42 protein-coding genes are annotated in these 57,342 nt (G+C 33.3%); 15 read left to right on the plus strand and 27 right to left on the minus strand.

The genetic code is table 11. The features are described 5' to 3' along the window. From RMO53_RS09345 to fucP, 20 genes are all read right to left on the minus strand, one after another. On the minus strand, nucleotides 1–516 hold a 516-nt coding region (locus tag RMO53_RS09345; protein ID WP_310379945.1), incomplete at its 3' end, for a hypothetical protein. Nucleotides 517–1,385: 869 nt separating this feature from the next. Beyond that, complete coding sequence (locus RMO53_RS09350; RefSeq protein ID WP_310379947.1) at nucleotides 1,386–2,165, minus strand: SDR family oxidoreductase; 780 nt, start codon at nucleotides 2,163–2,165, stop codon at nucleotides 1,386–1,388. Nucleotides 2,166–2,170: 5 nt separating this feature from the next. After that, entirely contained in the window at nucleotides 2,171–4,480 is a 2,310-nt protein-coding gene (locus RMO53_RS09355) for a right-handed parallel beta-helix repeat-containing protein (RefSeq protein ID WP_310379948.1), read from the minus strand. Nucleotides 4,481–4,535: 55 nt separating this feature from the next. Beyond that, the gene (locus RMO53_RS09360) at nucleotides 4,536–5,366 is read right to left on the minus strand and encodes an amidohydrolase family protein (protein ID WP_310379950.1); all 831 of its coding nucleotides are present in this window, start codon (nucleotides 5,364–5,366) and stop codon (nucleotides 4,536–4,538) included. Between the two features lie 166 nt (nucleotides 5,367–5,532). After that, nucleotides 5,533–5,868, minus strand: a complete 336-nt coding sequence (locus RMO53_RS09365; protein ID WP_310379952.1) for an L-rhamnose mutarotase — start codon at nucleotides 5,866–5,868, stop codon at nucleotides 5,533–5,535. 113 nt (nucleotides 5,869–5,981) lie between these two features. Beyond that, complete coding sequence (locus RMO53_RS09370) at nucleotides 5,982–6,839, minus strand: fumarylacetoacetate hydrolase family protein (protein ID WP_310379954.1); 858 nt, start codon at nucleotides 6,837–6,839, stop codon at nucleotides 5,982–5,984. 232 nt (nucleotides 6,840–7,071) lie between these two features. Then, nucleotides 7,072–8,427, minus strand: coding sequence for an alpha-L-fucosidase (locus RMO53_RS09375; protein ID WP_310379956.1), 1,356 nt, complete (start codon nucleotides 8,425–8,427; stop codon nucleotides 7,072–7,074). 5 nt (nucleotides 8,428–8,432) lie between these two features. Then, nucleotides 8,433–9,761 carry an alpha-L-fucosidase gene (locus tag RMO53_RS09380; RefSeq protein ID WP_310379958.1) on the minus strand — a complete coding sequence of 443 codons (1,329 nt, stop codon included), beginning with the start codon at nucleotides 9,759–9,761 and terminating at the stop codon, nucleotides 8,433–8,435. Nucleotides 9,762–9,777: 16 nt separating this feature from the next. Beyond that, nucleotides 9,778–10,353 (minus strand): LUD domain-containing protein, encoded by a 576-nt coding sequence (locus RMO53_RS09385; protein ID WP_310379960.1) that lies wholly within the window; start codon nucleotides 10,351–10,353, stop codon nucleotides 9,778–9,780. 8 nt (nucleotides 10,354–10,361) lie between these two features. Then, nucleotides 10,362–11,738: a lactate utilization protein B gene (locus RMO53_RS09390; protein ID WP_310379961.1), complete on the minus strand. Its 1,377-nt coding sequence runs from the start codon at nucleotides 11,736–11,738 to the stop codon at nucleotides 10,362–10,364. A 69-nt stretch (nucleotides 11,739–11,807) separates the two neighbouring features. Continuing rightward, nucleotides 11,808–12,545 (minus strand): (Fe-S)-binding protein, encoded by a 738-nt coding sequence (locus RMO53_RS09395; RefSeq protein WP_310379963.1) that lies wholly within the window; start codon nucleotides 12,543–12,545, stop codon nucleotides 11,808–11,810. After that, nucleotides 12,545–13,309, minus strand: a complete 765-nt coding sequence (locus RMO53_RS09400; protein WP_310379965.1) for an SDR family oxidoreductase — start codon at nucleotides 13,307–13,309, stop codon at nucleotides 12,545–12,547. Before RMO53_RS09400 ends, RMO53_RS09395 begins: the two co-directional genes overlap by 1 nt. 149 nt (nucleotides 13,310–13,458) lie before the next feature. After that, nucleotides 13,459–15,114 carry an altronate dehydratase family protein gene (locus RMO53_RS09405; protein WP_310379967.1) on the minus strand — a complete coding sequence of 552 codons (1,656 nt, stop codon included), beginning with the start codon at nucleotides 15,112–15,114 and terminating at the stop codon, nucleotides 13,459–13,461. 396 nt (nucleotides 15,115–15,510) lie between these two features. Further along, a complete protein-coding gene (locus RMO53_RS09410; protein ID WP_310379969.1) occupies nucleotides 15,511–16,872 on the minus strand; it encodes an MFS transporter in 1,362 nt (453 codons plus the stop codon). 69 nt (nucleotides 16,873–16,941) lie between these two features. Then, nucleotides 16,942–18,336, minus strand: a complete 1,395-nt coding sequence (gene uxaC / locus RMO53_RS09415; protein ID WP_310379971.1) for a glucuronate isomerase — start codon at nucleotides 18,334–18,336, stop codon at nucleotides 16,942–16,944. A 10-nt stretch (nucleotides 18,337–18,346) separates the two neighbouring features. Further along, nucleotides 18,347–19,513, minus strand: a complete 1,167-nt coding sequence (uxuA, locus tag RMO53_RS09420) for a mannonate dehydratase (RefSeq protein ID WP_310379974.1) — start codon at nucleotides 19,511–19,513, stop codon at nucleotides 18,347–18,349. A gap of 157 nt (nucleotides 19,514–19,670) precedes the next feature. After that, the gene (locus RMO53_RS09425) at nucleotides 19,671–20,483 is read right to left on the minus strand and encodes an SDR family oxidoreductase (RefSeq protein ID WP_310379976.1); all 813 of its coding nucleotides are present in this window, start codon (nucleotides 20,481–20,483) and stop codon (nucleotides 19,671–19,673) included. Beyond that, entirely contained in the window at nucleotides 20,467–21,150 is a 684-nt protein-coding gene (locus tag RMO53_RS09430; protein ID WP_310379978.1) for a bifunctional 4-hydroxy-2-oxoglutarate aldolase/2-dehydro-3-deoxy-phosphogluconate aldolase, read from the minus strand. Before RMO53_RS09430 ends, RMO53_RS09425 begins: the two co-directional genes overlap by 17 nt. Nucleotides 21,151–21,197: 47 nt before the next feature. Further along, entirely contained in the window at nucleotides 21,198–22,205 is a 1,008-nt protein-coding gene (locus RMO53_RS09435) for a sugar kinase (RefSeq protein WP_310379981.1), read from the minus strand. A 95-nt stretch (nucleotides 22,206–22,300) separates the two neighbouring features. Continuing rightward, nucleotides 22,301–23,599, minus strand: a complete 1,299-nt coding sequence (gene fucP / locus RMO53_RS09440) for an L-fucose:H+ symporter permease (RefSeq protein WP_310379983.1) — start codon at nucleotides 23,597–23,599, stop codon at nucleotides 22,301–22,303. 107 nt (nucleotides 23,600–23,706) lie between these two features. Here fucP and RMO53_RS09445 point away from each other — a divergent pair, with 107 nt between their 5' ends. Continuing rightward, complete coding sequence (locus RMO53_RS09445) at nucleotides 23,707–24,573, plus strand: AraC family transcriptional regulator (protein ID WP_310379985.1); 867 nt, start codon at nucleotides 23,707–23,709, stop codon at nucleotides 24,571–24,573. A 64-nt stretch (nucleotides 24,574–24,637) separates the two neighbouring features. On the opposite strand, the gene RMO53_RS09450 is transcribed toward RMO53_RS09445, so the two are convergent. Continuing rightward, complete coding sequence (locus RMO53_RS09450) at nucleotides 24,638–25,426, minus strand: hypothetical protein (protein ID WP_310379987.1); 789 nt, start codon at nucleotides 25,424–25,426, stop codon at nucleotides 24,638–24,640. A 238-nt stretch (nucleotides 25,427–25,664) separates the two neighbouring features. On the opposite strand from RMO53_RS09450, the gene RMO53_RS09455 reads away from it, so the two are divergent. From RMO53_RS09455 to RMO53_RS09520, 14 genes are all read left to right on the plus strand, one after another. Continuing rightward, nucleotides 25,665–28,574 carry a TonB-dependent receptor domain-containing protein gene (locus RMO53_RS09455; protein ID WP_310379988.1) on the plus strand — a complete coding sequence of 970 codons (2,910 nt, stop codon included), beginning with the start codon at nucleotides 25,665–25,667 and terminating at the stop codon, nucleotides 28,572–28,574. Between the two features lie 9 nt (nucleotides 28,575–28,583). Then, a complete protein-coding gene (locus RMO53_RS09460) occupies nucleotides 28,584–29,747 on the plus strand; it encodes a family 1 glycosylhydrolase (RefSeq protein WP_310379989.1) in 1,164 nt (387 codons plus the stop codon). Nucleotides 29,748–30,125: 378 nt separating this feature from the next. Continuing rightward, complete coding sequence (locus RMO53_RS09465) at nucleotides 30,126–34,022, plus strand: T9SS type A sorting domain-containing protein (protein ID WP_310379991.1); 3,897 nt, start codon at nucleotides 30,126–30,128, stop codon at nucleotides 34,020–34,022. Nucleotides 34,023–34,266: 244 nt separating this feature from the next. Beyond that, on the plus strand, nucleotides 34,267–35,511 hold the full coding sequence (locus tag RMO53_RS09470; protein WP_310379993.1) for a hypothetical protein: 1,245 nt from the start codon (nucleotides 34,267–34,269) through the stop codon (nucleotides 35,509–35,511). A 31-nt stretch (nucleotides 35,512–35,542) separates the two neighbouring features. Further along, the gene (locus RMO53_RS09475; RefSeq protein ID WP_310379995.1) at nucleotides 35,543–37,012 is read left to right on the plus strand and encodes an MOP flippase family protein; all 1,470 of its coding nucleotides are present in this window, start codon (nucleotides 35,543–35,545) and stop codon (nucleotides 37,010–37,012) included. A gap of 7 nt (nucleotides 37,013–37,019) precedes the next feature. Further along, the gene (locus RMO53_RS09480) at nucleotides 37,020–38,084 is read left to right on the plus strand and encodes a glycosyltransferase (RefSeq protein WP_310379996.1); all 1,065 of its coding nucleotides are present in this window, start codon (nucleotides 37,020–37,022) and stop codon (nucleotides 38,082–38,084) included. Continuing rightward, nucleotides 38,077–39,240, plus strand: a complete 1,164-nt coding sequence (locus RMO53_RS09485) for a glycosyltransferase (protein WP_310379998.1) — start codon at nucleotides 38,077–38,079, stop codon at nucleotides 39,238–39,240. The genes RMO53_RS09480 and RMO53_RS09485 overlap by 8 nt, the downstream gene beginning before the upstream one ends. 16 nt (nucleotides 39,241–39,256) lie before the next feature. After that, nucleotides 39,257–39,940, plus strand: a complete 684-nt coding sequence (locus RMO53_RS09490; protein WP_310379999.1) for a class I SAM-dependent methyltransferase — start codon at nucleotides 39,257–39,259, stop codon at nucleotides 39,938–39,940. Nucleotides 39,941–39,974: 34 nt separating this feature from the next. Next, entirely contained in the window at nucleotides 39,975–41,084 is a 1,110-nt protein-coding gene (locus tag RMO53_RS09495; protein ID WP_310380002.1) for an acyltransferase, read from the plus strand. Continuing rightward, nucleotides 41,084–42,274 (plus strand): hypothetical protein, encoded by a 1,191-nt coding sequence (locus RMO53_RS09500; protein ID WP_310380004.1) that lies wholly within the window; start codon nucleotides 41,084–41,086, stop codon nucleotides 42,272–42,274. Before RMO53_RS09495 ends, RMO53_RS09500 begins: the two co-directional genes overlap by 1 nt. Next, entirely contained in the window at nucleotides 42,271–43,329 is a 1,059-nt protein-coding gene (locus RMO53_RS09505; protein ID WP_310380006.1) for a glycosyltransferase family 4 protein, read from the plus strand. Before RMO53_RS09500 ends, RMO53_RS09505 begins: the two co-directional genes overlap by 4 nt. Next, nucleotides 43,319–44,365, plus strand: coding sequence for an acyltransferase (locus RMO53_RS09510; RefSeq protein ID WP_310380008.1), 1,047 nt, complete (start codon nucleotides 43,319–43,321; stop codon nucleotides 44,363–44,365). The genes RMO53_RS09505 and RMO53_RS09510 overlap by 11 nt, the downstream gene beginning before the upstream one ends. Nucleotides 44,366–44,368: 3 nt before the next feature. Then, nucleotides 44,369–45,514, plus strand: a complete 1,146-nt coding sequence (locus RMO53_RS09515) for a hypothetical protein (protein WP_310380009.1) — start codon at nucleotides 44,369–44,371, stop codon at nucleotides 45,512–45,514. Between the two features lie 234 nt (nucleotides 45,515–45,748). Next, nucleotides 45,749–46,963, plus strand: coding sequence for a glycosyltransferase family 4 protein (locus RMO53_RS09520; RefSeq protein ID WP_310380010.1), 1,215 nt, complete (start codon nucleotides 45,749–45,751; stop codon nucleotides 46,961–46,963). A 71-nt stretch (nucleotides 46,964–47,034) separates the two neighbouring features. On the opposite strand, the gene RMO53_RS09525 is transcribed toward RMO53_RS09520, so the two are convergent. The 6 genes from RMO53_RS09525 to RMO53_RS09550 all read right to left on the minus strand — a co-directional run. Then, the gene (locus RMO53_RS09525; protein ID WP_310380012.1) at nucleotides 47,035–49,410 is read right to left on the minus strand and encodes a polysaccharide biosynthesis tyrosine autokinase; all 2,376 of its coding nucleotides are present in this window, start codon (nucleotides 49,408–49,410) and stop codon (nucleotides 47,035–47,037) included. 9 nt (nucleotides 49,411–49,419) lie between these two features. After that, nucleotides 49,420–50,169, minus strand: a complete 750-nt coding sequence (locus RMO53_RS09530; protein ID WP_310380013.1) for a polysaccharide biosynthesis/export family protein — start codon at nucleotides 50,167–50,169, stop codon at nucleotides 49,420–49,422. Nucleotides 50,170–50,415: 246 nt separating this feature from the next. Continuing rightward, complete coding sequence (locus tag RMO53_RS09535; RefSeq protein WP_310380015.1) at nucleotides 50,416–50,871, minus strand: DUF547 domain-containing protein; 456 nt, start codon at nucleotides 50,869–50,871, stop codon at nucleotides 50,416–50,418. Between the two features lie 270 nt (nucleotides 50,872–51,141). Beyond that, nucleotides 51,142–53,715 carry a T9SS type A sorting domain-containing protein gene (locus tag RMO53_RS09540; protein WP_310380017.1) on the minus strand — a complete coding sequence of 858 codons (2,574 nt, stop codon included), beginning with the start codon at nucleotides 53,713–53,715 and terminating at the stop codon, nucleotides 51,142–51,144. 304 nt (nucleotides 53,716–54,019) lie between these two features. Next, entirely contained in the window at nucleotides 54,020–54,247 is a 228-nt protein-coding gene (locus RMO53_RS09545) for a signal peptidase (RefSeq protein WP_310380019.1), read from the minus strand. 20 nt (nucleotides 54,248–54,267) lie between these two features. Next, nucleotides 54,268–57,342: T9SS sorting signal type C domain-containing protein (locus tag RMO53_RS09550; protein ID WP_310380021.1), on the minus strand; the 3,075-nt coding region annotated here is incomplete at its 5' end.

Raw genomic sequence — 57,342 nt, forward strand, 5'->3', positions numbered from 1 at the left:
ATTACCCAAACCAGAATAGCCAAACTCAGTAGCCACACCCGGAACTTGAGTCGCGCTTGCTAACAAAATACCTTGAGATGCTCCTGTAGAAGTACTCGTAATATTAAGTGTTCCTTCGTTAACAATATTTCCTCCCGCAAGCATTACTACGTTCACCGTAGCATTGTTTACAGTAAGTGTTCCTGATGCAATAGTCAAAGTTGCTCCTGAAGCAGTTCCAAAAGCATTACTAACAGTTAGTTTTCCTATTTGACTTGACCCCGTAAAGGTTGGAGCGAAAAGCGTACTATTATTGTCTACAACAACAAAGTCTACTAATAATGTTTGACCGGGATAATCATCCCCAACACCTGGTGCGGATTGATTCCAGTTGGCTGCATCTGCCCAAGCGGTAGAAGTACTCCCGTTCCAAGTAAAGGTCTCTTGCGCTAAAGCCGAATTGGCAAAGAGCAACATGACTGTTAAAAAGTAAAAAAACTGCGATAGTTTTTTTCGATTGAGTAATTGGTTTTTCATTGGTTTTTTGGTTTTAGGTAATATTAATGTAAATTGGTTTTTAAGCTTTTGGTATTGAATAAATTGTTTAATCTGTTCTTTTATAATTTTTCAGCTTGGGGCAAAAAAATAATTATCGGGATACAAATAGTCAAAAAACTAATTTGGAAGTTCCAAAACTAGATGATTTGTATGAACTACTAGGTGTCATATAAATCATTTACTAGGTGTAAATAAATCAATATTTTTATTTATAAAATTTATTGAATGATTACTATTAAAATCAGGAAAATAGTAAGACAAACAACCCTTTTTTAGTTAAAATAGATTATAAATCAACAGTTTAAGTCCTATACATAGTATTTTGTTACAGCATGATTTTTCTATAAATTCTTACAAAAAAGAGTTTATATTAGGTCAATCACTGTACTTTGGTTCGGTTTTGTTGTGATAAAAAAAAGGGAGTGCAACTGGATTTTAAAAAATTTAATTAAAATATAAACCCGATTCAAAAAAGTAGTTATGGGTTTGATTTTAAAATTGGAATGCTAAAAATGATACGTAACTTTTGGAAATTGAAAACGGTAATAGTAATTGGATTAAATATTTTTTGTAAGGTTTCGAAACGATTGATTTTAAATTTTTAAAACCCTAAAATTGTTTTCCTAAACGATGTGTTACCTCTAGTACATTAGAGAAAGACGATTGACGATTGACGATTGTCTATGAAAGGTTGACACTGTTACTTGAAATAAATTGATTCACAGTCAGTCAGAATAAAAACAGTCAAAAATCTTTATAGATTCTCGACTGCGCTCGTAACAAATACAAATTGCTGTAAATTAATTATTGATATATCTAGCCTATTTTTGAAAATAGTAACACATGAGCTACAAAGCCCTGTCCAAATGCGTGTATCCACCATCTACATAAATTAATTGTCCTGTGGTGTGACTCGATATATCTGATAAAAGAAAAACCACCATATTGGCAATTTCTTCAACAGTAGTCATTCGGTTTTCGAAAGGAATTTTATCTGTAATTTCTTTTAATTTTTCGGCTGGATTATCAAATGATTGTATCCAATTTTCGTATAATGGCGTAAAACATTCGGCCACAATCACCGCATTTACTCGAATTCCATAGGGTAATAATTCAACAGCCCATTCGCGAGTTAAGGCATTACGACCTCCATTTGCGGCAGCATAAGCCGACGTATTTCCTTGTCCTGTATCGGCAGTTTTGGAACCAATGTTTACAATACTTCCTTTTGATTTTTTCAATTCTGGTAAGGCATGGTGCGCCATCAAATAATAATGCACTAAATTTTTGTGCAAAGATGCTATAAACGCATCATAATTACCGCTTTCTAAACCCACTCCATCATTTACACCTGCATTGTTTATTAATCCGTCTATTCGACCGCATTGTGCCATCACTTTTTGAATTGCATTTTCGCAATCAGTAGGATTGGTTAACTCCGCTTGAATATTTTTGGCTTTAAATCCTAAAGCTTCAATTTCCTTAACTGCTTTCAAATTATCATTTTCACTTCGGCCAATAATAACCGGAATACCGCCTTCTGAAGCAATTACTTTGCAAATTCCTAAACCAATTCCTTTGGCTCCACCGGTTACGACAATTACTTTGTCTTTTAAGTTTAAATTCATCTTTATTATTTTAATTGAATTACTATTTTTAAGGGTTGTTGGTCTCGAATGATATCCAAACTCATTTTACCTTTCCAAGTAATGCCTTGGTAAAGGCTAACCAATGTGAAGATATCATTTATAATCGTTTTATCGGAACCGATGATAACATCTTTGGGTAATAATCCTGATTTAAAAGGATGTGAATCTTTGGTTGAAACCACAACTACTCCATTCTCTGAAAACAATCCGAAGGCTGAACGATCGCCAAGACCATTCACATTCCTAATTTCAAGATCTAACCAATCTACGTGAACATCTTTATTCTCATTAAAATAATCAGAAAGTTGAAGTTTTGGAATAGTTACTTTTAGTGATTTTGCTTTTAAATCAGGATCTAAAACGCCAATGTTTCTTGCATCAATATTTTTAAAACCTACTGTAAAAGCCAAACTTTTCTTATCTAAAGTGTAATCGCCTGCATCAGCATTTAAAAAAAATGGGTTTCCAAATGCACCGTGCAAATCAGTTTTATTTAATTGCGATTTTTTTAACGAAGCAGCATCAGGAAAAAAGTTATAATCGACTTCTTTTCCCCACTTAGAAATCACGCCGGGATAATAATTTCGGGTAACAATATTTCTTCTAAAAATGTCATCACAATTCAAAAACCAAACGTGCGGATGAAAGGAATTGTTAATCATAATATTGTTTTCGACCTTTCTATAAAAGCCTTCCCGAAGTTTGATACCGCCATTCAAACAGATATTATTGTAGATATGATAATTAGACGAACCATCATCTAAATCAATATCCCAACCGTGATCGCAACGAAAACGATTGTTATGAATTGTGGACGTTTTTTGAGCATCTAACAAAATTATTTCGGGATGAGCAGTGGTTATGCTATCCATATATTTACGTTTGGCATTCCAAAATCGATCGCGTCCCCACGAATTAAAAGCACCGTGATCGCCCGTTTCTAAGACGGTATTGAAAACATCGTTAAACGAAATCTCGTGACCGCCCCAACAACCATCGCCAATATTTATTCCTGCTCTCGGCGTGTTGTAAATGGTGTTGTTTTTTACAATAATGCTTTCCGACATTGCAATTTGAACCCCAGTAGCTTGTTTTTCAATCGTACCAATATTGTGAATCAAGTTATTGTAAACCGTACAATTTTTTGGATATAAATTATTTTGTGGCCCAGGTGTTTTGTCAATTTTGGTATAATCCAAAAACTGCTCGTATTTGAAAGCAGGAGAACGCACAGCAGACACATCGCCCACAAAACAAACGCCGCTTCCGCCAATGTCTTGAATGTGATTTTGCGAAATGTTTGCCTTGCGATTAAATCCCGTAACCATAATCGCCGTTCCGCCCAATTTACTGAATTGGCAGTTTGAAATAGTAACATTGGCTGTTCCGTCAAGCGTGATAGTTCCTGCTCGATGCAAAGTCCAATCGCTTCGCAATAAGGGTTCGTGTTTTTCCATCAACACACGTTTAGTTCCAGTGAACTTGATGTTGCTAATCGTAACATTTTGCATCGGATTTTTTTCGTCTCCTTTCAACAAAAAAATGGTTTTGAGTCGAGCAAATTCAAAAATGGATTCGTTTAGATTTTCATTTTCTAAAGGAAAATAATAAACCGTTTGTTCGGCTTTATTATAAAACCATTCGCCTGCTGAATCCAATTCTTCGAAAATATTTTCTACAAAACGATGTTTCGGATGCAAAGGCGAAGGGCGATTATTCTGCCAACCGCCTTCTAATTTTAACTTTCCTTCGGTATCTTTTCCAGTAATTCTGTAATGAAAACCGCCCCATTCGCCCGAATGTAGCGCGTGCAAAAAGCCGCCAGTTGGATTTGCCCATTGATGAACTCGTTCCGCACTATTGGCATCGGCAGCAGTTCCGTTAAAAAAACGCGCTTTTGAGTCGTAGTTTGGATATCGAGCCATAATAGCTTTGTTTCCATTGATGAACATTGCATCGGTTACAAAATCGAGAGCGACTTTAGCTGAATATATATTTGAATTGAACTTCGACCATTTTAATTCTACTTTTTTTGCTCCACTAATCACCACATCTTCCTTTTCGAAAGCGGAAATGATAATGGTTTTTTTTCCAATTTCAAAAGCGTTTAATTCAATGGTAGCATCTGGAGAATAGATTCCTTTTCTTAAAATGATAGCTACTTTTTTCGCTCCAGTTTTCTTTGTTAAAGCGATTGCTTGAGCAAGGGTTTGTATTGGTTTATCAATACTTCCTGTGTTTTTATCATTTCCGTTTGGAGTCACAAAAATTTTCTTTTGGGCGCAAATAGTCATGATTGATAACAAGAAAAACGATACGAGAAGGCCAACTTTATTAGTCATAATAGTGTTATAAATTATAAAAATCAATAGCATTTTTGCTCCAAAATTTTTCTTGTTCTTCAAGTGAAAAAGCAGCGATATAGTTTGTTGCAATGGCAACAGTTTCTTGATAATTTGCCGCCAATAAACATACAGGCCAATCACTTCCATAAAGTATTTTGTCCATGCCAAAAGCCTCCGTCACGACATCTAGACAATATTCGAAATCACGCTCCGACCAATGATTCCAATCGGCTTGAGTGACTAAACCCGAAACTTTGCAATACACATTGGGACAAGATGCAATGGCACTAATTCCTTGTTTCCAAGTGGTAAAGTCAGCTTGTATAAAATCAGGTTTGGCTAAATGATCAATGATGAATTTTTGATTAGGAAATCGTTTTATAAACTCAAAAGCAACTGCTAAATGTTTGGGTAAAATTAGAATATCATAAGTAAAATTATACGGTTCTAACTGGGAAATGCCACGACAAAAATTTTCATTCAATAGGAAATTATCATCTGATTCTTCTTGAACAATATGACGAAAACCTTTTAGTTTTTTGAATTGAGAAAAATAGTCTAATCGTGATTTTAGATTTTCATTTTGCAAATCAACCCAACCCACAACTCCCAAAATAAAATCATTGCTTTGAGTTAGTTCCAATAAAAATTGGGTTTCTTCTTCACTTTGGTCGGCTTGGACTGCAATACAACTATCAACTCCATTTTCTGTTAACAATGGTTTTAAATCTTCTGGCAGAAAATCCCGCTGAATGGTTTTCATATCATCACTAATCCAAGCGTCTTTGACGGGTTGGTATTTCCAAAAATGTTGATGGCTGTCTATTTTTTTCATATTATACTTTTTTTGCCAGAGATTTTTCGCCACTAATTAAAGTTTTTTGCCACAGATTAACACAGATTAAACAGATTTTTGCAGATTATCTTTGTGAACTTTGTGCTGTCATCCTGAGCTTGTCGAAGGACTTCGTGTTCTTTGTGGTTAAATTTTTTACCAGAGATTAAAGCTCGAATATTTTTTCCATCAACATCCATTTTTCTCCGGGTTTTGCACAAGGCAATGCTTGTTGAAATTTCCACATTAAATCTTCCCATTCTTGCACTTTTGGATTATTGGCATCGGCTTCTGTTTTTTTCTCAAATGAGAAATTTTCATCGGCTTCGATAATCATAAACATACGATTGCCTAAATTATATATATCCAAAAACGTAATGCCCGATTCTTTAATGCTTTGAATGATTTCTGGCCAAACCGCTTGGTGATGGGCTTTGTATTCCGCCATTAATTGTGCATCGTCAATTAAATCCAATGCCAAACAATATTTTAGTGCTTTCATATTTCCAATTTACATTTTGAACATTTTTCCACCATATAAGGCATTTAAGGTCATTTAAGAAACAGTCTGAAATCGTTACTTCACAATTTTTTAATCTTTAAATAATTTAATCTTTAAATTTCTTTATAAGCTACCGCAAGTTGTTTACTACTTCCCAATCCGTCCATTCCTAATTCAATCACATCGCCTTCTTTTACATAAATTGGGTTTGGTTTGATTCCCAACCCGACTCCTGGAGGTGTTCCTGTGCTAATTACATCACCTGGAAGCAAGGTCATAAATTGACTTAAATAATGTACCAAAAATGGAATTTTAAAAATTAAATTCGAAGTGTTGCTGTTTTGAAATGTTTTTCCGTTTACAGTCAACCACATCGAAAGATTATTTACATCTTCAATTTCGTCTGTCGTTGCCATAAAAGGTCCGAGTGGTGCAAAAGTGTCGCACCCTTTTCCTTTTGCCCATTGTCCGCCACGTTCGAGTTGAAACGCTCTTTCGCTGTAATCGTTGTGCAAACAATATCCGGCAACATAATTCATCGCATCGGCTTCATCGACATAACTTGCTTTTTTACCTACAACAAACGCTAACTCTATTTCCCAATCGGTTTTCTGGCTGTTTTTTGGAATGACTACATCATCATTTGGTCCAACCAATGCCGAAGTCGATTTGAAAAAAATAATGGGTTCGTCAGGAATGGGCGCATTAGTTTCGCGACAATGATCTACATAATTCAACCCAATACAAATAATTTTTGAAGGTCTTGCTATCGGCGAACCCAAACGAAGTGATGCATTTACTTCGGGTAATACAGGATTGCTTTCGAGTGCTTTTTTTAGTTTTTCTAATCCATTTTCTTCAAAAAAAGATTCATTAAAATCGGTTACTAGAGACGAAACATCGTATCTTTTTTCTCCAATTAAAATTCCTGGTTTCTCTTGTCCAGCATTTCCAAAACGTATTAGTTTCATTTTTTTTAGTTTTTATTTTATTTATTGAATAAGTTATTAATTTGGGCGTTCCCCAAGGGTCGGGCTTTCGGCTATATCTTTTGTTCCACTTTCGTTTCACAAAAGGATGCCGCTTCAATCCCTAACGCGAAATCCCTTTATAAATGTATTATTTTAAAACAACAACACTTTTTTAATTACTATTTATCAAAATGTAAACCTACAAGGTCAAAAAAGACCTTGCAGGATTAATCTATTTCAATATCAATTCAATTACAGGAATTTCAGTATTTGGTTTGGTAACAGGCAACGATAATACTAAATCTGCTTCCACTTTTTCAGAATCGGGTTGGTGTTGTGATTTAGCAATAAACAGAATCTCTGAATTGTCGTGTAAAAATTGTGCATATTTTACTTTTCCCTTCATATTTGGTAAACTTATTTTACCAATTGGATAATTCATCAAGTGTAAATACAATCGTTTAGTTATAGGATTGTAGGTGAACAAAGTATTGGCTGGCGCTGCATATTCATCTGGTGCTTGTGTGCAACCATAAATAGAACCACTGTTGTATTTCATCCAATCGCCCATTGCTTTTAAGGCACTTTCGGTTCTGTAATCTAAATATCCTCGAGCAGTTGGTCCAACGTTTAACAATAAATTACCTCCTTTGCTCACATTTTCAATTAACATAGAAAGTAGCTGATTTGGGCTTTTCCAATTTTTCTCATCACGATAATAACCCCAAGATCCAGAAAACGTTTGACAGGATTCCCAAGGCGCACGTTTTCCATTTACTTCAGGCCATTTGGCTGGCACATATTGTTCGGGTGTGATAAAATCCCAGCCGCCTTCAATTTTGTTTAAATCCAAGCGATTGTTGACCATAATGTTGGGTTGCAATTTGCGAACGGTTTTCAACAAATCCTCTGAACCCCATTCCTTATTCCCTTTTTCTTTATACGAATAATCGAACCATATCAAGCTGATTTCGCCGTAATTGGTCAATAATTCTGTTACTTGATTTTTGATATAAGCTCTGTATTTACTCATATCTTTGGTTGCATTGATGCTGTCTTTCTTGACAATATTATTTTTTGGCAACATAGGATGAAATTCATCTACTGTAAAATCGGGATGGTGCCAATCGATTAATGAATAATAGAACCCAACTTTGATTCCTTCGGCCCGCATGGCATCGGCAACTTCTTTTAGTGCATCACGTTTGAATGGTGTGTTGGTAATTTTAAAGTCGGTGTATTTGCTGTCCCAATTACAAAAACCTTCGTGATGCTTTGCTGTAATTACAAAATATTTCATACCGGCTTCTTTTAGCATTTTCGCCCATTCTTTGGGTTGAAATAGATTTGGATTGTACAATTCAAAATACTTTTGATAATCTTCGTCGCTAATTTTTTCTTTGTTTTTTACCCATTCGTGTCTTGCTGGCATCGCATACAAACCCCAATGGCAAAACATTCCGAAGCGGGCTTCTGTCCACCATTTCATTCTTTCTGTTTTTTGCTCTGGAGTTTCTTTGGGCAGTTGTGCTTGCACGTTTCCTATCAAAAGGAAAACGGTTAGAATAGTTAAAAGTGTTTTTTTCATTTGTTTTATTTTAGTTGTAATTCGATTATTGTGTCTACTTCGTCAAGTGTAATTCCGTTTAAATCTATTGAAATAAATTGTTTACCTTGTGTAAATTTCAAAGATTTATTTGTGCCAAACAAGAAACATTTTTTGATTTTTGCTTTTGTATTGGGTATCAAAATAATTTTGTTGATAGGTATTGTTTGAATAATGTGAGCATACCATTTTTTTTCTTTGGTGGTAATTACTCCCCAATCTTGAGTCGGAATTACATTTCCTCTGGTTCCGTAAATGCTCTCGCCATTTTTTTTCATCCAATCGCCTAGTTCAGCAATCCTAGATTCAAATTCAGGTTGAATATTTCCGTCTGGCATTGGACCTACATTCAGCAGAAAATTAGCATTCATTCCTGCGGCCGTAACTACATAATGAATTAGTGCTTTTGTAGATTTGTAATTTTTATCTGCAATATCGAATCCCCAAGATTTATTGATGGTTTCACAAGTTTCTAAGGGTAACTCATTCGATACCGATAGTCCACCAAATCCCGAAGTATTTTTTCCAGGTAAATCTTTTTCAAAAGTCTGAAAATCCTCTCCAGGAAGTGTTGCTAAATGATGGTTATTTCCGATTAAACACTTGGGTTGCAAGCTGTGAATAAGTTTATAAATTTCGTCGCAATGCCAATCGACTTTAGCGGGTTGGGTTTTATCTTTTCCTAGCTGATCCCAATATCCATCGAACCAAATTCCATCAATTTCTCCATAATTTGTTAATAATTCTGTAAGCTGTGCTTTCATAAATCGGATGTAACTTTCCCAATCACTTTTTTGAGTTCTACCTGTTCCTCTTCCTGTATTTCCTGTTTCATATTGGTAATCGCTGCGGTACCAATCTAACAACGAATAATAGCAAAAAAACTTGATTCCTTGTTTGTGACACTCTTCTGCCAATTGTTTTACTATATCTTTTCCGTAAGGAGTTTTCATAATATTCCAATCAGATTCTTTGGTGTCCCAATAACTAAAACTATCGTGGTGTCGGGTTACAAAAGTGATGTATTTCATTCCTCCTGATTTGGCAGTAGCCACCCATTTTTTGGCATCGAAATTTTGAGGATTGTGAAAGTCTATTAATTTACTGTATTCTTTTACACCTATATTTCGGTTGTGCATAACCCATTCTCCATTTCCTAAAACACTTGATACACCCCAAGTGACAAACATTCCTAATTTCATATCTTGAAACAAAGCTCTTGCCTCCAAGTTTTCTTTTGTTGGCGTGTAGGTTTGTGCTTGAAAAGTAATTGTACTAATCAAAACGATAACTGAAAGAATTAATTTTTTTGTCATTTTTTTTATTTTAATATTACTCTAAAACATAAATTGTTGCCGTTCTTGCCCCGTGAGCTCCAATAACTAATGACTGTTCGATATCGGCAGTTTTTGATGGTCCAGCAATAAAAATCCCAAAACCTTCTTTTGAGATATCAATTTTTTTATAAGCGTGATGCATCGTGGGTACAATGTCTTTTTTATCTATTACCAGTATCAAATGTTGACAAATAAAAGGTAATAATCGATTAATCATTTGGCTTTCATAAATCCAGACAGATCCATTTTCTGCTACACCAAGACTTCCTTTGATGCATACTTTTTCTAAATTTTCTAACTCGAAAGAAGTTAACAAAACGATTTGCTTGTCTGTTTCATTAAGGGTATTGATTATGAGTTTTTCACTCGCTTTTTCGGCAATTAATAGATTGTTTACAACTGATATATCCTGAATCAATTCTACTTTTCCACCGATGTTTTCGAGTATGGTTTTGAATTGAATGTAATTATCTTCGTAACTAATGACTGCATCCAAATCAATTGTTGGCGGAGCAACCAACTCCGGTTGATTCGCTGCGATAGCATTTAGTATTTTATCTCTTGAACTCATTGTTAATCCTAATTTTTTTGTGAATTACCGTTTTTCTTATACCAATCACGGAAAGATTCCTTTGGCGGTTTTGGCATATCTCGTTGTTTGTACCAAATATTCAGTTTATTATTGGTCATAAAAGGTAAAACACGCATTACCCATCGTCCCATTTTTCCGGTAAAACGATACATCGCAGGATGGGAAAATAAGACTGCCATTCCGTTCATTCCAATTTTTTTGCTAGTGTCAACATATCCATTTTTTACAATTTCTTGTCTCCATTTCCACAATTGCTCGTGAATGTTAATTTTTACAGGGCAAACATTGGTACAACTACCGCAAAGTGTTGAGGCAAACGGCAAATCGGCATTGGCTTTCATATCTAAATTTGGATTCAAAATTGATCCAATAGGTCCAGCCGTTGAAGTGTGGTAACTATGCCCGCCGCTTCTTCGATAGACTGGGCAAGTATTGAAACAAGCCGCACAACGTATGCATTTAAGTGAATTTCTAAAATCTTCACGTCCTAATTGTGTACTACGACCATTATCTACAATTACGATATGCATTTCTTGACCCGCTCTTGGTTTTAGAAAATGACTAGAATAGGTCGTAATAGGCTGTCCGATTGCGCTTCGACCCAACAATCTGAGGAAAACCGCAAGGTGTTCCGCTTTTGGGATTATTTTTTCAAAACCCATACAAGCAATGTGTATTGGAGCAGTATGTGCGCCCATATCGGCATTTCCTTCATTGGTGCAAACCACAAATCCGCCAGTTTCGGCAATAGCAAAATTGACACCTGTAATCGACAGTTCGGATTCTACAAATTTATTTCGCAAGTGAATTCTGGCAGCTTCGGTTAAATATTGTGGGTCGTTGTTGCCTTTTTCGGTATTCAAAAACTCATGAAAAGTATTGCTTACATCTTCTTTTTTTAAATGAATGGCGGGTAAAACGATATGACTTGGAGCTTCTTTCCGGAATTGAACAATGCGTTCGCCAAGATCAGAATCAATTACTTCAACCCCTCTTTTTTCTAAATAATCATTCAAATGACATTCTTCGGTAAGCATACTTTTGCTCTTCACAATTTTTTGAATCTTGTGTTTTTGAATGATTTGATGAATGATTTGATTGTGTTCTTCGCCCGTTGCTGCCCAATGGATTTGAATTCCATTGGCTGTTGCTTTCTCTTCAAATTCTTTTAAATATTGGGATAAATTAGACAACGAATGATTTTTTATTTGCGAACCCCATTCGCGTAAGTCTTCCCATTCGGGTAACCCGTGAGCTGCTTTGTCTCTTTTTTCACGAACAAACCACAGGGTTTCATCGTGCCAATTGGTTCTTGGCTCGTCTGCAATAAATTTTTCGGCTAGATTAGCGTGTTTTACTGTCATATTTGATTGTTTGGGTTGTAATCTTTTAACCCTGTCAGGGTTCAAAACCCTGACAGGATAAGGTATCATTTACATATTACTATTCAATATCTCAGCAATATGAATGGTCTTTATTTTATTGCCCTGACGGTTTAGAATTCCTTCTAAATGCATCAAGCAACTGCTATCAACTCCTGTAATATAATCAACATCATTTGCTTCGTGTTGGTTAATTCTATCTTTTCCCATTTTGACGCTCACTGCTTCTTCAAAGACACAAAAAGTTCCACCAAAACCGCAACATTCGTCATTTCGTTTGGGTTTTAGTAATTGAATGCCTTCCACCCTATTTAATAATTGCTCCGGTTTGGAGAAATAAGGCAACACTCTTTCGGACATAGAAGAAAGATTCAACATTCTTTGTCCGTGGCAACTATTGTGCAATCCTACTTTAAATGGAAAACGCGCGTTTATATTTTTTACTTTCAAAATATCTACTAAAAACTCCGTCAATTCATAGACTGAATTTCTGATTTTCTCTGTTTCTAATGGATGTTTGTCATCGTGTAAATGTTCTTTTACGTGCAAAACACAACTTCCAGATGGTGCTACAATATAATCGAAACCTGCAAAGTTTTTTACAAAATTTGCATCACATCCTTTGCTCAAACTAGCAAAACCACTATTCGCCATAGGTTGTCCACAGCAGGTTTGCTCCAAAGGAAAACTCACTTCGCAACCCAATTTCTCCAATAATTGAAGACTGGCAATACCTACATTGGGGTAAAACTGATCGATGTAACAAGGTATGAATAGAGCTACTCGCATTAGTTGTTTAATTTAATAAATCCTCCGTCGATAGGATAATCGCAACCTGTAATAAATCCAGATTCGTCGCTACATAAGAACAAAGCCAAAGCCGCTACTTCATCGGGTTTTCCCATTCGCCCAATGGGTTGTGATTTAGATAATTTATCGAACATTTCGGCTTGGTTGTCTGGATAATTTTTGGCAATAAATCCATCAACAAAAGGCGTATGCACTCGTGCTGGCGAAATCGAATTGCAACGAATATTTTCGCTCATATAATCTCTAGCTACGGATAAAGTCATTGCCATTACCGCACCTTTGGCTGTAGAATAGGCAAATCGATCTGGAATTCCGACCCACGCTGCAATCGAAGCCATATTAAGAATAACACCACCTTTCGCTAGTCGCAATTGTGGAATTGAGGCAAACAAACAGTTGTAAACCCCTTTGACATTCACGTTCATAATGCGGTCAAAATCGGTTTCGGGAGTGGTATCTACTTTTCCAACGTGGGCAATTCCAGCATTATTGACCAAAATATCGATAGCTCCTATTTTTTCAAAAACAGCAACAATCGCTTCGTGATTGGCAACATTACAAGCGTGCGAAACTACTTTTCCGCCGATAGACTTAATTTCTGAAACTGCCTCTAAAGCACTTTCATCGGTTAATTCGATAATGTGTACTTCGGCTCCTTGTTTAGCAAACAAAAGGGAAATGGCTTTGCCAATTCCGCTTCCGCCACCCGTGATTACTGCTTTTTTATTTTGTAATGAAAACATATTTTTTGAATTATGAGTTATTATTTTTTGAAGCTTCGCTTCGGGTGTTTTTGCCACTGATTCACTGATTTTGCTTCGCCTATTCGACCTTTGGTCTCGGGTCACTGATTAAAAAAATATAAAAATCTGTGAATCTGTGGCTGAGTGTTTTACAGTGAAACCCCTCTTTTCCAAGGGATAAAATCATCTTGATTTAACAACACCGCTTTTGGAATTATTTCGCCACTTGCGGCTTTGATGCAATAGTCTAAAATGGCTTCACCCATTTCTTCGATTGTTTTTTCGCCACTAATTATTGGACCACAATCAATATCGATAATATCTTTCATTTTTGTTGCTAAAATAGAATTGGTAGCCACTTTAATTACAGGACAAACTGGGTTTCCTGTAGGCGTTCCTAAACCTGTTGTAAATAAAATTAAAGTAGCTCCAGCAGCTGCTTTTCCAGTGGTTGCTTCTACATCATTTCCGGGTGTGCAAACCAAACTCAAGCCCGGTTTTGTTGCCAGTTCAGTATAATCCAACACATCTACAACTGGTGCAGTTCCGCCTTTTTTGGCAGCACCAGCACTTTTGATCGCATCAGTAATTAATCCGTCCTTGATATTTCCAGGCGAAGGATTCATATGAAAACCCGAACCCACTTTATGCGCCAAATCATCGTAAGAACGCATTAAATTTATGAATTTATTTGCCGACTCTTCCGTTTCGCAGCGGTCTATTAAGTTTTGTTCTACTCCACACAATTCTGGAAATTCGGCAAGCAATACTTTTCCGCCAAGGGCAACCAATAAATCGGCAGTAAAACCCACAGCAGGATTTGCAGAAACACCGCTAAAACCATCACTGGCTCCACATTTTACTCCAATACACAATTCGCTTAAAGGTTGTGGAGTTCTTTCTAATTTATTGATTTCGATGAGTCCCAAAAATGTTTTTTGGATGGCATTGGCTATTAATTGCTCTTCGCTTTGCGCGTTTTGTTGTTCAAAAATTAATAAGGGTTTATCAAAAGATGGATTTTGTTTTAGGACATCATTCTTAAAATCTTGCACCTGCAAATGCTGACATCCCAAACTCAAAACGGTAATTCCCGCCACATTCGGATGGTTTGCATAAGACGCCAATAACGAGCTAAGTGTTGCCGAATCTTGACGAGTTCCGCCACAACCACCTTGATGATTGAGAAATTTTATTCCATCTACGTTTTTAAATAATCGATTGGTTGTATTGGTTGGCATTAAATCAATCCCTAAATTTTCGATATCCAATCCGTTCTTGTAGGCTTCAACGACTTGATGCGTAAATTGGGTGTATTTATCGCTTACCGAATAGCCCAATTCGTTGTGCAAGGCTTCTTTAATGACATCAAGGTTCCGATTTTCGCAAAAAACGGTAGGAACAAAGAGCCAATAATTGGCAGTTCCTACTCGACCGTCGTTTCGTTTAAAACCATTAAAAGTGGTGTTTTTGTATTTTAAAACATTAGGTTTTTGCCATTTGTAATCATACTGACGATAAGCGAAAGGTTCAGCGGCGTGTTTTAGATTATCGGTCGTCATTAGACTTCCTTTGGTTACGTCAAATTCCACTTTTCCTACCAAAACTCCGTACATAAAAATTTCGTCTCCTGACTTAAAATCAGACCTATAAAATTTATGCTTTGCTTTGATCGTATCTTGCATTACGAAAGATTCATTTTCAAAAACAACTGTTTTTCCTTTTTCTAAATCGGTTAAAGCCACCAGAACATTATCGTTTGGATGCAATTTGATTACTATTTTTTTCAATTCGTTTTGTGACATTCTATTTCAATTAAAAAAATTTGACTTGAGCGATAAACTCAACTCATTTTTGAAGTTATATTATCTCTTTTAAATCAATTTACAAGTTGTTTTTGAAACTCAAAAATGGAATTGTATTGTTAATTTTTTAGTACTACTTTGTTTTGAATTACCTCAACATTCAAAAAAATATTTTTAGTTATAAAAATGGAAAGTTACTTTGACTTTATGGTCTTTTATAATTCAATATTATCCGTATTTAATTAGTATTTATCTTTAAAATACAAGGACATAGGCTATCACTCTATTTTTAGTAAATATTTTTTATTTCTTTTTAAAATTGATTGTAGTAATCAAAAAAGGAATGTTTGACGGATTGCTATTTGTAGCGATTTGAGTTTTTTAAAAATCAATTTTTTACAAATTAGTAATAGGATTATATTTAGGAACTAATGCTTTCATAATGAACCAAGCAAGTGAATAAGCAACAGCACAAATTAAAAACATAATAGTATATCCTGTTTGAATATGTCCCAAACCATCATAGTAATCAAATAAATAACCCCCTAATTTTGATACTAAAACACCACCAATTCCTCCTGCCATTCCGCCAATTCCAATAATTGAGGCTATCGCTTTTTTAGGAAACATATCGGATACGGTAGTAAAAATATTGGCTGACCAAGCTTGATGTGCAGATGCTCCAACTCCTATTAATAGCACAGGAATCCAAAAACTAATGTATCCTAGTGGTTGTGCTAATAAAACCACTAACGGAAACATTGCAATAACGAACATTGCTTTCATTCTTGCATCATAAGGGTTGAGACCTTTATTGATAAAATACATTGGAAACCAACCACCACCTATACTGCCAACCATAGTCATACTATACAAAACTGCTAACGGAAGCACAATATCTGTACCTTTCATATTGAATTGTGCTTCGAGATATTTGGGCAACCAAAACAAAAAAAACCACCAAATTCCATCGGTCATAAATTTACCTACTATAAAAGCCCATGTTTGTTTGTAATTAAAAAGTTTAAACCATGCAATTTTTTCTTGTGTCGGTTGATTTATATTTACATCATCATCATGAATGTAATCAAACTCTGCTTTGGACAAATATTTTTGTTTTGAAGGAATTTCATATAAAAAAAACCAAAAAATAATCCATATAAATCCAATTGCTCCAACAAGTATAAAAGCAAATTCCCAACCATATTTTAATGCTATTACAGGTACTGTTAAAGGTGCTAAAATTGCTCCAACATTAGAACCTGAATTAAAAATTCCTGTTGCCAACGAACGTTCTTTTTTCGGAAAATACTCGGCAACAGCCTTAATTGCTGCAGGAAAATTTCCTGATTCTCCAAACCCTAAAACGGCTCTTGATAACATAAATCCTGCAATAGAAATTGGAACAGCACCAACACCTACCCAAACCATAAAGGTAGAAAAAGCAGTCCCAATAGGTAATGAATACGCATGCATAATTGCTCCTATAGACCAAATTACTATTGCCAGAATGTATCCTTTTTTAGTTCCTAGTTTATCTATAATTCTTCCTGCAAATAACATTGATATTGCATAAATAAACTGAAATACTGCAGTGATATTGGCGTAATCACTATTAGTCCACCCAAATTCTTCTGATAAACTGGGTGCTAATAAACTTAATACTTGCCGATCGAGATAATTTACAGTAGTCGCAAAAAAAAGTAAACTGCAAACAGTCCATCGGTATCTTCCTATAACATTTTTGGTTGAATTCATTGATTGGTTTCCTATAAAGTTGGTTTTGTTTAAAAAACGGGTTTTGAGGGATTTTAAAATAGAAGTTGGCTATGTTTTAAAATAGTTAGCGGCGTTTTTGTAGCAAATATTTTCTACAAGACAACCAATTAATTCATAATCATTTGGCAATTCCCCGTTTTGAATTTCATTTCCTAAAACATTGCATAAAATGCGTCTGAAATATTCATGTCTGCTATACGAAAGAAAGCTTCTGGAATCGGTTACCATTCCAACAAATCGACTTAGCAAACCAAAATTTGAAAGTACATTTAATTGATTTTCTATTCCCTGTTTTTGATCTAAAAACCACCATGCTGCACCATATTGCATTTTTCCAACACAGTCGCTATCATTAAAATTGCCTAACATCGAAGCAACCATTTCACTATCACTTGGATTCAAATTATATACTATTGTTTTAGCTAGTCCGTCACTATCGCTCAACTTGCCAAAGAATGTACGCATACTTTCAGCCCTATTTGTATCACCAATTGAATCATATCCTTGATCTGAGCCTAAAGTATTAAACATTTTTAGATTATTGTTCCGAATGGCGCCAATATGAAATTGCTGCACCCAAGATTTTGTTTTATTCATTAAAGCCAAGTCGAACAAAATCGCCGATTTGTACTTATTAATTTCCAAAACGGAAACGGATTCCCCTTTTAATCCTTTTTTGAAAATAACATCGATTTCAGAATCGGTATATGTTTCGCCATAAAAATTGGAATGGCCATGATCTGAAACTCGGCAACCCAATTGATGAAAATAGTCATGACGCTCCAGTAAAGCTTTTAGTACTAATTGATAGGTAGTTATTGCAAAACCAACCACAGTTTCTAGCTTTTTTATCCAATTTATAAATACTTCGCCTTTTTCAATTTCAGTTGCTTTATCTGGTCGAAATGTAGGCAAAACCGCGATTTCAAAATTCTGATCTCGTATTTGTTTGTGATACAATAAATCATCGGTTGGATCATCAGTAGTGCCTATCATTTTTACATTCATGCGACGCAATAGATTTTTGATACTGTATTCTGGTTTTTTTAACAAGTCGGAGCAGTGATTATAAATAGATTCAGCTGTGTCTGAATTTAATAAAGTGGTTATGCCAAAATAATTTTTTAGTTCTAGATGAGTCCAATGGTACAATGGGTTTCTTAAAGTAAATGGAACAGTTTCTGCCCATTTTAAAAATTTTTCATAATCCGTTGCGTTGCCTGTAATAAATTTTTCATTTATTCCATTGGCTCGCATTGCTCTGTATTTATAGTGATCTCCGTCAATCCAGATTTGGAATAAATTCTCAAACTGGCGATCTTCGGCAATGTCTTTTGGAGACAAATGACAGTGGTAGTCAAAAACGGGTTGCAACTTTGCGTAATTATGATACAGCTTTACTGCGGCTTCGCTATGAAGTAAAAAATCTTCAGTGATATACATTTCTTTGTATTTATGCGTTAAATAAACTTCTTTCTATACCCATTTCTAAACCTCTTAATTCTGCTAAACCTCTTAAACGTCCAATTGCTGAATAGCCTGGATTTGTGTTTTTAGACAAATCGTCTAACATTTGATGACCATGATCAGGTCTCATGGGTATAATTCTTTTTGTTTGTTTTTGCTTTTTCAATATTGCTTTTACAACCGCATACATATCTACATCGCCTTCAAGATGATTGGCTTCATAAAAATTTCCTTCGGCATCGCGCTGAGTGCTTCTTAAATGTATAAAGTTCATTTTTTCGCCGTGACGGTCAATTATTCCGGCTAAATCATTTTCTGGAATCACGCCATACGATCCAGTACACATACAAAACCCATTGGATGGAGAATCAATTGCGTTTAACAATTGAATTAAATCTGCTTCGGTACTTACAACTCTGGGCAAACCTAAAATTGAAAATGGCGGATCATCGGGATGAATGGCCATTAGTACACCAACGCTTTCTGCAATGGGAATAATTTCTTGTAAAAAGGAATAGAGGTTGTTTTTTAAACGTGTGGTATCAATCCCTTCATAGGTTTTTAAAATTTTTAAAAAATCTTCAACAGTGTACGTTTCCTCTGCTCCGGGTAATCCTGCAATTATATTTTGTTGCAATTTTATTTTTTCGGCTGTTGTAAGTTTTTCGAATGTTGTTTTTGCTTTTACTTTTTGAGCTTCGGTATAGACTGATTCTGCTCCAGGTCTTTTAAGTATAAATAATTCGAATGCAGCAAACTCATTTATATCAAAACGCAATGCTTTAGATCCATCTGGCATTTCGTAAGTTAAATCGGTTCTTGACCAGTCTAAAACGGGCATAAAATTATAGCACACAACCTTAATCCCGCAAGCAGCTAAATTTTTGATGCTTTGCTTGTAGTTTTCAATATACAGGAGGTAATCTCCAGTTTGCTTTTTAATATCTTCGTGAACCGGAATACTTTCAATTACAGATAAGGTTAAACCAGCAGCTTCTACTTCATTTTTTCTTTTGATTATTTCGTCTATTTCCCATACCTGTCCGTTTTTAATGTGGTGCAAAGCAGTTACAATTCCAGTTGCTCCTGCTTGTTTTGCATCTGATAATTTTACTGGGTCATTTGGTCCATACCATCTCCACGTTTGTTCCATTTATTTTAAATTTTAATCGCTATAGGTTTAATTTCTCGAAGTGCTGCTTTGATTTTTTTACCACAGATTCACGGATTAAAAAAGATTTTTGAAAATCTGTGAATCGGTGGCTATTATTTCTTTCAAACCTCTGGAGTTCTGCTCCGAGGTAGCTTAATTAAATACTTGTGGCAGCAAAACCGCCATCTACCGGAATGACTATACCCGTAATAAATATAGAAAGGTCACTTGCTAAAAACAACAAAGCTCCTTCAAGATCTTGTGGGTTTCCAAATCTTTTCATTGGGGTATGCGCAATGATTTTTTCGCCTCTAGCGGTAAGTTCACCATTAGGATTCAATAACAAATTTTTGTTTTGTTCTCCAATAAAAAAACCGGGAGCAATAGCATTTACACGAATTCCGTCACCATATTTTCCAGCTAATTCAACTGCTAACCATTTTGTAAAATTCTCGATAGCAGCTTTAGAAGCAGAATAACCAACAACTCTTGACAACGGATTTTGGGCAGATGTGGATGAAATGTTGATTATTATTCCAGACTTTTGTTTAGCAAAAATTTCCGAAAACACTTTTGAAGGTAATATTGTTCCAATAATATTTAAATCAATTACACTTTGCAAAGCGTCCAATTGTAAATCAAAAATTGCTTGTTCTGGACTAATTGTGGCGCCGGGCATATTGCCTCCTGCTGCGTTGATTAATATATCAAGTTGTCCGTATTTTTCGAGTACACTCTTTTTTACGGATTCGAGATTATCTGTGTTCAAAACATCACATTGCATATAGATTGCCTCGCCGCCAGCAGTAATAATTTGATTAACTGTAGCTTGTAGTTTGTCAATGTTTCTTCCAATAATAACAGTAATTACTCCTTGTTTAGCCAATGAAAATGCCATGGCACTTCCTAAAACGCCACCACCACCTGTAACAATTGCTATTTTCCCTTTCATATTAAATTTGGAGTCCATAAATTGAAATTTTAATTAAACGTATTTTATCTAAAATAGCTCTTGTATCTGATTCAATTGTTGTATACTCTTTGTCATTCATTAATTGCTTACTGATTAAATTACTGCCAAGCCCAACTGCACAAACACCTGCTTCAAACCATTTTGTCAAACCATCATTTGTGGTATCAACACCGCCAGTTGCCATAAAAAATAGATTTGGAAAAATATCCTTAATTCCTTTCAAGAAATTAGAACCTAGTGAGTTTCCTGGAAATAATTTAATGAACTTAATTCCGGTATTTTCAGCTGTAATAATTTCGGTTGGAGTCATACAACCTGGGCTATAAAAAACAGATTTATTCTTCAAGAATAGTGCAACATCAGTAATAAATCCAGGACTAATAAAAAAATCTGCTCCAGCATTAAAATAATCTTGAGCTTGTTTCAAATTTTTTATTGTTCCAATTCCTATCAATAAATCAGGCATTTCTGAATCCCGAACTTGAATCATTTTTTTGAAATTTGACAAGGCTGTATCGCCTCTACTAGTGTATTCAACTGCTTTTATTCCTGCTCTGTATAATGCTCTCAATACTTGTATTGAAACATTTTCATCTTCATTAAAATACAAAGGAAGCATTCCTTGTTGCGCAATAATTTCAGTTACTTTTTGTACATTATTCATTCCAATTTTAATTTAAGCTTAAATTATTTTCTTGTAAATTTTATGATTTATCTCGAAACCCTTCCACCGCCTGAACCCATCATAAGTGATTTTATTTCACTCACAGTTGCTAGATTAATATCGCCCGCTATACTGTGTTTTAAACAACTAGCAGCTGTAGCAAATTCGAGTGCAGATTGAGTATCATTTGTCCATTCTAATAATCCATAAATAAGTCCTGCCATGAAGGCATCGCCAGCACCAATCCTGTCAATAATATGCGAAATATGATACGACTTTGAGCTTAATATTTCGCTACCATTCCAAATACTTGCACTTACACTATTTGACGATGCATTAGCATTAAATCTTTTTGTAGAAGCAATAATTTTTAGTTTTGGAAAAACGGTGTTCCAACTTTTAAAAATTAGTTCTTCGTCTTTTTCTTCCTTTAAATTAATACCTAAAACTATTTCCGATTCATCGCTACCGCCAATTAAAACGTCACAATGTTGAATCAAGTTGGGCATTATTTCATTAGGTTTTTTTCCGTAATTCCAAAGCGTTGGCCTGTAATTCAAATCAGCCGAAATGGTCAATCCCATCTTTGTAGCTACTAATAATGCTTCTTCACAAATTGCTGCCAATTCTAACGAAAGTGAAGGTGTTATTCCCGACCAATGAAACCAATCTGCACCGTCAAATAGTGACGTCCAATCAATCATTCCCTTTTTTAAGGTAGAAAATGAGGAGTTTTCTCTATCATAAATTACTTTCCCCGGACGTTCTGAAGCTCCGTGCTCAAAATAATAAACACCAAGTCTAGTGCCTTGTATTTTTGCTAGAGGTTCAACCCCAAAAGAACGCAACATACTCAAGGCAGATTCTCCCAATTCATTTGGTGGAATGGCAGTTACAAATTGATTTCGATATCCAAACTTAGACAAAGATGCTGCTACGTTAGCTTCTGCACCACCAAAATACATTTCGAGTGAATTAGTTTGGGTGATTCGTAAATGATTTGGAGGAGAAAGCCTTAATAAAATCTCCCCAAAAGTGACTATTCGTTTTGACATTTTTATGTTATTTTATTTTTTTTTAGCATTTTTACAATGAAATAATTTAACCATTTTCATGAAAATTGCTATCTCATTATAAACTTAACGCTATGCTAGAGTTGCCTTTTTTCAACCGATTTATTCACATTAAAAGCAAACAGTAGAATTACAACAAAGCAAACCAAAGGAACAAGATAACCGTTTTGAATATTGCCCGTTCTATCCGAAATTACACCCAAAACAGGAGGCAAAAGTGCACCACCTACAATGGACATAACAATTAATGAAGAACCGATTTTAGTGTTTTGACCCAGACCTGTAATTCCCATAGAAAAAATGGTTGGGAACATGATACTCATAAAAAAAGCAATAGCAATTAAGGTATAAACAACCACCATTCCTGTTCCAGTAATAGCGATTGTTGATAATATAATATTGATTATTGCATACGCAATTAATAGTTTTCTAGGTTGAATATATTGCATGAGAAACGTTCCCGCAAAACGCCCCAACATAAAAGCCAATCCAAAAAAACCTAAATATTTTGCTGCTGAGTCTTCTTCAAGGCCTGCTGTTGTAGTAGCCATTTTGATAAAAAAACTAGCTACACAAACCTGTGCTCCAACATAAAAAAACTGAGCTACAATTCCCCATCGTAAACTCATTGATTGTAATGCGCCACCAAAACTCGCTTCTGCTGAACCTTCATCATTAGTTTCTTTTACATCGGGCATATTGGTAAAATAAAAAACCACTGCCACTGCCAAAATAATTAATCCCAAAACAAGATATGGCATTTTAACACTCGCCGCCTCTGTCAAAAGATAGGTATGCATTTCGGCATCTGACATCGCATCAGTTTGTGTAGTGGATAAATTTTTGCCTGACAAAATCATCGGGCCAATGTAAGCAGGCGCAATAAATGCTGCTAGACCGTTAAAAGATTGCGAGAAATTCAATCTTTTTGTGGCTGTTTCGGCTGGACCTAAAATGGTCACATACGGATTGGCGGCAGTTTCTAGAAAAGTTAATCCACAAGCTATGATAAACAAAGCGCCTAAGAAATAACTGTATTGCAAATAATTGGCTGCTGGCACAAATAAGATAGAACCTATCCCAAAAAGAACCAATCCAATCATAATACCGGATTTGTACCCGTATTTTCGCATGATGTAACCCGCAGGCAAAGCCATTACAAAATAGGCGATAAAAACAGAGGAATCTATTAATGACGATTGTAAATCTGTCAGGTTAAATGCTTTACGCAAATGCGGAATTAAAATAGGATCTAGATTGTGAACAAAACCCCAGAAAAAGAACAAGCTCGTTACTAGAATAAATGGGAATAATAATTTTTTTGGTTCAGAAGAAGCAGTACTGTTTTGAAAATGAGACGAAGTAGGTATTGCCATATTGTTTTGGTTAAATTTATATTTTTTAGAAAAATAAAGATAGAATTACTATGCTTTATTTAATAGTTGAATATTATCTTTGTTTAATTGTTAATTATCTTTGAAAAATGAAAATCGAAAAGACAAAAATAGCTTCTTACCAAAACAGCTCTGTTTCTGTCATTTCACGCGAAGAATCTTTTTTTCAAGCTCCTTTTCATTCGCACCCAGAACTCGAATTGGTTTATATAAAAGAAAGTCATGGCAAAAGAATTGTGGGCAATTCAGTAGCACAATTCGTGCCTGGCGATATGGTTTTTTTGGGTTCTGACATTCCGCATGTTTGGCTGAATGATGAAATTTATTATCAAAACATTAGCACTTTAAAAGCCAAAGCGATTGTTGTTTATTTTAGTAAGGAAATTTTTGGCCCTTTATTTTACGAGCAAAAAGAAACGCAAACCATTACCAGTTTGTTCAGCAAAGCAGAGAAAGGACTTTTTATTACTGGAAAAACAAATAAAAAAGTTGCCAAAAAACTAGAGAAACTCCTGACAAAACAAAACTTTGAGATTATTGTGGGACTTTTTGAGATTCTATCTATTCTATCAGAAAGTGAGGAAATAGAGAATATCAATAATGAAGCTTATTCGCATATCAACGAGCCTTCAAAAAACGATCGTCTTTCGGATGTTTTTGAGTATGTAAAAGACCATTACAAAGACGAGATTTCTCTTATTGAAATTGCAAAAATTGCCCATTTGACTCCTACTTCGTTTTGCAGAATGTTTAAATTAAAAACAAAAAAGAGTTTTGTAGAATACCTCAATGCCATTCGAGTATCGAATGCTTGTAAACTACTTATCGAATCCGAGATGGGAATTTCGGAAATCGCCTATGAATGTGGTTTTAAAACGGCTTCAAATTTTAATCAATTATTTAAAAAACTCACAGAAACTACACCAAAAGAGTATCGAAAAAATGTAGAAAATTAATTAAAACAAGTTTATAGTTAGCCAAACCATTGCGATTACTCATGTTTAAAACGACACCTTATTTTTAATCTAATGCAAATGACAAACCAATTGTACCAGAATACATATGACCTTCAGAGTTATTGCTTGTTGCAGAATGTTTGCCGTTCCAAGTTATATTTTGTCCATAATTACTGTAGGAACTTAAATCCAAAAAAACGGATGTTTTTTTTGAAATTCTTATTGTGGGCGTGATGCCAAAAACAATTCCAGCATAACTATCTCCATTGCTTACTTTTATATTGTAATCTGCAGCAATAGGTTTTAGAATAGCAAGTTGTATACCTCCACGAAAAAATAAATTAAATCTTGATACATAATTTATAGGCTTGACAAAACTATTGAGATTGAATACTGCTTGAATAGAAGTTCTATATTGAGCTACTTCAAATGGTTTGCTCTTAGTTTGTTCGCTATTAATAAATCTATCAAAAGCAAGATCCATTTTAAAACCCACAATTTCAGAAAAATTATACTTAGCTCCAACCATAAAACTGTTAAATATAAAACCATTAAATAACTGATTGTTGACACTCGTGTAAAATTGATCTGTGTAAGGCCTAGTGCCATTGCTAATACCAGTTCCTATTTCTAGAGAAAACTTATTAAATATAGCTTTTGAGTTTGTAGAATCTATCTTGATGCTATCAGTGTCGAGGGTCAGAAAATTATCAGTTTTTTTTTGAGAAAAAACAGCGTTAGATACAAATAAAAAGAAAATAATCAGTCTGAAGCCTTTCATAAAAATAATATCAGTTGAAACTATTTCGCAAATGTATTTAATTAATTTATCACTATTTGAGTGCTGTAACATATATAACAATTTCAAAACATGCTACTGTTATTTCATGATTTTTATGGTCAGATTTAGCACCTATTTCCGGAAATAAATATTAGTTTTTACTATTTAAAAACTTATAAATCAATTATTTAAACCTAAAGAGTACATAAGTCAACCCTATGGTGTTATAAATCATAAATTGTTAATTTTTAGTTAACCTCAATCGTGGGATTTTACATTTATTTTGCGATGATAATTAAAAATATTGAATATGAAGTTTATTTACATCTTAGTTCTTTTAATGATTTCACAATGTTTTTTTGGTCAGAATAGCTCCATAAGCGGTTCGGTCGTGGATGAATCTAATGGTGGGGCTTTACCCGGAGTAAATATTATTATTAGAGAATTAAAATTGAGTACCACAACAGACTCCGATGGAAAATTTATTTTTAGAAATGTAGCTGCGGGAAGTTATGATGTGGAGTTCTCCTACATTGGATACTTACCTAAAATTATCAGTGAAGTAATTACAAAAACTAATGAAATTACTTATTTGAATACGACTATAGCAGAAAGTAAAAATGAGCTTAACGAAGTAGTCATTACTAGAACGAAAGCAAAAGTAGAATCAATAAAATCATTATTGGTCGCACAAAAAAATAGCATAACCGTTTCCGATGGAATCTCAGCCGAATCAATAAAAAGAACACCAGACAAAACTACCTCTGATGTTTTAAAAAGAGTAAGTGGCGTTAGTATTCAAGACAATAAATTTGTAATTATCAGGGGATTGAACGATAGATACAATGCAGCCTTGCTTAATGGAGCTCCTTTACCAAGTTCTGAACCGGACAGAAAAGCCTTTTCGTTTGATATTTTTCCAGCAAATATGTTGGATAATTTAATAATTACTAAAACAGCATCACCCGATTTACCGGGTGAGTTTGTTGGAGGTGTGATTCAAATCAATACGAAATCGGTTCCTGAAAAAAATTTCCAATCAATTTCAATTGGTGCGGGATACAATTCAATTACTACTTTCAAAAATAAAAAAGACTACGAAGGCAGTAATACCGACTGGCTCGGGTTTGATAATGGTGTTAGAGATATTGCGCCAACAATTCCAAGTACTGAGGATTTTGTTTTAATAAACAATAAACCAGAAGCGGCAGAAATTGCTAAAACATTTGAATATGACTTTAGTATTAAAGACAGTAAATTTAAACCCAATACTAATTTTCAATATTCTATTGGTCATCATTTTGATTTTGGAGAAAAAGTTTTTGGAGTTTTATTCTCTGTCTCACACAGTTTATCCAATAATTTCAATGAGATAATTAGAAATGATTGGGATAATGCGGATCAAAGTGCCCCATCAGTATTGCTCACAAAATTTAACGATAACAATTATAGTCAGCAAATTCTAACGGGATCATTGGCTAATTTTACAATGAAATTTAACGAAAACAATACTGTTTTCTTTAAAAATATTTTGAGTATCAATTCTAATGACTTAGTTGTGGAGAGAAGCGGGAAACAAGATGTAAATGATTCAAGAGTAACCGATTCGAATGTAAGATGGTTCACCAGCAACATGATTTATTCTAGCCAGTTAAATGGGGAACATTATTTTACAAAACCTAAAATTAAAGCAATATGGTCTGGTTTTTACAGTAACATTCAGCGGTCTATCCCTAATTTGAGAAGAAATATATACATAACAGCAGACCCAGATAGTAGCGACCCAATACTATCTTCACCCGTAGCAGTTATTGCCGCTAACAATGGTGGTCCTGATTATGGTGGAGGAATGTTTTTTTCTGAAAATAAAGAATCAATTTCTGGAGGTAAATTTGATGTATCCAAAAAATTTGAAATCGGAAAAGAGTTAATCAATGAAATAAAGATGGGTGGTTTTACACAAACTAGAGATAGGGATTTCTTTGCACGTCAATTGCAATACAATCAATATCAAAATGCAGGAAATTTTGACCAATCTTTGCTGTCGCTAACTGACGCTACCATTTTTACAAAAGAAAATATGGGCATACTAGCTTCCGGCTTGAATGGTTTTACTTTGTATGATGCATCCAAAAAAGCAGATACGTATACCGCAGGTTCAAAATTAAATGCCGCCTACATGATGCTAGATAATAGATACAAAAAATTTAGATTAATTTGGGGAGTACGCATCGAAGACTTTGTGCAAACACTTCAGGCTGATACGGATACCGAAGGCTATATTGATTTAAACATCAAAAAAACAGATTATTTACCATCAGCCAATTTAATATATTCTATAAATAGTAAACAGAACCTTCGTTTGAGTTACTCCAAAACTTTGAATAGACCTGAATATAGAGAATTGGCTCCTTTTGGATTTTATGATTTTACAACACAGTTTTTTACTCAAGGAAATCCAAAATTAGTAAGGGCTTCAATACAAAATTATGATTTTCGATATGAATTTTACCCTGCAAAAGGACAGCTTTTTACGATATCCTATTTTATCAAAAAATTTAAAAATCCAATAGAAATCATACAACAACCCTTAAACAAAACCATTGGGTATGCCAATGCGAACAGCGCTGTAAATAGTGGTATTGAACTGGAATTTAGAGTACTACTAAGTTCTATATTCACATCCGAAAACACCTCTGTTTTTGATGATTTGACTTTATTTTCCAACCTGGCCATTATAAAATCCAAAGCAGATGTTACTGGAATCAACGGTGCAAATCCCGAAACCAGCAGAACTATGCAAGGGCAATCTCCTTTTGTTTTTAATGGTGGATTGCAGTATATGAACAAAGAAAACGGTATGATTATTTCAGCTAATATCAATAAAGTAGGCAATAGAATTGCGTATGCTTCAAGTGAAATTAAACCTGCAATATGGGAAAAAGGCAGAACTTTCCTAGACCTACAAATTGCAAAATCTTTCAATAATAACAAACTGGAATTAAAGTTCAATATTCAAAATATATTAGCTCAGAATTTGATTTTTTACCAAAATAATTATAAAAATACAGCTGAATACGGTTCGTTTGAAACCTTGGCCAATCATATTTTTACAGGAGATTTTCATTACGAAGACGGCTACAATTCAACTGATGATGACATCATCTGGGATCAGAAATTTGGTAGAACCTTTTCTTTATCGGCTACTTATAATTTTTAATTGTTTTAGATGATTTTAGAAAATTTAAAAGCTGATGTAATACAATTGAATAAGAACGATTTTGGAGATGATTTGTTTTTAGGAATGCCTTGTGATAATAATTTAAAAAAAGAAGAACAGAACATTTTCATTAAAAAAAAGAGCCTTTCTCCGAAAAATAATAATTCTTTTTACAAGTCGGAATTAATAAAATACAAAAAAGATATAGCGTTAATCAAACAATTAGGATTTCATAATTTTAGATTCTCCTTGTCTTGGTCTAGAATAATCCCTGATGGTATTGGTGAAATTAATACCGAAGCGATTCGTTTTTATACTGATTTACTTGACATTTGTATAGAAAATGAGGTTGAACCTTTTGTATCTCTTTTTGACTCTTGTCTTCCAACAGCATTAAAAAACAACGGGGGTTGGTCTAATCGGGAAAGCCTAAATTGGTTCGAAGACTATGTAACTATTTGTGTGAATGCTTTTAAAGGGAAAGTGACCTATTGGATCGTTTTTAATGAACCCTCTGTTTTCACAGGTGCTAGTAGTCTTTTTGAAATTTATCCCTCGGGCAAAAATAAAATAAATATTTTTTTGTCTGTTTTACACCATGTTTTACTTTGTCAATCCATTGGTTTCAAAAAAATTAAGGAAATAGCAAATACGGCTCATGTAGGTTCTTTTTTTTTCTGTAATTACAGCATTCCTATGACGTATTCAGAAAAAGATTTAAAAGCAGCTGAGCGAATAGATGCTTTGTTAAATCGAATATTTATTGAACCTTTATTAGGTTTAGGATATCCAATTCAAACATTGCCTTTTTTAAAAAGTATTTCGAAATATAGTATGACTGGCGATGCTGATTTAATTAAAGCTGATTTTGATTTTATTGGTTTACAAAATTGCACCAGAGTAATAGTATGCCATAATTCATTTATCCCATATTTAAATGCAAAAATTATTGATTATGAAAACCTTAGAATCAAAAAAAATCATTTACGTCCAGAAAATTATAGAGAGTTAATGTATAATGTAGCAAAAAAATACAGTGAATACGAAGGTGTTAAAAAAATATTCATTGACGAAAATCTGACTTCGCTTAATTACCAAAATGATTTGAATGCTTCATCAACGATTAAAAACAATTATACTATTCAAAATTTTATTGCAAATAGTGATGGGTAAATCCAAGTAGGAGATTGAATAATAGGCTTTACTTTCTACCTAAAATAAATTGAAAATTTAATTAAAAAGTTTGTGTCATTTACTGAGTCTCATTAACACTCAGAGTTCAGTTACGATTAGAAAATTATTTTTAGATAACAATTGCAATCCCCGTATTTGTTGTAAAGAATACTGTACTTTAATCTATTCTATGGTATCATTTTTTATCTTTTTTAACATCAACGTAATTAAGAAAGCTCAAAAAAAATGTAGTTTACTATTTGTTAAATTTGGTAACAATCAATTTACCCAAACGTTTTATTTATTTAATTTTTAGTTGGCATTCAGTTTTATTGTTAAACATAAATTTGTCCTGTTTAACAAAAAAACAATCTAAAAATGAAAAAAAACTATTTAATTGTAATGCTTGCATTGGTTTGCAACTTTGCGATGGCACAAATTCAGCAAACCTCTTACCGAGGTGCTTTTGCTCCAGCTCCTACAGCAATGTGGACAAATGGTTGGACAAATTTCGATCCTAACAATGCTATCTACAGCAGTGTTACAACACCAGTTACAGCAGATATTACATCTAACGTGACTTGGACCAAAGACAAGGTTTATGAATTAACAGGTCTTATCACAGTAAGAAACAATGCAACCTTAACCATCCAAGCAGGTACTGTTATTAGAAGTAATGCACAAGCGTCTGCTTTGGTAATCACTAGAGGTGCTAAATTGATTGCTAACGGTACACTTGCAGAGCCTATTGTTTTTACTTCTAAAAACAACGTAGGATCAAGACAAAGAGGTGACTGGGGAGGAATAGTTATGCTTGGTAAAGCGAGATACAACATCAACAATGGAGTAAATTACATTGAAGGTTTATCTCAGAATGTGAATACTGAATTTGGTGGAGGAACATCTCCTGTAGACAATGACAATTCAGGATCATTACAATATGTGAGAATTGAGTTCGCTGGTTACGTTTTTGCTCCTAACAATGAACTTAATGGTTTGACTATGGGTGCTGTAGGTAGCGGAACTACTATTGACTTCGTACAAATATCATATTCTAACGATGATTCTTTCGAATGGTTTGGAGGTTCAGTAAACTGTAAGCACTTAGTTGCTTTTAATGGTTTAGATGATGATTTTGATGTTGATAGCGGGTACAAAGGTATTGTTCAGTTTGGATTATCTATAAAAGACCCTCTTGCAGCCGATATTTCTACTTCGGAGGCTTTCGAAGTTGACAATAATGCATCAGGTTCAGATACTACAACATCTCAGCCTTATGGTGATTTTACATCTGCTATTTTTACAAACATTACATGTATTGGAGCGAATCAACGTCCTTTAGCAGCTGGTGGATTTGTAACTCCAAACTCATTACATGACAAAGCATTACGTTTAAGAAGAGCTTCTCAACCAAAAATCTTTAACTCTATCTTCTTAGATTTCAAAAAAGGTTTAGTAATAGAAAGTCTCTCTTCAAATTTAGCTGCTACTACTGATAAATTAAAATTCAAAAACAACTTGATTGTTTCACCAGCACCTTTTGCATCTATAAATACGACTACAAGTACAGTTCCAACAACTGCTACAGTTAATGCTTGGTTTGCTGCTAGTGGCAACACCACTTATACTACAAATATAGGTTTGTTGACTCGTCCTTACGATTTAACTAGTGCTACAAACTACAAAACGATTACAGACAACTCAGATACTGTAAATATTGATTACAGACCATCAAGTATTGATGCTACAACAGGTGCTTCATTTACTGATGCGTCTTTGTCAGGATTAATTGCTGCAGGAGATGCACCTGGTGTTACTCCTAGAAGCTATTGTAAAGGAGTAGTTGCTCCTGCGCTAACAGCAAATTTAACTGCAACTGGAGTTTCTTTGAGATGGTATACTACTACAACAACTGAAACTTTTACCACTACTGCTCCAATACCAACAACTACAATTGTTGGTACAAAATCATACTACGTTGCAGAAGTTGATGCTGCAGGCGGTGTAAGCAATAGAGCAAAAATTGATGTTACCGTTGAAGCTGTTCCGAGTGTTGCTCTTGGTGCAATAACAAGTACATTTACTGCCAGCGGCTTAGTTGCAACAGCAGCAGTTGGTCCTTATGTTGGAACCTCAACTCAATTTACTTATACAGTTCCAGCTTCAATTGAAGCAGTTGTAACTTCATACAATTGGACTCTACCACTAGGAGTTAACATTGTTTCTGGACAAGGGACCAATACTATTGTTGTTGATTATAACAATGTAGTTGCTGGTTTACTTAAAATTGGAAATATTGCCGTTCAAGCTAGAAATGCTGCTTTATGTGGTGGTGCTATAAAAACGTTGGCAATAACTGCCGTTTTACCTGCTGCTCCAGCTGCTTTGAAAATGACAGATGCTTTATTGCCAATACCTGTTTCTGGAACACCAACTGCTGTAACAAGTTTTGCTAAATATATGGGCCAAACTACGCCATTAACATTAACAGCAACTCCAGTTGCTGCTGCCTCTTCTTATGTATGGGAATTGCCTACAGGAGTTAACTTGTTGAATTTGGGTACTGCTACTGTAACAACATTATTTTATAATGTTTTCCCTTTTACGATTTCTTCATCTACTGCTCCAACTGCTCCTGGTAATGTTTATTATAGAATTGAAAAAAGTACTTATGCAGATGGAACAGTAATTTCTACGGGTAGAATAATTAGAAATGCTGGAACTACTGGTGGAATTACTTTTACTGCATTTAATAATCCATTAACAAATCTTACAAACGAAGGAGTAATAATTAATCCTGCTTATCCAATCGTTGCTACAACTTCAAATGTAATAACAATAGATTTTGCTGGTGTAACTAGCGGAAATACTTTTAATTATGATTCAGTAAACGCTGTATCAGGTGCAATTACTCCAACAAATGTATTGAGAATAGGAGTGAAAGCTAGAAATGGCGTAGGTACTTCTGTAACTGCAAACGCAACTGCTGTAAGCCCTGCAACTACATCTACTGCTAAATTATTAACATTAAAAGCGATTTTACCAAAAGCTCCTGCAACATTAAAATTAACAAATGCTGCTGCAGTAGATCCTTTATTAGGTGTAACAATTATCAGTAAATTTATTGGTACCACTACTCCATTTACATTAACTGCTGCTGCATCTGCAACTGCATCTTCTTACCAATGGGAATTGCCAACTGGTGTTACTCAATTAACTGGTGGAACTTCTAATGTAATTACGGTTGATTTTGCAGGTGTTGCTTCTGGAACAACTTCTTTATACCTTGGTGTAAAAGGTGTAAATGGTATTGGCGTTTCTGTAACAAGTAACGTATTACTTGCTCCTGCAACATCTTCAACTGCTAAATTGTTAAAATTAACAGCTACAGTTCCTGCTGTAGTAGCTACTGTAGCTGGTCAAATAGCTGGTGTTTGTGGTAGTTCTTCTTATAACTACACAATAACTCCCTCTATATTGGCTAATTCTTATGTTGTTACTGCTCCAACAGGTTCAGTGGTTACATCGGCTAGCAATTTGTCTAATACCTCAGAAGTTTTAGCTACAACTGACTTGATTTTTACGGTTACTTACCCTGCAGGTTTTGTTGCAACTGTTGCTGCTCCTAAATCAATTGCAATTGCTGCTGTAAACGGAGTTGGAACTAGTCTTACTAATAAAACACTTGCATTGTCCACTTTGATGCCTGCAATAGGTATTGCAACTGGAGGAACTACTTTCCAGAGATGTGAGAATCAAACTATAGGAGTTCCTGCGGTTCTTGGAGCTACAAATTATGTTTGGACAGTTGTAGATGGTGCTGTAATTGTTTCTGGTCAAGGAACAAATTCAGTTGAAGTTAATTTCTCAGCCGTTGCTGCATTAAAAACTTCAAATAAATTAACCGTTTTAGCCACAAATGCTTGTGGTAGTTCTACTGCTATTAAGTCAATTACATTAACTAGTAGTACTTGTCCAGCTGCTAGAGTGTCTTCTACTACTAAAGAATCTATTTCTGTTACCGCTACAGAAGTATATCCTAACCCATCAACAACTGAATTCAATATTGACATTACTGCCTCAAAAGCGGGTAGTGTTCAAGTGATTGTATATACTTTTGAGGGTAATATGGTAAGTACTAGATCTATTCAATTACTAGAAGGAAATAATACCATTACCCAAGATGTTACCTCTTTGAATAATGGAATCTATTTTGTTCAAATAGCGAATTCTTCAAACAATGAAGTAATCGTTAAAAAAATGATCAAACAATAATGATGGAGTAAAATCTAAAGTTTTAATTAGGCCGCCAATTTTGGCGGCCTTTTTTTTTTAGAAAAAAAGTAATCTATTTTAAAGTCTAAACTATTTTTGAAAGTGGTTAACCTTATTGTTTTGTTAATATATAGGACAAATTAAATTTTGATATTTGCAAAAATAATAATTGGAAGCTCTTAAAGTTTCGATAAACATAACTTTTCGCTTGAGAGCGAAATACAATAAAATGTTTACTTAATAAATGAATAAAAAAATACTGGTATTAGGTCTTGGACAAAATAATTTTCTGTCTTTTTTGTACGGTTCATTAAAAAAATTTGATACTCAATTCAGTATCACTGCGCCTTTTTATGTTGAAATAAATAAAGAATCCAACAATGATACATGGATGTATGACAACGCAACTGTTCTGAAAAGCATTTCAATTTTGACAATGTTTCGCGCTTTTTTCTGTTGCTTATTTTCAAGACACTTCTATGCTACCTGTTTTTTTATTCTTTTTGTAGAAGGTAAATTTCCAAAAACATTACATTTTGTAATCAAACAAATTAATGCGAAAGCCTTTTTTATTGAAAATAAAAATTTTGATGACTTTGATACTTTTCATTTTCATTTTATGCAATACAGTTATTTAAGAGAACTATTCTTAGTGCCCAAAAATAAAAAAATTGTATGTTCTTTTTGGGGTTCTGATTTGTTACGAACGAACGATATCTTGAATTTTTATTTTGTAAAAAAAGCACTTTACAAAGCTAGTATCATCACTTGCCAATCTATTGAATTAAGAGAAATAATCTTATCTAAATTTGGACGGAATTTATATGATAAAATTCAAATTGCTATGTTTCCCATCGAGGAAAAAATCTATAATCAAATGGATTTGAATTATGAAAACAATGACATAATAGCTGTTTTTAAAGAAAAATTTAGTTATGCCTCTGATAAAATAAATATACTGATAGGACACAGCGGAAGCCCTTTTAACAATCATTTAAATATAATTACTGCTTTAAAAGATTGTCTTAATAAAGATAAATTTCATTTAATTATCAACTTAAACTACGCTATAACCGAAACCACAAAAAAGAAATACAAACACGAACTAAATGAAATTTTGATACCCTTGGAATGTTCGTATGTGATTTTAGAAAAATTTTTTGTTAAAGAAGAATTGGCAGTTTCTAGATTAGCCTCTGATATTTTTATTCACACTCCTGTTTCGGATGCTTTGAGTAGTACAATGCTTGAATTATTATACGCTTCAAATGTGGTCATTACCGGATCTTGGTTGCCGTATAAAACTTTCAAAAAAGCAAATTTAAACTACCACGAGATAGACAATTTCACTGAACTAAGTATCAAAATTGACTTAATTATAGAAAATTTTAAATCTGAAAAAGAACGAGCTATAAGGAATAAGTTGGCAGTTCAAGAGTATTTTTTTAATGATATTACAATAAAAAAATGGTCTCAAATATTGAATTAACAAACCTATATAAATCATCTTGAAAATAGAAATGACTTTCAAAAACAAAGTAAAAAGCGGTTTGAAATGGGCTTTTATGGACCAGATTTTATCGCAGGTTCTTTTGTTGTTCTTTGGCGTTTTTCTAGCCAGAATAGTGCCTCCCTCTGCTTTTGGGTTAGTGGCAATAGTAACTATGTTTACTAATTTCGCTGCTTTGTTTATTGATTTAGGTTTTGGAGTGGCGCTAGTTCAAAAAATAGATGCAGACAAAGAACATTTTTCTTCTGTGTTTTGGTTAAATCTAATAATTGGATTGTTTTTGTATGTTTTCTTTTTTTTTACAGCACCCTTTTTTAGCTATTTTTTTAACCAACCCGATATCACCATTTTAATTCGTGTAATCTCCCTATCGTTTATCATTTGCTCGTTAACTTCTGTTCAATCCAATTTGCTGATTCGGGAATTAAAGTTCAAACAAAAAGTAATTTTCAATTGGATTGCAATAGTTTTGGGATACACACTAGCTTTTTATTTAGCCTTTAATGGGTTTGGGGTTTGGTCTATTGTTTGGATGACTTTAGTCACCTCATCTATAAATTCTATTTTGTATTGGTTTTCAACAAATTGGTATCCTTCATTTGTATTTAATAAATCTAAAATAAAAGAACTCTCTAGTTTTGGTTTGAATGTGCTCGGGGATACATCGGTAAACTATTGGTCCCGAAATTTTGATAATTTTATTATTGGCCGAGTTCTGGGAAGTACCGAATTAGGATTATATTCTAGGGCTTATTCCTTAATGTTGTTACCATTGCGCAATATTTCCTCGGTAATTACCAAAGTGATGTTTCCTGCCTTTTCAAAAAAACAGAATGATGTAGCAACCATAAAACGCTATTACCTTCAAATTATAAAGTATATAGCTTTGCTTACCTTCCCTGCTATGATTGGGCTTTCGTTAGTTTCAAAAGAATTTGTTCTGCTCCTTTTTGGAACAAATTGGGCAGGAATGATTCCAGTACTTACTATATTAAGTTTGGTGGGAGCAGTTCAATCTATTTTTTCATTAAACGGAATGATCTATAATTCTTTAGGAAAAGCACATATCGCTTTTAAAGTTTCATTGTTAGTCAATTTTGTACTGATAATAGCCTTTAGTATTGGGGTAAACTATGGGATTGTTGGAATAGCTTGGAGTTATTTAATTGCGAGTATGATCTTGTTTTTTCCCATTTACAATACTGCAATTAAACAATTAAACACGCAATTATCAGAGGTGTTTTATACCCTCAAAGGAGTCCTTTTTGCTTCTCTTGGGATGGCAATATCAATTTTGTTTATTACTTTTTATATTGATACAACACTCATAATAGGAATTAGCCTTAAGATTTTTGTTGGTGGGCTTTTTTATATTATCATAATCTATCAGTACGAAAAAGAGTTGTTACTTACTTTCAAGAATAAAGTAATGGGATTTACAAAGAGGAATACTATTTTACTTTCAACTAACTTATTGTAATAAAAAGATGAAAATAGTAAGACTTACTACACTACTTGATTTTGGTGGACAAGAACGAAAATTCATTTCTTTTACACAAGATGCCACTCTACTTAAAAACGACTATTATTTTGCAGCCATTGGCTATGGTGGCCATGCTGAAAGAGTACTTCTTTCCAGGGATTTTAATGTTACTATTTTTAATCAAAAACCGAGTATTTCCAATCTTAATAATATGTGGATTTTATACAAATGGTTCAAAAAAATTAAACCTGATGTAGTTCATACTGCTGCAGCCGAAGCTAATTTTCATGGAACTATTGCCGCAAAATTGGCTGGTGTAAAAGTAGTTATTGCCGAGGAAATAGGATTTCCTAACCATTCTAAAAAGGCTCAATTTGTATTCCGACAAGTTTACAAATTATGTAATAAAGTGATTTGTGTTTCGAAAGCGGTAAAAAACTTTTTAATTGAAATCAAAGAACTTAAATCCGATAAGGCTGTCGTAATTTACAATCCTGTCGGGATTTCTAAAGTAACCAAAAGAGTTATATCAAAAGATTTTATCATTGTTTGCGTAGGTAGATTTGAAAAAGTCAAAAACCAACAATTGTTAATCAAAGTTTTTTCAAAATTAGATGATACAAGTGCCAAATTAATATTGGTTGGAGAAGGTAGAGAACGACAAAATCTGGAAAAACTTATAACGGATTTAAATTGTCAAGAAAGGGTTGAAATAGTTGGCTTTTCAGCTGAACCCGAAAAATATTTATCAAAAGCCACACTTTTTGTACTGCCGTCTTTGTCAGAAGGTTTTGGAATTGCAGTCCTCGAAGCGATGCAACTGGGCTTACCGTGTTTGTGTTCTAATGTTGGTGGCATTCCAGAATTTGTTACGGAAAACAAAACAGGTTGGCTTTTTAACCCCAATAATGAGAATGAATTTTTTGCAAAATTATCTCAAATTTGCAAAATGCCAGAAGAAAAACTTTCTCAAATAGGAGCAAATGCTCAAGCTTATGTCGTCAACAGATTCTCGGAAATTGACTATGTCAGGAATCTAGAAAATCTTTATCAGAAATGCTATGATTAGAGTACTCAATATTATTGAAACCATAGGTTCTGGTGGTGTAGAACGAAGAAGGTTGTCTATGGCTAAGTTATTAGATAAATCAACCTTTGAGCTCAAAATTATTTGTACCAATTCCTACGGAGCGTTTGCTGATGAAATCAGAAAATGTGGAATTGAAGTGATTGAAATAGGAAGTTTAACTAATTTTTTAGATGTAAAGCAACATCTAAAAGTACAGAAAATTATAGCCGATTTCAGGCCGCACATCATTCACGGAGCCATTTTTGAAGGTGTAACAATGGCTGCAATCAACGGTTTTTGGAAGCGTGTTCCAATAATCATTCTGGAAGAAACCTCAGATCCTCAAACACGATCCTGGAAAGGAAACGTATTAATGAAAGTACTTACTCTCTCTGCGCATAAAGTAATTGGAGTATCACCAGCAGCTGCCAATTATTTGATTAATACCCTGAAAATAAACAAGAATAAAGTGGAACTTATTACAAATGGTATCGCAACACCCAGAAAAGTGACCCACGATGAAACAGTAGCACTAAAAAAACAACTGACTATTTCAGAACATGAAATTGTTATTGGATCTGTGGGTAGAATGACGGATGACGCTAACAAACGTTTTTCAGATTTGATTAATGCTTTTGCAATTCTGGTTAAAAAACAATTACCGGTCAAGTTAATTCTAGTGGGCGATGGCGTTGAAAAAAAGAAATACATCCAACAAGTTGAGGATTTAGGGATTCAAAAACAAGTCTTTTTTGCAGGCTATCAAGCTGATACTTCATTGTATTATAGCGTTTTTGATGTTTTTTCGTTAGTGTCATCTCACGAATCTTTTGGTTTGGTTTTGGCCGAAGCGATGTTTCATAAATTGCCCATAGTAGCCACAAAAGTTGGGGGCATGAAATATATTGTTGACGATAATGAGACCGGTTTTTTAGTCGAAAAATACGAGGTTCAATCCATAGCAAGCAAATTAGAAATACTATCTCAAAATAAACAATTGCGGCAGGAATTCGGACAAAAAGGGTTTCATAAAGCTACACAAAATTACACCGAAGCACGATATGTAGATAATATTAAGGGGTTATATAGTAGTTTATTTAATCGTCATTTAAGAACGGAACAACCGGATAAAACAAAAAAAATAACCCAACAATAATTTAAAAATCCTTTCCATGAAAAAAAAGATAGATTACTTTCTCAGAAAATTTTTCCTGCATAAAAACGAGGAACTTCCTGCTTTTTTAATCCAAAAATTATACCATCAAGGGAGTTATTTACCCTTTACAACTTCCTCCTTGAAATTTCGATTTTTAGTCTGTTTGGCAAATGATATAGTGGTAAATAGCAGAACATCGGTGTTAGAATTTGGTTCGGGAATTTCAACAATACTAATTGCACGATTAATTAAAATGAATAATCTAAACTGCACCATTATTACGGTTGATGAAAGTGCAGCATGGCAAGAAATTATCAAGAAAATTTTGAAAGAAGAAAATTTACTTAACTATGTGAATTTTGTATGCGCACCAGCGGTTAAAAGCACAGATATAGAACTTTCGTATGAGTACAATAATCCAGCTGTTTTTGAAGCTATCGGCGATAAAAAATTTGATTTAGTATTAGCTGATGGACCATCGGCTTGGCAAAAAACAAATGTGATGAGTAGAGCCACTAATTTAAAATTTATCAAGAATAATATGACTGATAATTTTTCCATTTTTGTCGATAATTCGGATCGCCCGGGTGAAACAGAGTTAGTAAATAGAATTGCTTCAGAGTTTAATATTAAACCCATGATGCTGGATCCAACGTTTTTGACATTCACAAAAGGGCAACATTATAATTTTGTCATTTAATACTTTATAACTCTTATTCAATTTAGTACGGTGTATGAATGATAAAATTTACCTTCCAGGATTAAATGGCATTAGGGCAATTGCAGCACTTTCGGTAGTTTTTAGTCATATAAACAATAGGCTTGACTATTACAAATTACCTAAAAGTGAGTTACTCGATTTGGCTAATTTTGGAGTGACCGTATTTTTTACGCTAAGTGGATTTTTAATCACGTACCTATTATTAAAGGAGATCGAAAAAACTGGCTCTATCGATATAAAGAAGTTTTATATGCGAAGAGTATTGAGAATTTGGCCTCTTTACTACTTGTATCTTTTTATCGTAGTTTTTCTTAATGGCATAGAAAATCTTCAATGGCCCATTTTGTTTTATATTTTTATTCTTCCTAATTTCAAAAATTCATTCGCTGGTGTTATAGCAACTGTTGTAGGTTCTAGAAATTTATTACTCATGATAGGTCATTACTGGTCACTGGGCGTAGAAGAACAATTTTATGCGTTTTGGCCGTGGATGGTTAGAAAAACTGAAATTTTATTTCGCTTTTTAGTTTTCTTCCCAATATTTTATATCATTTTGAAAGTGAGTTTAAAAGTTCTTGATGCACCTTATGGATTACTAACCTTTTTGCACTACACCCGATTTGGCTGCTTAACTATTGGAGCATTGGGCGCTTATTTATTTTATCACAACAGCACTAAAGTAAAATGGATTATCAGTAAATGGTGGCTAGAAGCATTTGCTTGGCTATTATTTTTGGTCGTAGCAATGAATAAATTTCATTTGGCTTCTGTAATTGATCATGAAATTATTTCGATAGTTACTTTGATTATCATTTTTAACCAAATCGCAAATCCGAAACGATTAATTTCCTTAGAAAATAAAACGTTTGATTATTTAGGTAAAATTTCATTCGGGCTCTATGTGTACAACCCTTTGGTGATTTATGGCATGTCGTTTTTGATGAATAAATTGGATATCGAAAATCAATTGCTAAAGCAAATCACTATATATGTTACGGTAGTCCTAGCAATTGTATTGGTAGCGCATCTTTCGTATTATTATTTTGAAAAACGCTTCCTAAAAATAAAACTTCAATATACCACAGTACCTAGTGTAGCTAGTAAATCCGAATTCATAAACTAATGAAAAACGTACTCTTCATCACTTGGGATGGACCACAAACCAGTTATATGGAAGGCTTATTCATGCCTATTTTAAGTCAAGTGCAAACGCAATCCCAATATAAATTTCATATTATTCAGTTCACTTGGGGAACAGCTGAAAAAATTGCAGCTACTCAAAAAGCGGCTCAAGAATTTAATCTAATTTATACCTCAAGAACGGTAATTAGAAAACCTATTACGCTATTGGGGAATTTATACACACTTTATAAAGGCATCCGTTATTTAAAAAAATACATCAAAAATAACAACATCAGTATTGTAATGCCTAGAAGTACTATGCCCGCAATAATGGTCAATCAAATACCAAAACGCAAATTAAAAATTGTATTTGATGCCGATGGATTGCCTATTGAAGAACGAGTTGATTTTTCGGGATTGTCATCAACGAGTAAGCAATATCAATTTTTTAAAACCCAAGAGATAAAAATGTTGATGCAAGCGAATGTTGTATTAACCCGATCAAATAAAGCCATCCCAATTCTTTTAGAACAATTAGAACACAAAAAACCAAAGAAATTTTGGGTGGTACTCAACGGAAGAAATTCTAATTTTTTTAAACCCAATTCAGTAGAGCGTGAAAGAATTAGATTGAAATTAAATATTGCACAACACACCAAAGTTCTGGTATATTGTGGTTCTCTTGGATTACAATATGGCTGGGACGAAATGATGGCAATTTTTTGTACTTATTTTGAAAAAAATTCAAATGTCTTGTTTTTGATACTAACTGGTAATGTGGCTTTTGCTCGTAAGAGAATTCCAAATGAGTTGAAAGAATCCATTTTGTTAAAAACAGTTTCTTTTGCAGAAATCCCTAACTATCTCTCAGTTGCTGATGTGGCATTTGCTATCAGAGAACCCAAATTTAGTATGCAGGGTGTTGCCCCAATAAAACTTGGAGAATACCTCTTGATGGGAATTCCTACCATTGCATCAGCAGGAATTGGCGATACAGAACAAATTTTAAATGCGATTCCGAGTTGTTTTTTATACCAACATCAAAACCCTTCACGAGTAAATGAAGCCGTTGCGTTTATCGAAAACTTACACAATACTAATTTTGAAGAAATTAGAAAATATGCCCTACCCTATTTTTCTATAGAAAAAAGTGCTACTAGTTATTGCAATGCATTAGATTCCTTAAAATGAAAGTACTTTATTTAACAAAATACAGCCAAAATGGTGCTAGCAGTCGATTGCGAAGTTACCAATATTTCCCTTTGTTGGCAGCAAATGGGATACTAGTTACCGTAAGCCCATTTTTTGATGAAGATTATTTACTAAATCTCTATTCTGGAAATCGAATCGGAAAACGAAAATTTCTAAAATTTTATTTAACCCGATTTATAACCTTATTTTCTATACACAAATACGATAAAATCGTAATCGAAAAAGAACTCTTTCCCTATTTTTTCAGTTGGTTTGAAAAAATTTTAAGGCTGCTAAAAGTAAAATATAGTGTCGATTATGACGATGCTATCTTTCATAATTATGATTTAAGTTCTAATAAATTAATTTCGTTTTTATTAAAAAATAAGATTAATAATGTCATGAAATACAGTGATTGTGTTATTGTAGGAAATAATTATTTGGCAGAAAGAGCACAATATTCTGGTGCAAAAAAAATAATACTTCTTCCTACAGTAATCGATATCGATAGGTATAAAGTCAAAAACGAATATTCAAGTGCTCCAATTGTTATTGGTTGGATTGGTTCCCCAACTACTTTTAAATATGTTCAGAAAAGCGCTTCTGTATTTTCGAAATTACTCCAAAAAGAAAATATCGAATTGCATATTGTAGGAGCAACCGAAGATTTGGGATTGGGCGACAAAGTTAAATACCTGAAATGGTCTGAAGAAAGCGAAGTGGCGTTAATCTCGAATTTTGATATTGGAATTATGCCGCTAGAGAACTCGCCCTGGGAATTAGGCAAATGCTCATACAAACTAATTCAATATATGGGCTGTGGAATTCCAGTTGTGGCTTCGGCAGTTGGTATGAATAACCAAGTTGTAGATGAAGGTATTAATGGTTTCTTGGTACAAACTGATGAACAATGGCTGGATAGATTAACCCTTTTAGCAAACGAGAGCTCATTAAGAGAAAAGCTCGGTAAAATGGGACGAAAAAAAATTGAATCTCAATTTAATCTTCAAAAAAACGCTACTATTTTACTAACTATTTTGTTAGATGAATACTAAATCCGATAGTAATTATTTAGATGTTTTACAGCTATTTAGAGGCATCGCAGCTATTATGGTGGTATTGCATCATAGCATAAGTTCTATAAAATATTATCATAAAATAAACATGCCTTTTCTATATTATTTGGGTTCAATAGGGAAATATGGCGTAGATTTCTTTTTTGTATTATCTGGTTTTATAATTACATATTCTGCTTTAGACAAATACAATCAACCTAATTCTTTTAGCAATTATGTAAAAAACAGAATGATTCGCATCTATATTCCGTATCTTCCTATAGGTGTATTTATGTTGCTTGTCTATACCTATTTGCCTTCATTTTCTAATGGAAATAGGGAAATTAGCGCAATCACATCAATGACTTTAGTTCCGCATGGAAATCCTGCGTTATCCGCTGCTTGGACACTTACATTCGAGCTTTGCTTTTATCTATTGTTCAGTATTTCTTTTCTTTCGAGAAAAATTTGGAATTGTTTTGTAGGGCTTTGGTTGGTAGCCCTGATTATTATTAACTATTCAAAATTTTGTACCGGAACATTTTTGAATAATTCTGCTTTACGGATTTTATTTTCTACCTATAATTTCGAATTTATTTTAGGATATGTACTTGCTTTGTTGGTCGTTCAGAAAATAAAGCTCCATAGATTGCTATCGACTTTGTTGTTGGTTTTGTTTCTTATGGCTTTTTTATATTTTACATTTAACAATTTAAATCTGTTTGCATTTGATGTTAATTTATTGTTTGCAATAGCAGCATTTTTAAGTATCTTCATAGCCTCGAGTATTGATAATTTGAAAATAAACAAAACGGCTGTCATGATGTTGGTAGGTAATGCTACCTATTCTATATATTTAATTCACAATCCTTTACAAATGATATTAATGCGATTGTTTCCTGAGATTACAACGTTATTGGGAGTAATTATAGCTTTGACAGTGGTGTTAATCTTATCCTGTTTTGTTGGATATTTGTATTATTTAGTCTTTGAAAAAAAGGGCATCAGCTACATAAAACTTAAATTTATAAAGTAAAACATGAATTTTTTAATATCGACCCTTGCTCTCGTACTTGGCTACCTTTTTATATTGAGTTTTGCTGCTAAACTTTCGGAAGGAAATAGTGCAACTTTAAAAAAATTATATCTGTTCCATATCCTATTTGGGGTCTATTTTTGTTTTTTTGTTCAAGGTGATGCAATTGGTTATTGGAAATATGCCAAGTTGATGTCTCATACTGATTTTATATATTCATTGACTCAAAATCAAGGCACTTATTTTATAATGGCTTTAAATTATTATCCCTCAAATATTTTAGATTTATCCTATTTTACAGGAACGATATTGTATAGTATTATTGGTTTTATTGGGCTCACCTATTTTTATGTGGTCGCAATAGAGTTGATTCCAAATGACCCAAAATTCAGTGTGTATTACTTGTTTCCACTATTATTTTTCTTGCCAAACTTGCATTTTTGGAGTTGTGCAGTTGGTAAGGATACCTTATTGTTTTTTTGCATCGGTATATTCACTTACGGGTTATTAGAACCATTTAGGAGAATGCCACTGCTTATATTGGGATTAGGATTGTCGTATTTTATTAGACCTCATATTACATTATTCCTGCTTTTAGGATTTGGGATGGCTTATTTTTCGGGACGAAATATTTCAATTTTTCAACGTATTTTGTTTTTTGGGCTCATGATTGGGATTGCTATTACTATATTACCCACAGTATTAGAATTTGCCAAAGTAGAAGAAGCAACATTAGATAGTTTTGATAAATTTTCTGAGACAAAAGCTGCTTTGTTGAGCAGATCTAGTTCAGATTCTGCCGTTGATATTTCCTCATATCCGTTTCCTTTAAAAGTTTTTACTTTTTTGTTTCGTCCATTCTTTTTTGACATCAAAGGCATACCGTCAGTTTTAGCTTCTCTTGAAAATTTACTTTTGTTGGTATTGACCATTACAGTTCTCAAAAACAAACCATTAAACACCTTCAAGAACGCTCCATTTATAATTCAAGGAATGGTTTATTTTTTGATAATAGGCACAATCGCCTTTTGTCAATCTTTAGGAAATATAGGTATCATGATTAGAATGCGAAATATGTTTTTACCAGGCTTAATCATCTTTATTCTTTGGCATTTTTCTTACCAACAATCACAGGATGTCGAACCCTAATTCGTTGTGATTTCTTAACAATTTATACCGTTTTAATTGGCATAATCCTTTACAATTTTAATTTATTGTAAAGGTTTGTGTAGACCCTAATTTAGCTGATTTTTTGATACTATTTTTATTAAAAAAAGGGACTTTTTACAATGATTTGGATTCAGATTGTTCTTATTTTCCTTGTTTTTTTCTCTTCAGAAGTTCCAATAAAATGAGCAAGAGACTCTAAAATAAATAGAAATAATGGAAAAAAAATTAATCAGAATCACCACTATTCCGCTCTCCTTAGATAAACTTTTATCGGGTCAATTGAATTATATGAATTCCTATTATGATGTAACTGCGGTGGCATCTGAAAATGACTATTTAAAAAAAATTGGGATTAGAGAAAGTATAAAAACGTTTCCTATAGAAATGTCTCGAAAAATCACACCCATACATGATTTAGTAGCTGTGGTAAAACTATTTTTATTTCTAAAAAAAGAGAAACCTCTTATTGTTCATTCTCACACTCCAAAAGCTGGAATACTAGCCATGATAGCCTCAAAATGTGCAGGAGTTCCTATACGATTGCACACCGTTGCGGGATTGCCCTTAATGGAGACTAAAGGATTAAAACGAAAGATATTAGTAGAAGTTGAAAAACTAACTTATTCCTCTGCTACTATGGTTTATCCTAATTCGAAAGGGTTGCATGATTTTATTGTAACCAATAAGTTTACAACAAAAAGAAAGTTAAAAATCATAGGAAACGGAAGTACGAACGGTATTAATACTAATCATTTTTCGCCAGAACAAATTTCAGAATCTCAAAAGCAAACTTTAAAAACAAAGTTGGGCATTGAAGCAGACGATTTTGTGTTTGTTTTTGTTGGAAGGTTAGTGAGCGATAAAGGAATTAATGAAGTCGTAACTGCTTTTAAAAAAATATCAAAACAAAATTCAAAAGCCAAACTACTTTTAGTTGGAATGAAAGAAAAACATTTAGATCCCCTTAAAGAGTTTACCGAAAAAGAGATTGCAACAAACAAAAACATTTTATTTGTAGGATATCAAGATGAAATCAGACCCTATTTAGCCATAAGTAATGCCCTAGTTTTTGCAAGTTATCGAGAGGGATTTCCTAATGTTGTTTTACAAGCTGGCGCTATGGGATTACCCTCAATTGTAACTAATATTAACGGTTGCAACGAAATTATAATCGATGGAAAAAACGGAATTATTATTCCCGTAAAAAATAGTGAAGCATTAGAAAAAGCGATTTTAAAAATGATGGAAGATACCGATTTTTTGTTTACTTTGAAATCAAATGCAAGGCAAATGATCACTTCACGATACGAACAAAAAAAGATTTGGGATGCTATTTTAGATGAATACAAACAAGTGGAATTTTCGTTAGCAAAACCTAAAATAAGATATTCATATTCTAATGATTATCAGCCATTTTTTGAATTTTAGACGACTTTTATATCGAAAAAGCAGGTAAAAAAACAAATTTATTTCTTTACTATTTTTGTAAATTCAACTATTTACACACTATTTTTTCTTAACATTCGATACCATTTTTTTATTTTATATAGAACGGATGTATTAACAATTGGGTCATTATCATAACCATAACCGTACCCGTAATTATAGGAATAACTGTAACCATATCCTTTACTTTGACCTACATTATTTAAAATGATGCCCATGTTTTTGATGGTGTTTAAGGTCTTTAGATTGGAGATAAATTTAAGTAGTTTTTTTTCTGTAAAATTTGCACGAGTTACATAAAGTACCGTATCGGCAAGATGTGTAATTAAAGTTGTGTCCGCTACTAATAATGTGGGTGCTGTATCAACAATTATATAATCATAGTCGTTTTTTATTTCATTCAACAGCAACTCAAATCGTCCATTAGATAATAATTCAGCTGGATTTGGGGGAATAGTTCCAGAAAAAATAATATCAAAATTTAAATTTGTATCCGTTAAATGACTCACTTTTATATCGCTTACTTTTACACTCGTATCGTACAAGAAATTTGTAATTCCTTTTAAACTTGGTCTTTCTAAATCTAGTTTTCGGTGTAATTGTGGGTTTCTTAAATCGGCTCCTATTAAAATCACTTTTTTGCCCAATGTAGAGAGTGTGATGGCTAAATTCAATGAAATGAATGTTTTACCTTCGCCTTTTATAGTCGAGGTTACAAATAAAACAGAACCATTATCTTTTTTTGTATTGATGTAATTGATATTATTTCGAAGTATTCTAAACGATTCTGATAAAATGGAGCGGTCTAAAAACTGTATTGCTTTGCTTTCAGTTTCAATAAAAGGGATTTCGGCTATTACTGGAACTTCTGGAATTAAGGATTCTAAATCTTCTTTATTGTTAATTTTATTATCCAGCGAATAATAAATATAAATAATGCCAATAGGAATTAATAGTCCAAAAAGCAATGCCGTAATAAAAATCACATTGCGTTGTGGCGCCACTGGATTAGCAGAAAAAATAGCATAATCAACCACTTTAATCGATGGGTTTGTAATGGCTAAATTAATGGCTGCTTCTTCTCGTTTTTGCAACAATAATACATACAAGGATTCCTTTATGGATTGCTGTCTTTCTATAGATCGCACTCCTTTTTCATTAAAAGGAACCTTACTGTATTTAGCATGATCCGAATTACTTATTCTACTGAATTCATTTCTACTGACTGCTAATACGTTTTGATATCCAAGAATTGAAGCCCTAATGTTGTTTTTTATTTGTAAAGCAAGTGTTGCCGCTTCTTTTACCATTGGGTTCGCATCTCCACCACCAGAAAGCATTATCTTATTGCGTTTTAAAATTTGTTCGTTATAATTTGCAACTAATCCATTTACTTCACCATTTTCTATACCAATATTTGAAGGCAATAAATCAAGACCTTTGCTAGTGTTTAGGGCATTTATCATAAGTTTAGCTAGTGCAATTTGTGTGTTTGCAGCTGCTAATTTAGATTTTGATTCATAATTGTTTTGCATTAAAATGGATGCATCGGCTTCAACAAAACTCAACTCGCTCTCTTTTTTGAAATCAGCTTTGGAGGTTTCTATAGAATCCAATTCATTAAAAAGAAATTTAAACCGATCATCTACAAATTCGATAGTTTTCTTGGAAACGAGCTGACGATCTTGTATCCCGTCTTGGTTGAAAACTTCGATTAATGTATTGACAATATCGTTGATTTTATCTTGATTAAAACCCTTTAAAGTAAGGCTCAAAATGTCACTTTGTTTTACAACATAATCAATCGTAATACTATTTGAAATCGATTGTACGACACTCTTTCGGGTTTTTAAAGTGACCAGGTATTCATTCCCATTTGATTTGTTTAATAAAATCTTATTTTTAGGTACTATTTTGAAGGGAATCGCCGTATTAAAATTTGTTTCCCCAAATTTATATTCTTTGTTATTTCCTTTAACCTTGTATCCCGTTTTTGTCAATACAATTTCAAAGGCGGTTTGTTGCGGTATTAAGGAATCTTTTTCTGATGCCCATATTATTCTAAAGGGTGCGTTTTTCCATAATTCTATAGATTTTATAGTTCCTACTGCATAAATTTCGGTAGTTAAATTTAAACTATCAACAACGGCACTTAGTATTCGAGAAGATTTCATGATTACAATTTCATTCCCTTTGCTTGTCTCATTGTTACCAAAAATGGAAACATTATCTGTTGGTAATTTAAAGGCGGTATTTGAATTGTCTAGGATTTTAATTTTGGCACTTGTTTGATAAACATCACTAGCATATCTCAAATAAAAAAAACTTATAATTGTAGCGATGGTAATTGACAAAACAATCCATTTCCAGTGAGATAGGTATTTTAAAATTTCTTGCTTAATATTGAAATTATTTTTCTTGCTTTCCAATGGAATTATTTATTTTGTTAATAATAAGATGGTCGTAATAGCAACTGAAACTATGGCTAATAAATTTCCCAAATTAGGAATATATCCTGACGAAGTCACTTTAGACCCATTTGGATTTACATAAATAACATCATTTGGCTTTATATAATAATACGGTGAATCAAACCATTTTTTTGATGTTAAATCAATAGTCATATAAGTTCGCTGTTTGTCAACTTCTCTAATTATTAAAACGTTTTGTCTTTTGCCCTGTATGGTTAAATCCCCTGCATAGCCCAATGCTTGGAGAATACTTATATTTTGTTCGCTAAAAGTATAAGTGCCTGGTGTTTTTACTTCGCCAAGAATTGTAAATTTTGCATTGGTCAACCTCACGGTTACTGTTGGATTTATAAGTTGCTTCCCTTCGATTAATTTTTTTACTAAAAGATTTTCTAATTCGAGTATTGTTAGGTCATGAACTTTTATTTTACCTAAAATAGGCAGCGTAATAGTTCCTTCTTGAGTTACCAGATAGCCATCGAATTTTGTGTTTGTTGGCTGAATTGTATTATAAATTGCTGCTAAATCTGGGGAACTAGAAAATACAATAATGCTCAAAATATCATTAGCCTGAATTTTCCCTTCGGCAAAAACGGTTGTATCGTGTTCGTTTAAATTGATATCACTAAAGTATATCACGTCTTTTTTTGATGTACAAGAACTAGTAAGCAGAACTCCTAAAATAAGCATTAGGATTTTTTTTTGAAATTTCATCATTATTTTAGAGGTTCTAAATGGTTGTATTGGTTTTAATTAAAATTTTGCAGTTTGTACATGTTATCATAAAATACCTATTGATTTTTTGATTTTTCAATAAAACCATTTCGTTTTTTAAAAAGGGCTTTTTTACTTCTAAAAAATTCAATTTTTGAATGGCTAGGATTGTGAGAAGTTTATAATGAAATTATAGGATTTTAAGGAATGAATCAATAGTTGGAAAATAAAATTTGTTGTTTTGATAAATTAAAATAAATTAAATTCGTTTTTTTCAACTTCTGGAGTGTTGCTTAAATTGATTTTGTCCAAAGACTGATTAATCGAGTTATCTATTTTATTGACAGCTAAATTTTTTATAAAAGTGGAATAAAAAGGATTGTATATTTTATAAAAACCTATTTCGAATTTTTTTACTCTTAAGATTCCATATTTAATATCGTTTAATGATAAAAGATAATGTGAAATTTTAATCCGGTTAAGTTTAAAAAATAGTTTGGGTTTTGTTTGTTCCTTTTTCATAATTAGAACATAAGCATTGTAAATATTGACCCAAAATATTCTTTTTAGTTCATCGGTATTTATTTTGCGTTCCAAACTACTAATGCTTATATAATACAGTTCTTTTCGAAGTGTGGTGGAATCTTCTTCCAGTTTTGCTTTTGTAAGAATGCGTTCGGATAAATCGATGTAATAATTTAACATTGTTTGTTTTGTAAACTTTATCAGAAATATTTAGCCAAAAAAAGAAAATAATATCAATTAAAAATTGTTAAATTTTAACTTAATATAGCTCGGCAAATATTCAATTTTTATTTATTTTTAATAGGAATCTATTGTTAATTTTCATTTCTCAAAATTAAATTTATGTTAACTTTTATAGAATACTAATAGGGTTCATCATCAGGAATCAGAACTGAAATACGGATTCATGGCACTGTTCTAAAGCAATATTTGCTGATTATTATTTTGAAATTATTTTTTTAAAAACCTTGTTGTTCCACTACCATTATCTGAATTTATTTTAATAAAGTAGTGACCTGCGCTGAGTTGCGAAACATTTATTTCTTGTGTAGTTTGGTCTGTATTTAGAATAGTTTGAACCAGTTGCCCGAGTGTATTGTATATCGATAGACTAGTAATTTCTATTTTGTTTTTATTCGTAATATTTAAAACATCACTCACAGGATTGGGATAAATTTCGATTAAATCTGAAAAAACATAGTCTTGAACTTTCAACAATTGAATTCTTGATGCAGCCGTGTTTGTTGCTATAGGTTGTTTATAATCGAAATAAATAGTTGCTGAATTGGACAGCTCATTCCCAGTAACAAGTGTAGGTATTGTTTTGATTTTAAAAACAACATACCCTTTGTTACTTCCCGCAGAAAAAGGGAGGTTGATGTTTTCGAAAATAAATTCAACTGTATTAGTCGCTGTTATTTTTGTGGTAAAGGGATGACTTCCGTTGCCAGCTACAAGCGTGGCAATATCAAACTTTGAAATGTCGATAAGATCTTTTACTACAATATTTTGAACTATGCCTGAACCAGAATTTTCAAAACGAATCATATAATGCAAATATTCTCCAACTTTTGATGGCGATATAGTATTTCCTTCTAAACAAATTTTGTCATTTAAAATTATAGAACTCGACACTGCTTGACTTAAATCTGTGCTATTATCCGTAGGAGTTTCATCGTTTGTGTTGGTTATAGTGGTGTTAAAATTTAATGAATATCCATTATTAACGGTAGGTTTTACTCTCAAGGTTACTTGAATAGTTCTGGTTTCTTGTGGTACTAAATTTGTAAAATTCCAATTCAAATTACCCAAACTTTGGCTGTATACACTAGGATTAGCAGCTACAAAACTCAAAGCCAAATCATCAAAAGTTAGGCTTATAACTCCGGATTGTGTTACATTACCTTTGTTTTTATAAATAATTTGATAGTTGCTTTCAAAATTAGTTCTCGCATTGTCCATAGGTACATATACAATCTCCAGATCAGAACGATTACCATTCGGGGTAATACAAAACGAGGTAGATAAAGGGCTTGGAACATTAGGGAACTTAACTGAAATACTAGCTGGGGAAATAGTGTAGTACGCTGGGTTTTCAAGAACTGGAGTTAGAGTATAAGCACCTTCTTTTAATCCATAGGAATAAGAGCCTGTCGAATCTGGAATAAAAGTTGTAACAGTAGTATCATCCGAAATAGTCCATTTGAGATTTGGAAAATTACGATCTAAAACATCACAACCATTATTATTGATGTCTAGTTTATTTAGGCCTTCTATAGTATAATAATTTCCACCTGGAACAAAGGAGCAATAACTATTTATGGTACAATTAATATAGCCGTTGTTCGAAATTTCTTCTTGAACATACTCCAAGTCCAATTCATCGGCACAAATGTAGTTCAGATTTGGATTTCCAGAAAACAACAATGAACTCTCATTACTCCCGTTTTTCATAAAAATACTCTGGAGCAAATTATTTGAAACTAATAAAAACTGTAATCCAGTTTGGTTCGTAACATCAAGTGTCGCAAGTTTATTATTGTTACCATACAAATATTGAAGATTAGTTAATCCGTTAGTATCTAGTGCTGTAACTTGATTTTTACTGAAATCTAATACTTTAAGGTTTATTAATCCTGTCACTTGAATGGATTGCAATTTATTATTGGTACAATTCAAATAAGTAATAGCAAACAAGGTGTTTGCATTTAAAGCATTGAGTTGATTAAAATTACAATTTAAATTAGTAAGGTTTGTTAATCCATCAATTTTTAACGATACTAATTGATTATTACTACAATTCAAATTGTTCAGGTCGACTAAAGTTGTTGCCTCTAATGTAGAAAGTAAATTATAGTTGCAATTCAAACTAGTAATATTAGTCAGCAAACTTAAATCAAGCGACGTAAGCATATTTCTACTGCATTCTAAAGTGAGCAGACTAATTAAATCACTTAAATCCAATGAAGAAATGGAATTACTATTGCAAGCAAGAGATTCAAGATTATTTAAATTATTTAATTCTAATGAGGTAATTTTGTTATCACTGCATTCTATGGATATTAAATTTATTAAATCATTTGTGCTCAAAGTAGTCAACAGATTTGATTGACAATATAAATTTTGGAGATTAATTGCTCCATTTAATGTAAGTGTACTGATTATATTGTTACTACAATTCAAATCCGTTAAACTTGTTAAATTACTAATATCCAAATTACTAATTTGGTTGTTACTGCATTGTAAAAAAAGTAGATTAGTAAAATTTTCAATCCCAATTAAAGAGTTTATAGATGAACTTTCGATTTCTAAATAACCCACTTGCAAGGCTTCGGTCAATTCAATTTCGCCATTTTTATTAACATCAATTGCAATATAATCCCCAGATAAATTTCTCGCTATTGCATTACTAGAATCAGATTGCAACAATTTTGACTTAAAAGTGGCATTAGGAAAAGTTATAAATTGCGCTGATAAAATGTTACAAAATAAGGTGGTAAAAAGTATAATGTATAGTTTCGACATGTTTTGAATTATTAAAACTCAAAGTTAAAATTTCGCATGTGAAGACCCTTTTTTAGATGTTATTTAAAAGTTATATTTTTTAAACTAAAGACCCTAAAATTAACATACGAATAAAGGATTTAGTTCAGTGTTCGATATCAATATAATTTACAAACTAATCTAAAAACAATTAAGAATCATTACACTATGAATGATTCGAACTTAAAAAAATACCAATCAAGTTTTGAAATGATTGTATTGAAAACAAAAAAAACCCTGTTCTTAATAGAACAGAGTTTTCTAAATTTACTGTAAGAATATTTCGTTATTCTTTTGAAATGCTGCCTTTTTGAACAAAGTATCTCATTCTAAAAAAGACATAGACTAAACCTATCGCGGCTAATACCCAAATATAATCATCAATGGGTGCTCCTGCTGGATCTGTACCTTCTAAACCACCGCCACCATCATTATTCCCTGGTTGTGCAAATACTACAACATTAGAACATAAATAAAAAGCAGCTATATAGTATTTTAATAAATTATTTTTCATTTTTTAATGTTTTTTAGTTCTTAGTTTAATACTTTTTTGGTTACTATGCTGTTATCCTCTCCTACTATTTTAACTATGAAAACTTGATTTGTAGCTTTTGAATCTTTAATGGTAGTTGAATTTGCTTTTACGTTCTTTTGTTCTATGATAAGTCTTCCTTGTATATCAAAAACTTTGATGTTGTTGATGGCTATATTGCCCGAGTTTACATATAGTGTTCCGTTGTTTTTATAAACCCTAACACTGTTTTCGTTAAATGCTGGTGCATCTACTTTTAATGTTTTTTGGTATTTCAAAGAAAATCTAGTGTTGTCTACTCCTGCAACTGCAGTAAAATTATATACTGCTATTTTCAAATCTGTTTCTGTACCAGTTTTGTTGTCTTTTAGATAAATATCTTGACCCGTAGAAAACAATCCGTCAAAGTGATCTAAAGCAATCGTGTAATCACCTGCTACATCTGTTTTGAAGTTTAAAGCTACAACATCACTAGCATCAAATGTAGGACGACCTTGAATGGTGTATTCTTCATTGTTTATATTAGAGGTTAAAGCGATTGAACTATCGTTGAAATATTTAGCATCAAAAATATCTATTCCTTGTATTGCATCTGTAGTATAGCCTACTAATACTTGACTGAAAGCACCGCTAGTATTAGTCAAGTTTAACCAAACACGATTTTTATCAACAACTGATTTAGTTTTGAAAAACTGATTTTGATTGTTAGCTACTCGCATTGCATTGTTAAAAGAAACAGTTGTTGCGCCAGTTTTAGCTTTAACAAAGAAACCTTGACCTACTTGAATATTTCCATTAGGTAAAGCACTACTTGGCGTTGCGGAAGTAGAGCCCATTGGATTATAGACTGCATAAGCAGAACCCGCAGCGGCATTTATTTTTCTCCAAAAATACAAACTACTTTCAATGTTTGCAGTATTAGCTGTAATAAATGCTTGTGCATCAATTGTAGATGGATATGGATTTCCTATCATATTGTAACCGTAAGTTACACCATTATTAGTTATTGATTTTGAAATATCTCCATTGTTTGGTACACCAGTAAAAGCTCCTGCATAAGTTATTGCACTTGGATAACCAGCATCAGTATCGGGCATACGAATTAAATAACCCGCGCCAGTTGTAAATGGAGTTGTTGTCGGGCTTGCAATAACACTATATAAATTAGAAGGCTCATCGTAGTTGTAAAAACGAGTATCCAATGTTGCTGGTGAGAAAGTTTTCAAAAACAAAGCAGCATTCGTCGTTGGTGAAGACCATATCGTGTAATCAAAACGATTTAAAAGATTACTGTTTCTATTTACTGTAATATTACCTGTATTAGTATTAGTTGTACCACTTTGAATCAAATTAGCGTTGCTAGCAAGAGTCATTGTACCCGTATTTGTAATAGCGCCTGTAACAGTTAAGTTTGAACCAGAATTTACAGTTAAACTAGTTGAAACAATTGATAATGAGTTAATATTTACATTGCCTGTTATAACCGGTGCGTTTGGTGCAGGAACAATGCTAACATCTGAATTTTGATCTGGAATACCTGCGCTCCAGTTTCCAGCATTAGTCCATGAAGTATCAGTAGCTCCAATCCAAAGATTTGCAGTTGGTGACGTAGCTGCGTAAACTAATTCTACTTTTCCTGGAGTAGCATTCGTATAAACTAAAGACCAACCTGTTGTTAAACCTATTACAGAAGCGAAACTTCCTGTAAGTGAACCTGTGGCATTTGTTTTAAGAATTTCTATAGTAACTGGTCCAGCTGGTGTATAAATACCCGTAATATCTAATGTTGCACCAGATATGTTGAACGAACCAAGAGCCGTTGTGCTTGTAACTTGATCATAATCTATACCTGCAGCTGTATTACCCGATACTTGTAGTACTAATTTTCCTGTAATCGTTGTAGCAGCTCTAGCAAAATTCGTAATTCCTTTTCCTGATGATCCTCCAGGTGCTATAACACTAGTTGCATTAAGTGTTAATGTTACTGAAGTTATAGCATTTAAATTTACTCCTCCTCCTTGTCCAGTATTTATTGTACCAGAATTTGTAGTGGTCGAAGATATGGCATTTGTTGTTATGGCCGTAACTGCTGAATAATCGATAGTTGCATCTCCTGAACCACTCACAAGCGTAAGAGTTCCTATGGCAGGAACAGTTGTATTTGGAGCTGAAGCAGCAAGTATTTGCAAACCTGCACCAGTTACTTTTGTAGTTCGTATGGTATATACATTTAGATTCCCATCTGTATATGTTGCGTCAGCAGTAGCGGCAGCTCCTATTAATACAGTAAAGTTAGCTGGGGATTTTGTAAAATTAATACTTCCCGTACTATTGTTAGTAACACCAGGAAAACCAGCAAGTGAATTATTTGTATTTACAATTCCGCTATTAATAAGTGTAAATCCTTGCGCGATACTATTTATTGAACCGTCAAGGTTAAAAGTACCGTTATTAGTAAAAGTAGTTTTCAAACGCTGACCACCACCAGAACCCCAAATAGCATATCCGGTTAATGCAATAGTTGATGGATTTTTTAATGTAAGTGTACCATTATTAGTAATAAAAACACCCGTAATATTTGCAAAATTACTTTGTTGTTGTTGATAAGCCGCTTGACCTGTCCAAACAAATCCAGTTGGATTAGTTACAGAAGGAGTAAGACATGCTAAATCTACATTTATAATACCATCGTTCACAATATTGATTTTCATATCTTGAAGATTGGCAGTTGATGTAATACCAGCAGTAATACCACTTCTTAGGCTTTCGCCAAGAATATTGATGGTTCCATTATTAGTAAAATAAGTTGGGTTTCCAACACCTCCAGCTCCAACAGCATTTGCTATACTTATACCGTGATTTAAACTATTCCCTAAACTGTATGATTCAAGTATTGTACCTGAGTTTACAGTAACTCTATTTAAAGATCCTACTACAAGTATTCCTGCTCGTACTGGTGCTAGTGCTGTTCCTAGTTTAAATCCAGTTCCTCCAATGATTAATGGTGAAGGAAATGTTACCGGAACAGGTACAGCAGGTAGTGTAGCCGCAAGAGCTCCAGTTACCGCTACAGCTCT

Source organism: Flavobacterium sp. (genome assembly GCF_031409475.1).
Classification (GTDB): domain Bacteria; phylum Bacteroidota; class Bacteroidia; order Flavobacteriales; family Flavobacteriaceae; genus Flavobacterium.

Coding starts and splice junctions, on each gene's coding strand:
- RMO53_RS09350 (WP_310379947.1), bottom strand. CDS start 2,165: ATGAATTTAAACTTAAAAGACAAAGTAATTGTCGTAACCGGTGGAGCC.
- RMO53_RS09355 (WP_310379948.1), bottom strand. CDS start 4,480: ATGACTATTTGCGCCCAAAAGAAAATTTTTGTGACTCCAAACGGAAAT.
- RMO53_RS09360 (WP_310379950.1), bottom strand. CDS start 5,366: ATGAAAAAAATAGACAGCCATCAACATTTTTGGAAATACCAACCCGTC.
- RMO53_RS09365 (WP_310379952.1), bottom strand. CDS start 5,868: ATGAAAGCACTAAAATATTGTTTGGCATTGGATTTAATTGACGATGCA.
- RMO53_RS09370 (WP_310379954.1), bottom strand. CDS start 6,839: ATGAAACTAATACGTTTTGGAAATGCTGGACAAGAGAAACCAGGAATT.
- RMO53_RS09375 (WP_310379956.1), bottom strand. CDS start 8,427: ATGAAAAAAACACTTTTAACTATTCTAACCGTTTTCCTTTTGATAGGA.
- RMO53_RS09380 (WP_310379958.1), bottom strand. CDS start 9,761: ATGACAAAAAAATTAATTCTTTCAGTTATCGTTTTGATTAGTACAATT.
- RMO53_RS09385 (WP_310379960.1), bottom strand. CDS start 10,353: ATGAGTTCAAGAGATAAAATACTAAATGCTATCGCAGCGAATCAACCG.
- RMO53_RS09390 (WP_310379961.1), bottom strand. CDS start 11,738: ATGACAGTAAAACACGCTAATCTAGCCGAAAAATTTATTGCAGACGAG.
- RMO53_RS09395 (WP_310379963.1), bottom strand. CDS start 12,545: ATGCGAGTAGCTCTATTCATACCTTGTTACATCGATCAGTTTTACCCC.
- RMO53_RS09400 (WP_310379965.1), bottom strand. CDS start 13,309: ATGTTTTCATTACAAAATAAAAAAGCAGTAATCACGGGTGGCGGAAGC.
- RMO53_RS09405 (WP_310379967.1), bottom strand. CDS start 15,114: ATGTCACAAAACGAATTGAAAAAAATAGTAATCAAATTGCATCCAAAC.
- RMO53_RS09410 (WP_310379969.1), bottom strand. CDS start 16,872: ATGAATTCAACCAAAAATGTTATAGGAAGATACCGATGGACTGTTTGC.
- uxaC (WP_310379971.1), bottom strand. CDS start 18,336: ATGTATATCACTGAAGATTTTTTACTTCATAGCGAAGCCGCAGTAAAG.
- uxuA (WP_310379974.1), bottom strand. CDS start 19,513: ATGGAACAAACGTGGAGATGGTATGGACCAAATGACCCAGTAAAATTA.
- RMO53_RS09425 (WP_310379976.1), bottom strand. CDS start 20,483: ATGGACTCCAAATTTAATATGAAAGGGAAAATAGCAATTGTTACAGGT.
- RMO53_RS09430 (WP_310379978.1), bottom strand. CDS start 21,150: ATGAATAATGTACAAAAAGTAACTGAAATTATTGCGCAACAAGGAATG.
- RMO53_RS09435 (WP_310379981.1), bottom strand. CDS start 22,205: ATGTCAAAACGAATAGTCACTTTTGGGGAGATTTTATTAAGGCTTTCT.
- fucP (WP_310379983.1), bottom strand. CDS start 23,599: ATGGCAATACCTACTTCGTCTCATTTTCAAAACAGTACTGCTTCTTCT.
- RMO53_RS09445 (WP_310379985.1), top strand. CDS start 23,707: ATGAAAATCGAAAAGACAAAAATAGCTTCTTACCAAAACAGCTCTGTT.
- RMO53_RS09450 (WP_310379987.1), bottom strand. CDS start 25,426: ATGTTACAGCACTCAAATAGTGATAAATTAATTAAATACATTTGCGAA.
- RMO53_RS09455 (WP_310379988.1), top strand. CDS start 25,665: ATGAAGTTTATTTACATCTTAGTTCTTTTAATGATTTCACAATGTTTT.
- RMO53_RS09460 (WP_310379989.1), top strand. CDS start 28,584: ATGATTTTAGAAAATTTAAAAGCTGATGTAATACAATTGAATAAGAAC.
- RMO53_RS09465 (WP_310379991.1), top strand. CDS start 30,126: ATGAAAAAAAACTATTTAATTGTAATGCTTGCATTGGTTTGCAACTTT.
- RMO53_RS09470 (WP_310379993.1), top strand. CDS start 34,267: ATGAATAAAAAAATACTGGTATTAGGTCTTGGACAAAATAATTTTCTG.
- RMO53_RS09475 (WP_310379995.1), top strand. CDS start 35,543: ATGACTTTCAAAAACAAAGTAAAAAGCGGTTTGAAATGGGCTTTTATG.
- RMO53_RS09480 (WP_310379996.1), top strand. CDS start 37,020: ATGAAAATAGTAAGACTTACTACACTACTTGATTTTGGTGGACAAGAA.
- RMO53_RS09485 (WP_310379998.1), top strand. CDS start 38,077: ATGATTAGAGTACTCAATATTATTGAAACCATAGGTTCTGGTGGTGTA.
- RMO53_RS09490 (WP_310379999.1), top strand. CDS start 39,257: ATGAAAAAAAAGATAGATTACTTTCTCAGAAAATTTTTCCTGCATAAA.
- RMO53_RS09495 (WP_310380002.1), top strand. CDS start 39,975: ATGAATGATAAAATTTACCTTCCAGGATTAAATGGCATTAGGGCAATT.
- RMO53_RS09500 (WP_310380004.1), top strand. CDS start 41,084: ATGAAAAACGTACTCTTCATCACTTGGGATGGACCACAAACCAGTTAT.
- RMO53_RS09505 (WP_310380006.1), top strand. CDS start 42,271: ATGAAAGTACTTTATTTAACAAAATACAGCCAAAATGGTGCTAGCAGT.
- RMO53_RS09510 (WP_310380008.1), top strand. CDS start 43,319: ATGAATACTAAATCCGATAGTAATTATTTAGATGTTTTACAGCTATTT.
- RMO53_RS09515 (WP_310380009.1), top strand. CDS start 44,369: ATGAATTTTTTAATATCGACCCTTGCTCTCGTACTTGGCTACCTTTTT.
- RMO53_RS09520 (WP_310380010.1), top strand. CDS start 45,749: ATGGAAAAAAAATTAATCAGAATCACCACTATTCCGCTCTCCTTAGAT.
- RMO53_RS09530 (WP_310380013.1), bottom strand. CDS start 50,169: ATGATGAAATTTCAAAAAAAAATCCTAATGCTTATTTTAGGAGTTCTG.
- RMO53_RS09535 (WP_310380015.1), bottom strand. CDS start 50,871: ATGTTAAATTATTACATCGATTTATCCGAACGCATTCTTACAAAAGCA.
- RMO53_RS09540 (WP_310380017.1), bottom strand. CDS start 53,715: ATGTCGAAACTATACATTATACTTTTTACCACCTTATTTTGTAACATT.
- RMO53_RS09545 (WP_310380019.1), bottom strand. CDS start 54,247: ATGAAAAATAATTTATTAAAATACTATATAGCTGCTTTTTATTTATGT.